At 69.5% G+C, this 56,055-nt stretch carries 49 protein-coding genes (2 of these 49 only partly in view); 18 read left to right on the forward strand and 31 right to left on the reverse strand.

What is annotated here, in order from left to right; genetic code table 11:
• Positions 1-1,005 carry the 5' portion of a clostripain-related cysteine peptidase gene (locus VPH43_RS16820; RefSeq protein ID WP_328578881.1) on the reverse strand. It extends 579 nt beyond the left edge of the window, so the window shows 1,005 of its 1,584 coding nt (coding positions 1-1,005); its start codon is at positions 1,003-1,005; its stop codon lies off the left edge, out of view.
• 184 nt (positions 1,006-1,189) lie between these two features.
• On the opposite strand from VPH43_RS16820, the gene VPH43_RS16825 reads away from it, so the two are divergent.
• Both VPH43_RS16825 and VPH43_RS16830 read left to right on the forward strand, forming a co-directional pair.
• Positions 1,190-3,433, forward strand: a complete 2,244-nt coding sequence (locus VPH43_RS16825) for a tetratricopeptide repeat protein (RefSeq protein WP_328578882.1) — start codon at positions 1,190-1,192, stop codon at positions 3,431-3,433.
• Positions 3,434-3,500: 67 nt separating this feature from the next.
• A complete protein-coding gene (locus tag VPH43_RS16830; protein ID WP_328578883.1) occupies positions 3,501-4,040 on the forward strand; it encodes a DUF3455 domain-containing protein in 540 nt (179 codons plus the stop codon).
• A gap of 5 nt (positions 4,041-4,045) precedes the next feature.
• On the opposite strand, the gene VPH43_RS16835 is transcribed toward VPH43_RS16830, so the two are convergent.
• The 13 genes from VPH43_RS16835 to VPH43_RS16895 form a co-directional block, all read right to left on the reverse strand.
• Positions 4,046-7,633 carry an ABC transporter permease/M1 family aminopeptidase gene (locus VPH43_RS16835; protein ID WP_328578884.1) on the reverse strand — a complete coding sequence of 1,196 codons (3,588 nt, stop codon included), beginning with the start codon at positions 7,631-7,633 and terminating at the stop codon, positions 4,046-4,048.
• Positions 7,634-7,644: 11 nt separating this feature from the next.
• Positions 7,645-8,550 carry an ABC transporter ATP-binding protein gene (locus tag VPH43_RS16840; RefSeq protein WP_328578885.1) on the reverse strand — a complete coding sequence of 302 codons (906 nt, stop codon included), beginning with the start codon at positions 8,548-8,550 and terminating at the stop codon, positions 7,645-7,647.
• A gap of 156 nt (positions 8,551-8,706) precedes the next feature.
• Positions 8,707-11,508, reverse strand: a complete 2,802-nt coding sequence (locus VPH43_RS16845; protein WP_328578886.1) for a tyrosinase family protein — start codon at positions 11,506-11,508, stop codon at positions 8,707-8,709.
• 123 nt (positions 11,509-11,631) lie between these two features.
• Complete coding sequence (locus VPH43_RS16850; protein WP_328578887.1) at positions 11,632-12,627, reverse strand: peptide ABC transporter ATP-binding protein; 996 nt, start codon at positions 12,625-12,627, stop codon at positions 11,632-11,634.
• A complete protein-coding gene (locus VPH43_RS16855; RefSeq protein WP_328578888.1) occupies positions 12,624-13,616 on the reverse strand; it encodes an ABC transporter ATP-binding protein in 993 nt (330 codons plus the stop codon). The genes VPH43_RS16850 and VPH43_RS16855 overlap by 4 nt, the downstream gene beginning before the upstream one ends.
• 2 nt (positions 13,617-13,618) lie before the next feature.
• Positions 13,619-14,527 (reverse strand): ABC transporter permease subunit, encoded by a 909-nt coding sequence (locus VPH43_RS16860; RefSeq protein ID WP_328578889.1) that lies wholly within the window; start codon positions 14,525-14,527, stop codon positions 13,619-13,621.
• A 12-nt stretch (positions 14,528-14,539) separates the two neighbouring features.
• Positions 14,540-15,568 carry an ABC transporter permease subunit gene (locus tag VPH43_RS16865; protein WP_328578890.1) on the reverse strand — a complete coding sequence of 343 codons (1,029 nt, stop codon included), beginning with the start codon at positions 15,566-15,568 and terminating at the stop codon, positions 14,540-14,542.
• A gap of 8 nt (positions 15,569-15,576) precedes the next feature.
• Positions 15,577-17,214 carry an ABC transporter substrate-binding protein gene (locus VPH43_RS16870; protein WP_328578891.1) on the reverse strand — a complete coding sequence of 546 codons (1,638 nt, stop codon included), beginning with the start codon at positions 17,212-17,214 and terminating at the stop codon, positions 15,577-15,579.
• Positions 17,211-18,794: an ABC transporter substrate-binding protein gene (locus VPH43_RS16875; protein ID WP_328578892.1), complete on the reverse strand. Its 1,584-nt coding sequence runs from the start codon at positions 18,792-18,794 to the stop codon at positions 17,211-17,213. The genes VPH43_RS16870 and VPH43_RS16875 overlap by 4 nt, the downstream gene beginning before the upstream one ends.
• Positions 18,795-18,837: 43 nt before the next feature.
• Positions 18,838-20,409 carry an ABC transporter substrate-binding protein gene (locus VPH43_RS16880; RefSeq protein WP_328578893.1) on the reverse strand — a complete coding sequence of 524 codons (1,572 nt, stop codon included), beginning with the start codon at positions 20,407-20,409 and terminating at the stop codon, positions 18,838-18,840.
• Between the two features lie 66 nt (positions 20,410-20,475).
• Entirely contained in the window at positions 20,476-22,494 is a 2,019-nt protein-coding gene (locus tag VPH43_RS16885; protein WP_328578894.1) for a M13 family metallopeptidase, read from the reverse strand.
• 135 nt (positions 22,495-22,629) lie between these two features.
• The gene (locus VPH43_RS16890; RefSeq protein WP_328578895.1) at positions 22,630-24,693 is read right to left on the reverse strand and encodes a M13 family metallopeptidase; all 2,064 of its coding nucleotides are present in this window, start codon (positions 24,691-24,693) and stop codon (positions 22,630-22,632) included.
• 83 nt (positions 24,694-24,776) lie between these two features.
• Positions 24,777-26,384, reverse strand: coding sequence for an ABC transporter substrate-binding protein (locus VPH43_RS16895; RefSeq protein WP_328578896.1), 1,608 nt, complete (start codon positions 26,382-26,384; stop codon positions 24,777-24,779).
• 398 nt (positions 26,385-26,782) lie between these two features.
• Here VPH43_RS16895 and VPH43_RS16900 point away from each other — a divergent pair, with 398 nt between their 5' ends.
• Complete coding sequence (locus VPH43_RS16900) at positions 26,783-27,859, forward strand: HPP family protein (protein WP_328579005.1); 1,077 nt, start codon at positions 26,783-26,785, stop codon at positions 27,857-27,859.
• A gap of 43 nt (positions 27,860-27,902) precedes the next feature.
• Here VPH43_RS16900 and VPH43_RS16905 read toward each other — a convergent pair whose 3' ends face one another.
• Positions 27,903-28,427: a hypothetical protein gene (locus VPH43_RS16905; RefSeq protein WP_328578897.1), complete on the reverse strand. Its 525-nt coding sequence runs from the start codon at positions 28,425-28,427 to the stop codon at positions 27,903-27,905.
• 180 nt (positions 28,428-28,607) lie between these two features.
• Here VPH43_RS16905 and VPH43_RS16910 point away from each other — a divergent pair, with 180 nt between their 5' ends.
• Positions 28,608-28,811: a hypothetical protein gene (locus tag VPH43_RS16910; protein ID WP_328578898.1), complete on the forward strand. Its 204-nt coding sequence runs from the start codon at positions 28,608-28,610 to the stop codon at positions 28,809-28,811.
• A 10-nt stretch (positions 28,812-28,821) separates the two neighbouring features.
• On the opposite strand, the gene serA is transcribed toward VPH43_RS16910, so the two are convergent.
• Positions 28,822-30,057 (reverse strand): phosphoglycerate dehydrogenase, encoded by a 1,236-nt coding sequence (serA, locus tag VPH43_RS16915; RefSeq protein ID WP_328578899.1) that lies wholly within the window; start codon positions 30,055-30,057, stop codon positions 28,822-28,824.
• 92 nt (positions 30,058-30,149) lie between these two features.
• Between serA and VPH43_RS16920 the strand changes: the two genes are divergently transcribed.
• From VPH43_RS16920 to VPH43_RS16930, 3 genes are all read left to right on the forward strand, one after another.
• Positions 30,150-31,046, forward strand: coding sequence for a diacylglycerol/lipid kinase family protein (locus VPH43_RS16920; RefSeq protein ID WP_328578900.1), 897 nt, complete (start codon positions 30,150-30,152; stop codon positions 31,044-31,046).
• A gap of 5 nt (positions 31,047-31,051) precedes the next feature.
• Positions 31,052-31,864 (forward strand): metallophosphoesterase family protein, encoded by an 813-nt coding sequence (locus VPH43_RS16925; RefSeq protein ID WP_328578901.1) that lies wholly within the window; start codon positions 31,052-31,054, stop codon positions 31,862-31,864.
• Positions 31,865-31,990: 126 nt separating this feature from the next.
• Positions 31,991-32,164: a hypothetical protein gene (locus VPH43_RS16930; RefSeq protein WP_328578902.1), complete on the forward strand. Its 174-nt coding sequence runs from the start codon at positions 31,991-31,993 to the stop codon at positions 32,162-32,164.
• 84 nt (positions 32,165-32,248) lie between these two features.
• Here VPH43_RS16930 and VPH43_RS16935 read toward each other — a convergent pair whose 3' ends face one another.
• The 3 genes from VPH43_RS16935 to VPH43_RS16945 form a co-directional block, all read right to left on the reverse strand.
• Positions 32,249-32,881 carry a hypothetical protein gene (locus tag VPH43_RS16935; protein ID WP_328578903.1) on the reverse strand — a complete coding sequence of 211 codons (633 nt, stop codon included), beginning with the start codon at positions 32,879-32,881 and terminating at the stop codon, positions 32,249-32,251.
• Between the two features lie 148 nt (positions 32,882-33,029).
• Positions 33,030-33,362, reverse strand: a complete 333-nt coding sequence (locus VPH43_RS16940) for a hypothetical protein (RefSeq protein WP_328578904.1) — start codon at positions 33,360-33,362, stop codon at positions 33,030-33,032.
• A gap of 105 nt (positions 33,363-33,467) precedes the next feature.
• A complete protein-coding gene (locus VPH43_RS16945; RefSeq protein ID WP_328578905.1) occupies positions 33,468-34,538 on the reverse strand; it encodes an alpha/beta fold hydrolase in 1,071 nt (356 codons plus the stop codon).
• 152 nt (positions 34,539-34,690) lie between these two features.
• Between VPH43_RS16945 and VPH43_RS16950 the strand changes: the two genes are divergently transcribed.
• Positions 34,691-35,218: a LapA family protein gene (locus tag VPH43_RS16950; RefSeq protein WP_328578906.1), complete on the forward strand. Its 528-nt coding sequence runs from the start codon at positions 34,691-34,693 to the stop codon at positions 35,216-35,218.
• Here the strand turns inward: VPH43_RS16950 and VPH43_RS16955 are convergent.
• Positions 35,215-35,814 (reverse strand): alpha-ketoglutarate-dependent dioxygenase AlkB, encoded by a 600-nt coding sequence (locus VPH43_RS16955; RefSeq protein WP_328578907.1) that lies wholly within the window; start codon positions 35,812-35,814, stop codon positions 35,215-35,217. The genes VPH43_RS16950 and VPH43_RS16955 overlap by 4 nt on opposite strands.
• A gap of 232 nt (positions 35,815-36,046) precedes the next feature.
• Positions 36,047-37,822: a beta-1,3-glucanase family protein gene (locus VPH43_RS16960; RefSeq protein ID WP_328578908.1), complete on the reverse strand. Its 1,776-nt coding sequence runs from the start codon at positions 37,820-37,822 to the stop codon at positions 36,047-36,049.
• Positions 37,823-38,228: 406 nt separating this feature from the next.
• Between VPH43_RS16960 and VPH43_RS16965 the strand changes: the two genes are divergently transcribed.
• Positions 38,229-38,504, forward strand: coding sequence for a hypothetical protein (locus tag VPH43_RS16965; RefSeq protein ID WP_328578909.1), 276 nt, complete (start codon positions 38,229-38,231; stop codon positions 38,502-38,504).
• 2 nt (positions 38,505-38,506) lie between these two features.
• Here the strand turns inward: VPH43_RS16965 and VPH43_RS16970 are convergent, their stop codons facing one another.
• Together VPH43_RS16970 and VPH43_RS16975 are read right to left on the reverse strand one after the other, a co-directional pair.
• The gene (locus VPH43_RS16970) at positions 38,507-39,613 is read right to left on the reverse strand and encodes an S-adenosylmethionine:tRNA ribosyltransferase-isomerase (protein WP_328578910.1); all 1,107 of its coding nucleotides are present in this window, start codon (positions 39,611-39,613) and stop codon (positions 38,507-38,509) included.
• The gene (locus VPH43_RS16975; protein ID WP_328578911.1) at positions 39,610-40,356 is read right to left on the reverse strand and encodes an SDR family NAD(P)-dependent oxidoreductase; all 747 of its coding nucleotides are present in this window, start codon (positions 40,354-40,356) and stop codon (positions 39,610-39,612) included. The genes VPH43_RS16970 and VPH43_RS16975 overlap by 4 nt, the downstream gene beginning before the upstream one ends.
• Before the next feature lie 107 nt (positions 40,357-40,463).
• Here VPH43_RS16975 and VPH43_RS16980 point away from each other — a divergent pair, with 107 nt between their 5' ends.
• From VPH43_RS16980 to VPH43_RS16990, 3 genes are all read left to right on the forward strand, one after another.
• Positions 40,464-41,066: a helix-turn-helix domain-containing protein gene (locus tag VPH43_RS16980; RefSeq protein ID WP_328578912.1), complete on the forward strand. Its 603-nt coding sequence runs from the start codon at positions 40,464-40,466 to the stop codon at positions 41,064-41,066.
• A 247-nt stretch (positions 41,067-41,313) separates the two neighbouring features.
• Complete coding sequence (locus VPH43_RS16985; RefSeq protein ID WP_328578913.1) at positions 41,314-41,583, forward strand: GlsB/YeaQ/YmgE family stress response membrane protein; 270 nt, start codon at positions 41,314-41,316, stop codon at positions 41,581-41,583.
• Positions 41,583-42,479, forward strand: a complete 897-nt coding sequence (locus VPH43_RS16990) for an esterase/lipase family protein (RefSeq protein WP_328578914.1) — start codon at positions 41,583-41,585, stop codon at positions 42,477-42,479. The genes VPH43_RS16985 and VPH43_RS16990 overlap by 1 nt, the downstream gene beginning before the upstream one ends.
• Before the next feature lie 31 nt (positions 42,480-42,510).
• On the opposite strand, the gene VPH43_RS16995 is transcribed toward VPH43_RS16990, so the two are convergent.
• Positions 42,511-43,188: a UdgX family uracil-DNA binding protein gene (locus tag VPH43_RS16995; RefSeq protein ID WP_328578915.1), complete on the reverse strand. Its 678-nt coding sequence runs from the start codon at positions 43,186-43,188 to the stop codon at positions 42,511-42,513.
• Between the two features lie 160 nt (positions 43,189-43,348).
• Between VPH43_RS16995 and VPH43_RS17000 the strand changes: the two genes are divergently transcribed.
• On the forward strand, positions 43,349-43,558 hold the full coding sequence (locus tag VPH43_RS17000; protein ID WP_328578916.1) for a hypothetical protein: 210 nt from the start codon (positions 43,349-43,351) through the stop codon (positions 43,556-43,558).
• Here the strand turns inward: VPH43_RS17000 and VPH43_RS17005 are convergent.
• The 6 genes from VPH43_RS17005 to VPH43_RS17030 all read right to left on the reverse strand — a co-directional run bounded on the left by VPH43_RS17005 (position 43,545) and on the right by VPH43_RS17030 (position 51,086).
• Entirely contained in the window at positions 43,545-44,225 is a 681-nt protein-coding gene (locus VPH43_RS17005) for a phosphatase PAP2 family protein (protein WP_328578917.1), read from the reverse strand. The genes VPH43_RS17000 and VPH43_RS17005 overlap by 14 nt on opposite strands.
• A gap of 54 nt (positions 44,226-44,279) precedes the next feature.
• On the reverse strand, positions 44,280-46,679 hold the full coding sequence (locus VPH43_RS17010; protein ID WP_328578918.1) for a hybrid sensor histidine kinase/response regulator: 2,400 nt from the start codon (positions 46,677-46,679) through the stop codon (positions 44,280-44,282).
• 8 nt (positions 46,680-46,687) lie between these two features.
• Entirely contained in the window at positions 46,688-47,779 is a 1,092-nt protein-coding gene (locus VPH43_RS17015; protein WP_328578919.1) for a TRAP transporter substrate-binding protein, read from the reverse strand.
• 139 nt (positions 47,780-47,918) lie between these two features.
• Complete coding sequence (locus VPH43_RS17020; protein WP_328578920.1) at positions 47,919-49,550, reverse strand: phospholipase D family protein; 1,632 nt, start codon at positions 49,548-49,550, stop codon at positions 47,919-47,921.
• Between the two features lie 46 nt (positions 49,551-49,596).
• The gene (locus tag VPH43_RS17025) at positions 49,597-50,454 is read right to left on the reverse strand and encodes a pirin family protein (RefSeq protein WP_328578921.1); all 858 of its coding nucleotides are present in this window, start codon (positions 50,452-50,454) and stop codon (positions 49,597-49,599) included.
• Complete coding sequence (locus tag VPH43_RS17030; protein WP_328578922.1) at positions 50,451-51,086, reverse strand: FMN-dependent NADH-azoreductase; 636 nt, start codon at positions 51,084-51,086, stop codon at positions 50,451-50,453. Before VPH43_RS17030 ends, VPH43_RS17025 begins: the two co-directional genes overlap by 4 nt.
• Positions 51,087-51,198: 112 nt before the next feature.
• On the opposite strand from VPH43_RS17030, the gene VPH43_RS17035 reads away from it, so the two are divergent.
• The 3 genes from VPH43_RS17035 to VPH43_RS17045 all read left to right on the forward strand — a co-directional run bounded on the left by VPH43_RS17035 (position 51,199) and on the right by VPH43_RS17045 (position 54,591).
• On the forward strand, positions 51,199-52,170 hold the full coding sequence (locus VPH43_RS17035; RefSeq protein ID WP_328578923.1) for a LysR family transcriptional regulator: 972 nt from the start codon (positions 51,199-51,201) through the stop codon (positions 52,168-52,170).
• Between the two features lie 74 nt (positions 52,171-52,244).
• Complete coding sequence (locus VPH43_RS17040; RefSeq protein WP_328578924.1) at positions 52,245-52,955, forward strand: hypothetical protein; 711 nt, start codon at positions 52,245-52,247, stop codon at positions 52,953-52,955.
• A 64-nt stretch (positions 52,956-53,019) separates the two neighbouring features.
• Positions 53,020-54,591, forward strand: coding sequence for a thioredoxin family protein (locus tag VPH43_RS17045; protein WP_328578925.1), 1,572 nt, complete (start codon positions 53,020-53,022; stop codon positions 54,589-54,591).
• Positions 54,592-54,599: 8 nt separating this feature from the next.
• On the opposite strand, the gene gstA is transcribed toward VPH43_RS17045, so the two are convergent.
• Entirely contained in the window at positions 54,600-55,223 is a 624-nt protein-coding gene (gene gstA, locus VPH43_RS17050) for a glutathione transferase GstA (protein WP_328578926.1), read from the reverse strand.
• Between the two features lie 106 nt (positions 55,224-55,329).
• Here gstA and VPH43_RS17055 point away from each other — a divergent pair, with 106 nt between their 5' ends.
• Both VPH43_RS17055 and VPH43_RS17060 read left to right on the forward strand, forming a co-directional pair.
• A complete protein-coding gene (locus VPH43_RS17055; RefSeq protein ID WP_328578927.1) occupies positions 55,330-55,704 on the forward strand; it encodes a glutaredoxin in 375 nt (124 codons plus the stop codon).
• Positions 55,705-55,810: 106 nt separating this feature from the next.
• A protein-coding gene (locus tag VPH43_RS17060) for an alpha/beta fold hydrolase (protein ID WP_328578928.1) crosses the window boundary here: on the forward strand, positions 55,811-56,055 show its 5' portion. 1,270 nt of this gene lie beyond the right edge of the window; only the first 245 of its 1,515 coding nucleotides appear in the window; the start codon lies at positions 55,811-55,813; the stop codon falls past the right edge of the window.

A 56,055-nucleotide genomic window follows, 5' to 3' on the forward strand; every position in this document is an offset into this window, starting at 1 on the left:
GGCGTGGCGGATCTTGCTGACCACCGCCGGGCGGGCGGTCCCGGTGGCGGTGCGAAGGGCCGACAGCAGCGCGTCGGCCAGGTCGTCGATGCGCTCGGCGATCTCCTGCATGCGGGTGAGCTGGACCACACCCCCGGCGGTGGGGTGATTGCCCTTGGCGGCCAGGGCGGCATGGTTCTCATCGGCGAACCACTTCGCCAGCTGCTCGGCGCTGGCGCTGCCGGCCTGCGCGAGCTTTTGAAACACCGCCGGATAGGACGCGCCAGAGGTGAAGAAGTTGTAGTTGAGGTACCCGGTGGCGTACTCGGCATAGGGCGCCACCGTGTGCAGCACCTCCACCGACATGTTGAAGCAGTTGTTGAAGTGGATGGCGGCCAGTTTCGGCACGCCGCTGTCGAGCGCGCTCTTGAGGGCGGCGCCAAGGCCATAGGTGGACAGGGGCATGTGATTGGCCGGCAACAGCGGGCCGCCGGTGGGCAGCAACGGCCCCCCGGTCGGCAACAAGGGGCCGCCGGTTGGCAGGGTGGGTGAAGTGCCCTCCGGAGTGACATGCCAGCTGACATTGTTCTGGGTCAACGCTGCGGCGGTCAGCTTGCGGCGGTCGATGTCCGGCAGAAAGCCCGCGCCGTGCCCTTCCAGCGCCAGGACCAGCGCCGATTCCGGATGTGCACTGTGCGCCGTCCGCAGAAAGCCTGCGAGCGTGTGGGGCGAGTCCATCTGCTCCTTCCAGCGCGAACTCACCCGCACATCGGCGGGCTGCCCGGCCGGGATCTCGACGAGGTAGGTGTCGTCTTCCACCAGGTCGATCAGCGCGGCCACGTGGACGCCCGCTTCCGCCACCTTCAGCAGGCTTTTGAACAGCGGGTGCTGCGCCAGCTCGGTGGACTGCCCGTCGGGAAAGGTGCTCAGCACCTCGTCGGTGCCGAAGGGGGCATAGACGGCAAGCGTCACCCCTTCGGTGCGAGCGCTTTTCGTGTCAGGGGGCAGCAGGTTCGGCAGGGCCACGGTCTTCTCCTTCGGCAATGGGATGTTTCAACTGCGGCGCGCGCGTTATGCGCGCGTTGATGCCGCCTCGATACACTAAATCGAGCGCGGTCGCATTGACAGGCGGGCATCGCCCGCCCAGGGCGGCCGAACGCAGACGATCGCCAGACGATGCGTGAGGACCATGCCCAGCGCACCCCCTAACTTGCAGTCCCCTGCGACGCTCCCCGGCCGCGCCCGGCTGCCCTTGCGGCTGGTGGAGGCGATGCTGGACGAGTCGTTGGCGGCCTTCAAGACGGGCACCCTCGAGCCGCTGCTGCGCCGGCGACCGCACCTCACCCGTTGGTTCGTGCGCTGCTACCTCGGCCCTGTGCTGGGTGCCGCCGGCGACAGCCTGCACGGCGAGCGCCGCCTGGCCGATGCCACCGGCCTGTGGCTGCGGTGGCTGGTGTCGCGCCTGCGGCCGGATCACCTGCCCGAGCTCAGTGCCATCGACCGCGAGGCCTGGATCCACCGCACCGGGTGGCGGCCGATGCTCGCGGTGATGTGTCACTACGGGTTTGCGCCGGTACCGGACTTCCGCGACCGTTACCACCGGCGCGCCGAAGAGTCGGCCGCCGACAACCTGTGCGGCCTGTGGTCCGTGGTGCCGAGCACCTTCTACCGCTACCTGGACAAGGGCAAGCGCCTGCTTGCCGAGTGGGTGTGCGAGCAACGCCCCAGCGGCCCCCAGCAGCTGGAACTGCGGGCGCTGGTGCAGCAGGATGTGCACGAACGGTTGCGGTTGTCGGGTGATGCCGAGCGGGCCGCCTGGCATCGAGCCCAGGCGCTGTCTGGCGGCGTCGAGCGCGACAGTGCTTCCACGCTGTGGCACTGGCTGCAGGCGGGTGATGCGGCCGCCTTCATCCATGTGCTGCGGCGTGACTCCATTGCCCTCGCAGGCGAGACCGAGACCGATGCGTTGATCGAAGCGCTGGAGCGTTTGAACCTGACACCGCGGCAGCGCTTCGATCTCTGTCTGGCGCAGGCCGCGCTGTGGCGCACTCGGCATGCCGAGGACATGGAAAGCCGTAGCTACGAGCAGGCTCTGCGCATCGCAAGCGCCGGCCCGGACAAGCTCCTGCTGGGCATCGTGTATGCCGCCATGGGCCGGTTCCATGAAACCCGCGACCCGGATCGGTCGTTCGCCTGCTATGAGGACAGCGTTCAGTTCCTGCGGGAGGCGGCCCTTGGCGATGGCGCGGCGTGCGAGCCTGAAGTTGTGGAGGCGCACATCTCCACACTGGTGAAGCTGGCGTGGCTGTACCTCCTGCGCAATGACCCGCGCGCGCGCACCGTGTTGGACCGCGCCGAATCCATGCGCCAGCAGCGTGGCGTGTCTGAAGAAGCGCTCGCATTGCTGGAACAGACCTGGGGCGAGTACTGGCGCAGAGCGGGCGACCTGCAGCGCGCGGCCCAGCACAAGCACAGGGCGCTCAACCTGTACGAGCGACTGGGCGACCAGACGGCCGTGCTGAAGACCTACAGCAACCTGGGCCTGATCTACGGTGACGCCAAGGACTTTACGCGCGCCATCGAATACTCGCGCAAGGTGCTCGATTTGGCGGCGCGGATGAACGTCGAGCCGGAGATCGTGGCGAACACCCACCTCAACCTGGGTGTCGCCTACTTCTGGCAGGCCGACTACACGCAGGCTATCGCCGAGTACCAGCAGGCGCTGCAACGCAGCATCCGAGCGAGCCTGAAGCTCGGTGTCTGGCGCGCGAACTACAACCTGGCCGAGGCCTACTACTTCCGCTTCAAGGAGACGCAGGCGTCCGATGACGAGCGGCTGGGCGACATGCACGCGCAGGCCGCTCTCGCGCTCGGCATGGGGTACAGCGATCCGGCCACCGACGAAGCCACCCGCAAGCTCAAGGTCGACATCCTGGGCCCCACCGCCGACCGCGCCCATGACCGCCTGCTGCCCCCGGAGGCCGCGGCCCACTTCAACGAGATGGCGGAAGTGCAGCGCCAGCGCGCGGCGCTCGCCGTGCCGGCGGCGCCGCAAGACCATGTGCGCGCCCATCTGGCGATCGCCAACGCCTACCTGGCGATTGCCGCCAAGGAGCGTGAAGCCGCGCGCGCGCTGATCGACCGGCATGCGCTGGGCGACCGCTTCGCCGGCGACTTTGAGCAGCTGCGCAGCACCTTCGACCGCGAGCTCACGCGGGAGCAAAAGGTGGCGACCCTGTGGCGCCAAGCCACCGGCGACCTGCTGAGCGAGGAACGCCGCACGGCAGTGCTGTCGCGCCTGCTGCACGGTGAGCCGATCACCAAGAGCAGCTATGCCGAGCTGTGCGCCGTCGGCCCGGCCACGGCGTCGAAGCACTTGGGCGTGCTGGCCGAGCGCGGCCTGCTGCTGCAGACCGGCAAGGGGCCGAGCACGCGTTACGTGCTGCCGCAGTAAGACGCGCCCTGCATCCCGCGGCGCCGCCGCTCCGTAGGTGAGGCATCCACTGCAGAAAGGCCCTGCCATGACCGCCCGTATCCTTGTTTTTACCCTGCCCGCCCTGCTGCTCGCCGCCTGTGCCGGCGGGCCCCCCGCCCGGCCTGCCGCCGACGACACACCCGCCGCGCTGAAGCCGGCCAGCGGCGAGCATGCGCTCATGACACTCGCTGCCAAGGGCGTGCAGATCTACGAATGCCGCGCCAGGAAGGACGCCCCGGGCGCCACCGAATGGGTGTTCGTAGCGCCCGAGGCCGAGCTGTTCGACGGTGCGGGCAAGAAGGTTGGCACCCACTACGCCGGCCCGAGCTGGGAGTCGGTCGACGGCAGCAAGCTGGTGGGCAAGGTGGCGGCCAGGGTGGATGCACCGGAGCCGGGTGCCATCCCCTGGCTGCTGCTCACCACGCAGTCGACCGGGCCGCATGGCACGTTCAGCAAGGTGAGCGCCATCCAGCGCCTGAACACCGAAGGGGGTGTCGCGCCGCCGGCCGCCGGCTGCACCAGCGCCTCGGTCGGCAAGACCGAGCGCGTGGGCTACCTGGCGGACTACCGGCTGCTGGTGCGCTGAGCGCCCTACTTCATCTCCACCCGCTTCAGGTTGTCGTCCGAGTTCCGGTCGATCCGCTTGTTGTACGGGTCCACACCCGCGAACGCCGGTGCCTTGTCCACCACCAGCGTCAGCACCTGCTTGCCGCTGCGCACCGGCTGGCGCTCCACCTTCAACACCGACTCGGCCTTGAAGCCGGCCTTGCCCGGCTCCACCGTGAACACGCCCACCTCGAAGGGCTCGTCCAGCGGCGCTTCCGTCTCCTTGCCCAGGCCGTCGGCGTAGAGCTTGCGCGCGTCCACGTTCAGCTTCACCTCGTACCTGCCGTCGGCGCGCTTGTGCGCCACCGCGTCGGTGACCTTCACATCCAGCAGGGTGATCTTCTCCAGCAGGTCGGTGATCAGCGCGTCATGCTGCGGCCCGGCCTCGGCGCGCAGAAGCTGGATGAAGTCGCGGGTGTTCGGGTAGGGCGCCGGCTTGAAGGCATATTGCTGCAGCAGCTTGGCCATCGCGCGGTTGACCGTGTCCTCGCCCAGCGCTTCGCGCAGCCAGTACATCACCAGCGTGCCCTTGCGGTAGTGGATGTAGTCCTGGTTCTCCACCCGGTTCAGCGGCAGCTCTTCCACCACCTCGCCGCCGCGTGCGCGCAGGTAGCGGTCGAGCTCGTATTTGGTGAAGCGGCGCACCTGCTCCTTGCCATACATCTTCTCCATCACGAGCAGCGCCGAATACTGCGCAAAGCTTTCCACCAGCATGGTGGCGCCCTGCTGGTCGCCCGGTACCAGCTGGTGGCCCCACCACTGATGCGCGATCTCGTGCGCGGTGACGTAGGTGACCAGGTCGATCTTGTCCGGGTCGGTGTGGTGCGACAGGAAGCCGATGTCCTCCGAATACGGAATGGTGTTGGCGAAGCTCTGCGCAAAGCTCGCGTAGCCGGGGAACTCGAGGATGCGCGCCTGCTTGAACTGATAGGGCGAGAAGCGCTCGCTGAACATCTGCAGCGACAGCTTCATCGCGCTCATCATGCGCGGCACGTTGAAGGCGTGCGCCGGGTGGTAATACACCGCCAGGTCCACGCCATTCCAGCTGTCCTTCTGCACCGCGTAACGCGCCGACTGGATGGAGAAGAAGTGGTTCAGCGGTGCATCGGGGCGGAAGCGCACGGTGCGGCGGCCGTTGGTGGTGGTGTCGCTCACCGTGTAGCCGGGCGCCATCGGGGTCTGGTCGGCGTCGGTGGTCACCGTGATGTCGGCGCTCACCCAGTCACTGTCGGCGCGGAAAGGTGTGCGCTCGCGGCCTTTGTCGTCTTCCAGCTTGGGCGGACGCAGCTCCGCGGGCAGGCCATGCTTGCGGCGCTTGCTGCGGTCGGTGAGCAGCACGTTGCGGTTCATGCCAATGCCGGGCGTGATCTCCGCGTTGTCCACGAAGGTGCCGTTCTCCACCACGCGGGTGAGTGGCGCGCTGTTGGGAAAGCCGCGTTCCTGCAGGGTGGTGGCAAACCTCAACGTGCGCCTTTCGCCAGGCTGCAGCGCGGGCTGCAGCTTGTAGATGCGGTAGTGGTACTGCGGGTACTCCTTGTCCAGCGTGGCGCCGGGGAACTCCAGCGAGTCCAGCTTCAGCGGCATGCTGAACCAGTTGATGTGCAGCGTGTCGATCGGCGCGCCGCTGCGGTTTTCCACCTGGTAGCTGCCGTTGGTCACCACCCGGGTGTCGCGCGGGTAGACCTGCACGTCCAGCGTCACGGCGGTGATCTTCGGCTGCGGCACCTTCTCGTACGCGAGCAGCGCCTTCTCGATGTCGGCCAGCAGCGCCTCGCGCTCAGGTTCCGTGAGATAGCGGTTCAGCACATTGGTGTTGTAGAACACCCAGGCGCCGCTGCCGGCCCACACCAGCGCACCCGCGCCCAACAGCGCCAGCGCGCCGCCCTTCAGGCGCCGGGGCAGCTGGCGCAGCCGCGGCTTCAGCGCCGTGGTGGCACCCCGCCGCCACAGCGCATGCGACAGCACCGCCAGCACCAGCGCAAACGCGCCCCAGACCACCTGCAGCCAGGCCTGGCCCACCCAGAAGCGCGCCATGCCGTTGAAGTCGGACAAGGGCACCGGCGGGGTGCCGGCGTAGTTGTAGAGGTTGTGCTCGAAGCCGGCGTTGCCCAGCGCGATGGTGGACACGATGTACAGCAGCATCACCGCCCAGCCGATGAACTTCTGCGGCACCAGCACCTGCACGAACACGCTCAGCACCGCCAGCAGCACCGCGCCGATGGTCGACGGCAGCACGAACCACAGCAGGTAGCCCGACAGCTCGTAGTGGGTGTAGCCCTTGAAGGTCTGCACCAGCATGCCGGTGAGCACGCCCACCAGCGCGGCAGCCGTGAGCACCACCGTGATCGCCAGCAGTTTGGGCAGCAGGTGCGCCCAGTCGGGCGCCGCGGTGGCGTCCACGATCTCGTGCGTGCGGCGCTCGCGGTCGCGCCACACCAGCTCGCCGGCGTAGAAGATCGCCATGATGATCGGCATGAGCGTAAAGGCGCCCAGCAGGCCCTGCACCATCAGCCGTGTGACCGGATAGGAGCCGTTGCCGTACACCTCGCCGCTGAACCACAGCGCGCCGCCGGCATTGAGCACGCCGATGGCCATCAGCACGAAGAAGGCCGGGCTGCGGAACACGAAGGCCATGTCAAAGCGCACCAGCTGCCACAGCTGGGCCCGGCGGGTGGATGCGTCGGTGCGCGGGGCGGCCAGCGGCACCTGGCGGGCGGCGGGTGCAGGCAACGCGCCTTCCGTGGCCGCCTTGTCTGAGGCGGCCTTGCCTTTGGCGCCGCGCTGTTCGAAGCGGAACAGCCGGTAGGCCAGCGCAAACAGCGCCAGCGCCACGCCACTCCACAGCAGCCGGTTGGCCAGCAGCGCGCCGGTGAGCGGCGGCAGCTGGGTGTTGCGCTCTGCCGCGGTCCAGTACTTGGTGGCGATGCTCAGCGACGACAGGCCGAACGGATCCGCCAGTGCGGCGATGCTGTCGTACTGCGGATCGCGCAGCAGCCCGCGCATCACGAAGTACAGCACCAGCGTGGCCACCGCGCCCACGTAGGTCCACATCATGGAGCGCGTCGCGGTGGCCAGCGCAAAGAAGCCCGCGGAGATGATCAGCAGCGTGGGCAGGCCGAAGGCGAACAGCGCATAGGCGTAGTGGCCCAGGTGGAAGGCACCCACCTTCTCGGCGTCCAGCCAGGGCATGGTGGCGCCCACCATGATGGCCAGCGGCACCGAGGCCAGCACCAGCAGCGCGGCGCCCACCGCGCCCACGAAGCGGCCCACCAGGTAGCTGGACTTGCCCATCGAGGTGGAGCGCAGGATGGGCGCGAACCCCGTCTCGTCGTCGCGGATCACCACGTTGGACACCATGGCCACCACGATGAAGGTGGCGAACAGCGTCATGATCGCCAGCGTCTGCAGGATGGCGAAGGGCGAGTTGACGTTGACGTTGCCCTTGCCGCCGATCTGGATCTGATCGACGGTGACCGAGCCGAAGGTGAGCAGGAAGAAGATCAGGCAGCCGACCCAGAAGACCGGGCTCTTGACCTGGTAACGCCACTCGAAGGTGGCAATGTGCTTGAGCATCACCCTCTCCTTCAGGCGGCCAGCTTGATGTGCTGCGTCTTGCCGTTGCTGCGCTGCCCGTGCAGGGTGGCGAAGTACACGTCCTCCAGCCCCGCCTCCACCGGCTCGAAGCCAGCTTCAGGCGCCTGCTCGGCCAGCACATGGATCACCGGGCGGCCGCCGCGCAGCCGGGTGGCGATGACGGCCATGCGCTCGCGGTAGGCGGCCAGCTGCTCCTTGTCGATGGCGCGCTGCCACACCTTGCCCTGCAGCTGGTCGATCAGCGCCTGCGGCGCGCCGCTGCTCACGATGCGCCCGCCCACCAGGATGGCCATGCGCGAACACAGGTCAGTCACGTCGTCGACGATGTGGGTGGACAGGATCACCACCACGTTCTCGCCGATCTCGGCCAGCAGGTTGTTGAAGCGGTTGCGTTCCTCCGGGTCCAGCCCCGCGGTGGGCTCATCCACGATGATGAGTTTGGGGTTGCCGATCAGCGCCTGCGCGATGCCGAAGCGCTGGCGCATGCCGCCGGAGAAGCCGGCGATCGCCTTCTTGCGCACGTCCCACAGGTTCACCTGCTGCAGGAGGGATTCCACCGTGTCCTTGCGCTCGCCGCGCGCGGCCACGCCCTTGAGCACCGCCAGGTGGTCCAGCATGTCATAGGCCGACACGCGGGGGTAGACACCAAAGTCCTGCGGCAGGTAGCCCAGCTGCGCCCGCAGCCTTTGCGGCTCGGCCAGCACGTCCAGCCCGTCGAAGCGGATCTCCCCCGCGGTGGGGATCTGCAAGGTGGCCAGGCAGCGCATCAGCGAGGACTTGCCGGCGCCGTTGGGCCCCAGCAGGCCGAACATGCCGCGCGGGATCTCCAGCGTCACGTCGTCCAGCGCGCGCGTGCCATTGGGGTAGGTGTGGGAGAGACGGGAAATCGACAGCATCGTAGGCCTCCTGGTGTTGTGTGCCTTGTGGGTCGGCGCACTGTAGGAGGCGGGTTGCGCGCCAGCAAGGGCGGCGCGGATGAACTGCAGATTCCCTGGGATGGGCGGCGGGTGCGCCCTGTTGTCCTCGGCAGCTGTCTCGTCCGGACGATCGCGTCAGCCTTTTTTGGCGCCCCGCTTCTTCTTCGGCGCCGGCGGCGCGCAGGCCGGCCCCACCGGCACCAGCGTGGTCAGCAGCCGGGAGAAGGGTTCTCCAACCACCCCTGGCTTCGGGCTCGGCGCCTCGCCGCCCTGCCCGTGTGCGGCACCGTGCTCGTGGCCGCCGCCTGCCACGGCGGTGTCGCCTGGGAAGTATTCACCTTCCATGTACACGCTCAGGTGATACGGCCCCGGCACCGGCGTGGCCGCGATGTGCACATGCGGCGGGCCCTCGCCGTGCACGGCCACTTTCATCTGATCGTCCGCATGTGCCGAGATCTTGGGGTCGCGGCGTTCGGCGTTGGCCAGTGCCAGTGCCGCATCGAACACCGGCACGTTGCGCTCGCGGTCGAGCGTATCGGGGTCGATCTGCTTCGGGTTGAGCACCGGGGCGAGCGCGGCGATGTCGGTGAGCGGCGACACCATGCGGGCGAATGCACGGCCCTGCACGGCGCGACCCTGCAGCACGTCGGCCTGCAGCTGCACCGACACACTCTCGCCCGCGGCCGGCAACGGCTTGTCCAGCACCAGCGCGTGGCGCAGGCGGGTGCGGGCGTAGATGTTCACCACCAGGTCGCAGGCCGGCTCGTCGTTGCGGTTGGTGCCCGGGGGCACGGCGTCCAGTGCATGCCTGGCGGTGGAGGGCAGGCTGCGCTGCGGCGTGCGCGCCTTGGGTGGCACCAGCAGCCGGGCGTACTTTGGCCCGCGCAGGGTGCCGGCGGCCACCGGGGTCATCAGGCTGTCGATGCTGAACATCGCCATCGCGTCGAGATGCCGGGCCCGGTAGCTGGCCATGAGCTGCCAGGTGCCCACCCAGCAGGCGGCGTCCGCGCCATCGCGGTCCAGCACCAGCGACAGGCGGCCGGCACCCCGGCGCGCGGTCACCCGCGGCAGGCGGCAGCAGTGGCCGCAGCCCGCGCCGTGCGCGCCCTCGTGGGCGGCGGATGATGCATCGCTGTAGAGCATGCTGCCGTCCGGCGCGTGCAACTGGAACGACCAGTTCGCGTCGTCGAAGTCCATGCCCTGGGCGGTGATCAGGAAGTGCTCGTCGGCCGAGGTGGCATTGAAGTCGATGTGGGTGTGCTCGCCGGCAAACAGCTCCAGCACCGGGTCGAACACCGCGCTGAAGCCGATGGCCGCGGCGAGCGCGTTGGAATAGAACTTGTCGATGGTGCCGGCGGTCTCGCCGTGGAACACCTGCGTGGTGCTCAGCGCGCGGCCCTTGTCCACCATGCTCTGCAGGGTCGGGTAGTCCACGTCCAGGCCGGTGCCGAAGCCCATCGCGAACACGGCGGTCGGCGCGAAGCTGCCGTTCGGGATGGAGTTCATCGGCGCGCCCGCAGTGAGCAGGCCGTCGGTGAGCATGGCCAGGTAGCGCCGGTCGTCGGCCGGCAGGCCGCCAAAAGGCGCGCTCACCAGCGTGTTCTTCACGTCCAGCAGCGCATCGGCCAGCGGTGTGCCGCCGCCGGGTGTCATGGCGGCCACGGCGGAATCGAAGGTGGCGCGGCTGAAGCCGGAGCCGGTTTTCACCAAGCCATAGCCGGGGCCGGCAAATACCGACTGGAACTCGTTGGCGCCCAGCTGGCGGAAGGTCTTGATGCCCACCACGGTGTAGATCGTGGCGCTGGCCTGCACCGTCTCGCAGTCCTGCAGGAAGGCGGACACGCCGCGCTTGGCCGCTTCCCATTTGGTGACGTCGGGTGCGGCCACCGTCATCGGGTCAGGCGTCAGGCCTAGCATCGAGCCGGTGCGGTCCAGCCCCAGGCCGATGATGGCGATGGTGTCGTAGGTGTAGCCGTAGGCCGCGCGGTGGTCCAGGGTGTCCACGTTGCGTTGCACGCCCAGCGCGCTGAAGTCGGGCATTGGGATGGCGCTGGCGATCGGCGATGTGGTGCCGTAACCCGGGGTGGCGCCCACCCAGGGGTACATGGGGTCGTTGCGGTGGTGCGCCGGTTTGCCGCCGGCGGCCGGGTAGTCGGTGGCGTGGCCGTCGCATTGCCACATGGCCCACAGCCGGTCCACGTTGGCGTGGTGCAGGAAGAAGATCGGGTCGAAAGCCGAGACCAGCGCGTCGCGCATGTGCGACACCATGCCGAACCAGGTGTGCATGCCGTTGTGCATGGCGGTGGCCCCGATCAACCCAGCGCCGCTTTCGAGCGCCAGCTGGAAATCGGCATAGGTGCTCTTGGCAAGCGTCTGGCTCATGTTGCCTGAGGGCGGCAGTGACGCCACCGCCCCGATGGCGCGCTTGAGCGGGCCGGCGCTCATGCCGAATGCGGAGGGCAGGCGCCAGCCGGTCAGGCCCGCGGGCCACCAGGCCGGCGCGGGCGTGGGGTTGGTGCCCGTGCCGGGTGCGTCCGCTGCGAAATAGCCGCTGCGCACTTCGTTGGACACCGTGCCGTTGGGGCCCATGAAGGTGTCGGTCATCAGGGTGGCTGGATCGCTCCAGTCCCAGTAGGGCAGCATCACGCCCGCCACCTTGGACTGCAGGTCCAGCTCCAGGCGATAAAGGAAGTAGCGGTGCCAGCTGAGGAAGCTGTAGGCGCCGCTGCCGCCATGGCCGAAGTTGACGTTCGGCGTGCCGGGCGCGAACGCGTTCTGGATCATGCGGTGCACGGCGACGTATTCGTCCCACTTGCTGTAGCGCTGGTCCGCCGGCGCGGCCGGGTTCACGATGTGCGCCTTCAGCAGCACGCAGGCGCGCACGAAGGCCTCCCGCTCGGCGGCGGTAAGGAACTTGGCGTTCTTTCGGATCCCCATGGCTGTCTCCCGTGGCCATCAGCGATGGCGCAGCTTGGGAGACGATGGGAGGCGGCGCAATCCCCTAGCCTTGCGCATCCGGCAGGCTAGGGGGAGGTGGGAACTTCCGGGCGGCCGCGCGGGTTACTGGGTGACGGCCTTCAGGCCGGCCGCGATGTCCTCGGCGTAGTGGCAGGCCACCTCGGTGCCGTCCACCGGGCGCAGCTCGGGCACGTCGCTCACGCAGCGCTCGGTGGCGTACGGGCAGCGCTTGTGGAAGGTGCAGCCGCTGGGCGGATTCAAGGGCGAGGGCAGCTCGCCCACGATCTTGATCTTGTTGGCCCGGCGTGCCGCGTCGATGCTGGGCGTGGCCGACAGCAGGGCCTTGGTGTACGGATGCATCGGCAGCGAGAACAGGCGCGCCTTGGGCGCGAACTCCACCACCCGGCCGAGGTACATCACCATCACCCGGTCGGCGATGTGCTCCACCACGCTCAGGTTGTGCGAGATGAACACATAGGCGATGCCGGTGCGCTCCTGCAGGTCCATGAACAGGTTGAGGATCTGCGCCTGGATGGACACGTCCAGCGCCGAGGTGGGCTCGTCGGCCACCAGCAGCTTGGGGGCGAGCATCATGGCGCGCGCGATCGCGATGCGCTGGCGCTGGCCGCCGGAGAACATGTGCGGGTACCTCTGCGCATGCTCCGGCCGCAGGCCCACCTGGGCCAGCATGGCGCTCACCTTGTCGCGCCGCTCGGCCGCGCTCATCGGCGTGTTCAGCAGCAGCGGCTCTTCCAGCATCTGCGCGATGCGCTTGCGCGGGTTGAGCGAGGCATAGGGGTTCTGGAACACCATCTGCACCCGCTTGCGCAGCGCCTTGGTCTGCGCCGCGCTGGCGCCGGTGGCGTCCATGCCGTCCAGCTGCAGGGTGCCGGCGGTGGGTTGTTCGATCAGGGTGAGCGCGCGCGCGAGGGTGCTCTTGCCGCAGCCGGATTCACCCACCACCGCCAGCGTCTGGCCCGGGTTCACGGTGAAGCTGACGCCGTTGAGTGCCTTCACGGTGGCGTGCGGCTTGAACATGCCGCGCGACACGTTGTAGTGGCGCGAGAGGTTGCGCGCTTCGAGCAGGGGTGCGGTCATGCGGGGGTCACCTCGTGGGCGGGCACCACGTTCAGCGGATACATGCAACGCGCCTGCCCGCCATCGGGCATGGGGTACAGGTCCGGATGGTCCACATGGCAGTTGGCGCGGGCGTTGGGGCAGCGCGGCGACAGCAGGCAGCCGGTGGGCCGGTCGTACATGCCGGGCACCACGCCGGCCAGCGTGGGCAGGCGCCTGGCGCCGCGGCTGGCTTCGGGGATGGAGGACAGCAGCGCCGCCGTGTAGGGATGGTGCGGCTGCTGGAACAGGGTGGGCACGGTCTGCGTCTCCACCACCTCACCGGCGTACATCACGGCGATGCGCTTCGCATGCTCGGCCAGCAGCGCCAGGTCGTGGGTGATGAGGATCAGCGCCATGTTCTGCTCGCGCTGCAGGCGCACCAGCAGGTCCAGCACCTGGGCCTGGATGGTCACGTCCAGCGCGGTGGTGGGCTCGTCGGCGATCAGCAGCTTGGGTGCGCAGGCCAGCGCCATCGCAATCATCACGCGCTGGCTCATGCCGCCGGACAGCTGGTGCGGATAGGCATTCAGGCGCGACAGCGGATCGGGGATCTCCACCAGCTTCAGCAGCTCCAGCGCACGATCGCGCATCTGCTGCTTGCTGCCCGGCTGGTGCACCTTCAGTGTCTCCATGATCTGGAAGCCGACGGTGTAGCTCGGGTTCAGGCTGGTCATCGGGTCCTGGAAGATCATCGCCATGTCGCGGCCGACGATCTTGCGGCGCTGGTTGGCGGAGAGCTTCAGCAGGTCCTGCCCGTCGAAGCTGAGCACATCGGCGCTCACGCGGCCGGGTGCTTCGATGAGGCCCATCAGCGCCAGCATGCTCACGCTCTTGCCGGAGCCGGATTCGCCCACCACGCCGAGCAGCTCACCGCGGTCCAGCGTGACGTCCACGCCCTTCACCGCAGCGAACGCCCGGCCCACCGGGCCGAACTCGACGGTGAGGTTTCTGATTTCGAGGAGGCTCATGGTCAGGACAACTTCTTCATGCGGGGATCGAGGGCATCGCGCAGGCCGTCGCCCATCAGGTTGATCGCCAGCACCGTGGTGAGGATCGCCACACCAGGGTAGGTGACCACCCAGTTGGCGCGTTCGATGTAGTCGCGCGCCGAAGCGAGCATGGTTCCCCACTCCGGCGTGGGCGGCTGCGCGCCCAGGCCCAGGAAGCCCAGCGCCGCCGCGGTGAGGATGGCGTCGGAGAAGCCCAGCGTGGCGGTCACGATCACCGGCGCCATGCAGTTGGGCAGCACGGTGTCGAACATCAGGCGGAAGGTGCTCGCGCCGGCCAGCCGGGAGGCCACCACGTAGTCCTTGGCCAGCTCCGACATGGCACTGGCGCGCACCAGCCGCACGTAGCCGGGAATGGCCACCAGCGCGATCGCGAACATGGTGTTCAGCAGGCCGGGGCCCAGCACCGCCACCACCGCGATGGCCAGCAGCAGGCTGGGCAGGGCCAGCATCACGTCCATCAGGCGCAGGATGGCAATGCCCACGCGCGGGAAGAAGGCGGCCGTGAGGCCCAGCGCGATGCCGGGCAGCATGGACAGCACCACCGCCACCAGGCCGATCATCAGCGACAGGCGTGCGCCATGCAGCAGGCGCGACAGGATGTCGCGGCCGATGTCGTCGGTGCCGAGCAGGAAGCGGGTGCTGCCTTCCGCTGCCCAGGCGGGCGGGGTGAGCAGGGCGTCGCGGTACTGCTCGATCGGGTTGTGCGGCGCCAGCACGTCAGCACCGAGGGCGCACAGGATGATCAGCGTGAAGTAGATCAGCCCGGCCAGCGCACCCTTGTTGGCGGCAAAGCTGTGCCAGAAGGCCTTGAAGGACGAAGGCGGCGCCGCGGTGTGGCTGACCTCGTCGGTTGCTAAGACTGCACTCATGTCGATCCCCTGTTATTTCGCATGGCGGATGCGCGGGTTGATCAGGCCGTACATCAGGTCGACCAGCAGGTTGACCACGATCACCAGGGTGGCGGTGATCAGGATGCCGCCCTGCACCACGGGGTAGTCGCGCCGGCTGATCGCATCGATCAGCCACTTGCCCACGCCGGGCCAGGAGAAGATGGTTTCGGTGAGCACCGCGCCGCCGAGCAAGGTGCCCACCAGCAGGCCGATCACCGTGATCACCGGCACCAGCGCATTGCGCAGCGAATGCACGAACACGATGCGCGCCGGCGACAGGCCCTTGGCCTTGGCGGTGCGCACATAGTCCTCGCGCAGCACCTCCAGCATGCTGGAGCGCGTCATGCGCGCGATCACCGCCAGCGGCACCGTGCCCAGCACGATCGAGGGCAACACCAGGTGCGACAGCGCCGACCTGAATGCACCCTCTTCGCCCGACAGCCAGGCATCGATCAGCATGAAGCCGGTGCGCGGCGCGATGTCAAACTCCAGCGCCATGCGGCCGGACACCGGCAACGCAAACTCGGGTGCGATGTTCCGCATGGCCACCGAGAAGAACATGATCAGCAGCAGGCCCCACCAGAAGATCGGCATCGAGAAGCCCGCGAGCGAGGCACCCATCACGCCATGGTCCAGCGCCGACCCGCGCTTGATGGCCGCCAGCACACCGGCCAGCAGCCCGGCCACCGCGGCAAAGCCCATCGCGCACACCGACAGCTCCAGCGTGGCGGGGAACAGCTTGGTGAACTCGCTCCACACCGGCTCATGGGTGACGAAGGACTCACCCAGGTTCAGGTGCAGCGCCTTCCACAGGTAGTTGCCGTACTGCTGGTACAGCGGCAGGTCCAGGCCGAGCTTGTGCAGCACTTCCGCATGGAAGGCCGGGTCCAGCCGGCGCTCACCGGCCATCACCTGCACCGGGTCGCCCGGGATCAGGTGGATGAGCGAAAACGCGAGCAGCGTGATGCCGAGGAAGGTGGGAATCACCAGCGCCAGGCGGCGCAACAGAAAACCGAACATGGTGTCCCCTACTTGAGCCGCACGGCCTTGAAGTCGTGGCCGCCGAAGGGTGTGGCCACAAAGCCGGCGATGCGCTTGTCCACCGCCACCAGGCCCTGCTTGTGGGCCAGCGGGATCAGGCCGGTTTCCTCGTGCAGCAGCACCTGTGCCTTGCGGTAGATCTCGGTGCGCTTCTTCAGGTCGGGCGTGGCGCGGGCGGCGGCCAGCAGCTCGTCGAACGCGGCGTTGCACCACTGGGCCTTGTTGCCGCCGCCTTCCACCGCGGCGCAGCTGAGGTTGGGCGTGAGGAAGTTGTCCGGGTCGCCGTTGTCGCTGTACCAGCTGAGCACGGCCAGGTCGTGTTCACCCTTGCCGGTGCGCTTGTAGAGCTCACCGAGCTCCATGTTGCGCACGGCCACCTTCACGCCGATCTTGGCCCAGTCCGATTGCACCAGCTCCACCAGGCGCTTGACGTCGCTCTTGCCCGCAGTGGCAAAGATCTGCAGCTCGCTGCCGTCGTAGCCACTGGCCTTGACCAGGGCCTTGGCCTTCTCCACGTCCTGCTTGTCCTTCAGGTTGGGGTCGTGGCTCCAGATGCCCGGCGGCAGGAAGCTGCCGGCGGCTTCGGCAAACCCGCCGTACACCGACTGCACGATGGCGCCGCGGTCGACGGCCAGCGACAGCGCCTGGCGGAAGCGTTTGTCGGACAGCCACTTGTGCTTGCTGTTGGGTGCGATGTAGGCGGTCATCAGCGGCCGGCTCTTGGCGATCTCGAAGCGCGGGTCGCCGTCCAGGGTGCTGGCCTTGTCGTTGGCCAGCACGCCCACCATGCACTCGCCGGCCTTCAGGCGCTGGATCATCACCGCGTTGTCCAACGTGACCGCGAAGATCAGGTTGTCGATCTTGGGCGCCCCGGCCCAGTACTGCGGATGGGCCGTGTAGCGGATCAGGGCATCCTTCTGGTAGCTCTTCAACACATACGGCCCGGTGCCCACCGGCTGGGTGTTCAGTTGCTCCAGCTTGCCCGCCTTGGCCAGCTGCTCGCCGTATTCGGCCGAGAACACCGAGGCGATGGCGTTCATGGTCAGGTTGGCGGCAAAGGCGGCTTCTGCGCGGGTGAGCTCGATGCGCACGGTCATCGGGTCCGCCTTGCTCACCGACTTGATGAGCTCGGGCATGCTCATGCCGGCCCAGTACGGAAAGCCGTTGCGTGCGGCCGCGTGGGCCGGATGCTGCTTGTCGTTGATGCGCTGGAAAGACCACAGCACATCGTCCGCATTCAGCGTGCGCGTGGGCTTGAACCAGGGCGTGCTGTGGAACTGCACACCCTTGCGCAGGTGCAGGGTGTAGGCCTTGCCGTCGGCGCTCACCTCCCAGCGCTCGGCCAGGCCGGGCACCACCTCGGTGGTGCCGGGTTTCATCTGCAGCAGGGTGTCGTAGATCGTGAGGCCGGCAGCGTCGTTGGTGTTCACCGTCTCGTACTGGGCGATGTCAAAGCCCTCGGGCGAACCTTCGCTGCAGAAGCTGACGCTCCCGGCTGCCTGGGCGGCGCCAGCGGCACACAGCAGCAGGGCGGCCACCCAGTGCCGCCGCGGGGCCGGCTTGGCCGGGCCGCTGGCGGCGCCCCCTTGAGGGGGAGCGCCGAAGGCGTTGCAGGGGTGGTTCATTTCACGCTCACCGAACGGAAGTCGTTGTGGGTGAACGGGTCGGGGATGTAGCCCGACACGCGCTTGTTCACCGCCGTCATGTACACCGGGTACACACCGGGGATCATGCCGACCTCGTCGTACACCAGCTTCTGCGCCTTGGTGTACAGCTCGATGCGCTTCTTGTGGTCGGCGGTCTTGCGGGCGGTGTCGATCAGGTTGTCGAACTCCTTGTTGCACCACTGGCTCTTGTTGCCGCCGCCTTCCACCGCCGAGCAGCTCAAGTTGGGGGTGAAGAAGTTGTCGGGGTCGCCGTTGTCGCCGGCCCAGTTGAGAAAGGTGATGTCGTGGTCGCCCTTGCCGCTGCGCTTGAGCAGCTCGCCCCACTCCATCATCTGCAGCTTCACCTTGATGCCGGCGCGCGCCCAGTCGGCCTGCATCAGCTCGGCCGCGCGCTTGCCGTCGATGCTGCCGCCAATGCGCACGAAGACGGTGAGCTCGCTGCCGTCGTAGCCGGTCGCCTTGACCAGCTGCTTGGCCTTCTCGACGTCCTGACGCTCCTTCAGCGTCTTGTCATGGCTCCACATGCCGGGCGGCAGGAAGGTGGCCGCCGGCGTGGCGTTGCCGCCGTAGATGGCCTGCGCGAAGGTCTTCTTGTCCCAGGCATACCACAGCGCCTCGCGGAAGCGCTTGTCCGACACCCACTTGTGCTTGCCGTTGGGTGCGATGTAGAAGGTGAGCAGCGCGTTGTTGCGCACGATCTTCACGTTGGCGTCGTTGTCGAAGGCGCCGGCCTGCTCCGGCTTCATGTTGGTGCCGACCAGGCATTCCTGCGCCTTCAGGCGCTGGATGCGCACATTGGGGTCGTTGGTGATCGCGAAGATCAGCTTGTCCACCTTCGGCGCGCCCTGCCAATGCTCCTTGTTGGCGGTGTAGCGGATGGTGGCGTCCTTCTGGTAGCTCTGGAAGATGAAGGGGCCGCTGCCCACCGGCTGCGTGTTCAGCTCGCCCAGCTTGCCGGCCTTGAGCAGCTGCTCGCCGTACTCGGCCGAGAAGATGGAGCCGATGGCTTCCATCGCCATGTCGGCGATGAAGGGCGCCTCCGGCCGGGTGAGGGTGAAGCGCACGGTGTACGCATCCACCTTTTCCACCGACTTGATGAGCGAGGACATGCCCATGCCCTCCCAGTACACGTAGCCGTTCTTGGCCACGCCGTGGGCTGGGTGCTTCTTGTCGTTCACCCGGTTGATGGACCACACCACGTCGTCGGCATTGAGCTCGCGCGTCGGCTTGAACCAGGGCGTGGTGTGGAACTTCACGCCCTTGCGCAGGTGGAAGGTGTACACCAGGCCGTCGGGGCTCACCTCCCACTTCTCGGCCAGGCCGGGCACCACTTCGGTGGTGCCGGGCTTGAAACCCAGCAGCTGGTCGTAGATGGTGCGGCCGGCCGCGTCGTTGGTCACGGCCGATTCGTACTGCGCGATGTCGAAGCCGTCGGGTGAGTTCTCGGTGCAGACGGTCAGGGTGCCGGCGGCATGCGCCGTGGTCATGCAGGCGGCGAGCAGGGCGGCGCTGGCCAGCAAGGTGCGACGGTGGGTCATGGAAGGTCTCTCGAGAAGGGAATGGAAAAGGGAATGGGGTTCGTCACTGCACCGACACGTTGCGGAAATCGAGATCGGTCAACGGGCTGGTGATGAAACCGCGCACCTTCTGGTGCACGGCGGTGAAGTAATGGGGATACACCAGCGGAATCAGCGGCACCTCGTCCCAAAGCACACGCTGTGCCTTGCCGTAGATCGCGCTGCGCTGGCTTCGTTCCTGCGTGGCGGCGCCGGTGGCTGTCAGGGCGTCGAAGGCCTTGTCGCACCACTGGCTCTTGTTGCCGCCGGAGGCCACGGAGGCGCAGGCGAGGTTGGGCGCGAAGAAGTCGTTGGGGTCGCCCGAGCCGGCCCAGCCGAGGAAGGTGATGTCGTGCTCGCCCTGGCCGGTGCGCTTGAGCAGCTCACCCCACTCCATCATCTGGATGCGGGTCTTCACGCCCACACGGGCCCAGTCGGCCTGCATCACCTCGGCCGCGCGCCGCCCGTCGATGCTGCCGCCGATGCGGGTGAAGATGACGAGCTCGGTGCCGTCGTAGCCGGCGGCCCTGACCAGCGCCTTGGCCTGCTCCACGTCACGCCGGTCGGCCAGCGTGGTGTCGTGGCCCCATTGGGCGGGGGGCAGGAAGCTGGTCGCCGCATCGGCGCGGCCGCCGTACACCGACTTGATGTAGTTGGCCTTGTCCAGCGCCAGCCACAGCGCCTGGCGGAAGCGCTTGTCGTTGAGGAACTTCTTCTTCGTGTTCAGCGGCGCGTAGCCGGTGAGCAAGGTGCTGCCGCCCACCATGCGCACGGGGGTGCCCTCGAAGGCGCTGAAGGCCTCGGCCTTCATGTTGGCGCCTACCAGGCATTCGCCGGCCTTCAGGCGCTGCACCCGCACCTGGGCGTCCGGCGTGATCGCGATGATGAGGTTGTCGATCGGCTGCCGGCCGTCCCAGTAGCTGGGGTGGGCGGAGAAGCGGATCACCGCGTCCTTCTGGTAGCTCTTGAAGACAAACGGCCCGGTGCCCACGGGCAGCACGTTGATCTGCTCCGGCTTGCCGGCCTTGAGCAGCTGCTCGCCATATTCGGCCGAGTACACCGAGCCGGTGAAGGGCGTGGCCAGGTAGGTCATCAGCGGCGCGGACGGATGGCGCAGCGTCAGCCGCACGGTCATCGCATCCACCTTGTCGATGGCCTTCACCACCTCGGCCAGGCCGGTGCCGTGCCACATGCCGAAGCCGGTCTTGGCGACGCGCAGCCAGGGGCTCTTGGGGTCGGCCTGGCGCTGCAGCGAGAACAGCACGTCGTCGGCGTTCATCTCGCGCGTGGGCGTGAACCAGGGCGTGCTGTGGAACTTGACGCCGCGCGGCAGGTGCAAGGTGACCTGCAGGCCGTCGGCGCTGACCTCCCAGCGTTCGGCCAGGCCGGGCACCAGCTCGGTGGTGCCGCGCTTGAAGTGCACCAGCTGGTCGTGCACCGTCTTGCCCACCGCGTCGTGCGTCACCGCCGACTCGGACTGCGCGATGTCGAAGCCGTCGGGCGCGGCTTCGGTGCACACGGTGAGCGTGCCGGCGCCATGGGCGCCGGCCGTCAGCAGGGACGCGGCGATGCTCGCGAGCAGGCGGCGGCTGCTCACTGGGAAACCTCCGTGCTGCGCACTGCGGTGCGAGCGTCTTCGGGCGGCCGGGCGGCGCTCATGCCATCACCAGATGTGGATGCGCTGTTCGGCCGGCTTCCACATCCCGTCCTTCGGCTGGGTGCCGAAGCTCTGGTGGAAGGCGTCGATGTTCACCACCGGGCCGTTGGTGCGGGTCTGCGGCGGCGCATGCGGGTCGCTGGTGATCAGCTGCACCAGGCGCTCCTCGCGGATCTTGTCGCGCCACGACTGCGCATAGCCCATGAAGAAGCGCTGGTCGCCGGTGAGGCCGTCGATCACCGGAGCCGGCTTGCCACCCAGGCTCAGGTGGTAGGCCTTGAGCGCGATCTCCAGCCCCGACAGGTCGGCGATGTTTTCGCCTAAGGTGAGCTTGCCGTTCACATGGTGGCCCGGCACCGGCTCGTAGGCATCGAACTGCTTGGCCAGGCGCGCGCCAAGTGCGTCGAAGGCCTTGCGGTCGGCTTCGGTCCACCAGTTGTCCAGCACGCCGTCGCCGTTGTACTGGCTGCCCGAATCGTCGAAGCCGTGGCTGATCTCGTGGCCGATGGTGGCCCCGATGGCGCCGAAGTTAAAGGCATCGTCGGCGGCCATGTCGAAGTACGGCGGCTCCAGGATGGCGGCCGGGAACACGATCTCGTTGAAGCTCGGGTTGTAGTAGGCGTTCACCGTCTGCGGTGTCATGCCCCACTCGCGCCGGTCCACCGGCTTGCCGGCACGCGCGGCGCGGCGCTCGAACTCGAAGCGGCCTGCGCGCACGCCGTTGCCGAAGGCGTCGCCCGGCTTGACCTCGAGCTTCGTGTAGTCGCGCCACACATCGGGATAGCCGATCTTCACGCTGTATTTCGCCAGCTTGTCCTTGGCGCGCAGCTTGGTCTGCGGGCTCATCCAGGCGAGGCCGTCGATGGACTGCGCATAGGCCTCGAACAGCTTGCCCACCAGCTGCTGCATGCGCGCCTTGTAGGCCGGTGGGAAATGGCGCTGCACGTAGATCTGGCCCACGCCTTCGCCGAGCGCTTGCCCCAACGCGGTGGTGGCCTGCTGCCAGCGCGGCAGCGGCTGCTGCAGGCCCTTGAGCGCCTGGTCGCGGAAGGCGAAGCGCGCATCGCGGAACGGCTTGGGCAGCACCTCGGCCGCGTCGTCGAGCAGGCGGGCGCGCAGGTAGAGCTTGAGCTCCGGCAGCGGCGTGTCGGCCACCAGCTTGGCGAAGGCGATGGCATAACTGGGCTGGGACACCGACAGGCGGTCCAGCGGCGGCAGGCCGGCGCCGGTGAAGTACGCGGCCCAGTCGAAGCCCGGCGCCTTGGCGGCAAGCTCGGCCGGCGTCATCGGGTTGTAGCGCTTGACCGGGTTGCGGTTGTCCACCCGCGGCCACTGCGCTTCGGCCAGGCGCTGCTCGATCGCGTAGACGCTCTTGGCGTGCTCGGCGGCGGCCTTGTCGCCGATCTGCGCGAACAGTGTTTCCAAGTACACCTTGTAAGCCGCGCGCGCCTTGGCAAAACGCTCGTCGTCCTTCAGGTAGTAGTCGCGGTCCGGCAGGCCCAGCCCATCCTGCCAGGTGAGCGCGCGGTAGATGCCGGGCTCCTTGGGATCGGGGTACACCGCCAGCTCGATGGCCGTGCTGCTCACACCCTGCAGCCGGCCCATCAGGCGCGCCAGCTCGGCGGGCGTGGCAGCGGCGTCGATCTCGGCCAGCCACGGCTTGACCGGCGCGAGGCCGGCCTTGTCGATCGCGGCCTCGTCGATGAAGGCCGCGTAGTAGTCGCCGATCTTCTGCTCGATGCTGCCGGGTGCGTGTTTCGCCTTGGCCAGGTCTTCCACGATCTGGCGCACGCGCGCGTCGGAGCGATCGCGCATCTCGCGCGTGATGCCCCAGTCGGCCTTGTCGGCCGGGATCTCGGTTTTCTTCAGCCAGGTGCCGTTGGCCGCCTGGAACAAGTCGTCCTGCGGACGCACGGACGGATCGAGCGCCGCCTTGTCGATGCCGGACACAGGCGGCGCCGCAAAGGCCACCGACACCAAGGCCAGCGCAGCGACGCCGGCGAGCAGGGAGCGTTGCAGTGTCATATCAGTCCCGAAAAGAAGCACAAATCAAGCGAACCACCACCCCTTCCAGCGGCCACCGGGGATCCGGCTCCGCCGGTCCGCCAGTGGCGCGACCTTGAGGGGCAGCGCTACAGGCGCTCCGGGGGTGGGCCTCTTTCACCAGATCCGGATGCGTTCGGCGCCGGGTTTCCACATGCCATCACCCGGCTTGGTGCGGAAGCTCTGGTGGAAGCCGTCGTGGTTGACGGCCGCCCCGTTGGCACGGAATTCGGACGGCGAATGGGTGTCGATGCTCAGCAGCTGCAGCGCCCGCTCCTCCCGCGCCTTTTCGCGCCAGGCCTGCGACCAGCCCAGGAAGAAGCGCTGGTCGCCGGTCAGGCCGTCCAGCACCGGCGCCTTCTTGCCCTTCAAGGACAGGTGGTAGGCCTTGTAGGCGATCTGCAGGCCGGACAGGTCGGCGATGTTCTCGCCGAGCGTGAGCTTGCCGTTGAGCTTGTGGCCGGGCAGGGCCTCGTAGCCGGCGTACTGCTTGACCAGCCTCTCACCCAGTGCGTCGAAGGCCTTGCGGTCGGCCTCGGTCCACCAGTTGTTGAGCTTGCCGTCGCCGTCGTACTGGCTGCCGGTGTCGTCGAAGCCGTGGCTGATCTCGTGGCCGATCACCGCGCCGATGGCGCCGTAGTTCACCGCGTCGTCCGCCGTCATGTCGAAGAACGGCGCCTCCAGGATGGCGGCCGGGAACACGATCTCATTGAAGTTGGGGTTGTAGTAGGCGTTCACCGTCTGCGGTGTCATGCCCCACTCACGCCGGTCCACCGGCTTGCCGGCGCGCACGGCCAGGCGTTCGTGCTCGAAGCGGCCGGCGCGCGCCGCGTTGCCGAAGGCGTCGCCGTCTTTCACCTGCAGCGCGGCGTAGTCGCGCCACACCTCGGGGTAGCCGATCTTGGTGATGTACTTGGCGAGCTTCTCCTTGGCGCGCGCCTTGGTGGGCGGGCTCATCCAGCTGAGCTTGTCGATCGACTGGCGATAGGCCGCCATCAGGTGGCCCACCAGCTGCTCCATGCGGGCCTTGTAGGCCGGCGGGAAGTGGCGCGCCACGTAGATCTGGCCCACGCCTTCGCCCAGCGCCGCATTGAGCGAGCGGGTGGCCTTCTGCCAGCGCGGCTCGTCCTGCGTGAGGCCGCGGATCGCCTTGCCGCGGAAGTCGAAGGCCACCTCGCGGAAGGCCTTGGGGAGGGTGTCGGCGTTGGAGTCGAGCAGGCGCACCTTGAGGTAGGTCTGCCAGGTGGCGATCGGCGTGTCGTCCACCGCCTTGGCCAGCGCGGTGGCGTAACTCGGCTGCGAGAGGATCAGCTTGTCCAGCTCGGGCAGGGCCGCGGCCTTGAAGAAGGCGTCCCAGTCCAGGCCGGGGGCGGCCTTCTGCAGCTCGGCCACCGTCATCGCGTTGTACAGCTTCTGCGGATCGCGGTTGTCCACGCGCGACCACTGCGCTTCGGCCAGGCGCTTCTCCAGCGCGTACACGTCCTTGGCCGACTGGGCAGCATTGGCGTCGCCGCCCAGGCGCAGCAGCGTTTCCAGATAGGTCATGTAGGCCGTGCGGGCCTTGGCAAAACGCTCGTCGTCCTTCAGGTAGTAGTCGCGGTCGGGCAGGCCCAGGCCGCCCTGCCAGGTCTGCATGCGGTTGGTGGACGGGTCCTTGTCGTCGGCACCCACGTACAACACCATCGGCGTGCTGGCCACACCCTGGAGTCGGCCGAACTGCACCGCCAGGTCGGCCTTGTTCTTCACCGCATCCACCTGCGCGAACCAGGGTTTCACCGGCTCCAGGCCGGCCTTGTCGATGGCCGCCTCGTCGATGAAGCTGCGGTAGTAGTCGCCGATCTGGCGCTCCACGCCGCTGCCGGCCTTGGCCGCGGCCAGCTCCTCCACGATCTTGCGCACCCGCTCGTCGGCCCGGTCGCGCAGCTGGATGAAGATGCCGTAGTCGGCCTTGTCGCCGGGGATGGGCGTGTCCTTCAGCCACTGGCCGTTGGCGGCCTTGAACAGGTCGTCCTGCGGGCGCACGGCGGTGTCGAAGCCGCTGCGGTCCAGGCCGGTCTTCAGGCTGCCGCCCACGCCGGGGTGGGCCACCTGCGTGGCCTGGCCCTGCGGCGGTGCGGCGAAGGCGATGCCCTGGAGGGCGAGCGCCGCAAGGGCGGCCGAAGCGATGTGCGTGAGTGTCATGGTGCAGGTCTTGTGGACGCTGAAAGCGACAAATGCCTGGCCGGGTAGGCCAGGCATTGCGTGGATCAAAAACTCGAGCGGGTTTACTTCAGGCTGACGCCGTAGAACTGCACCGAGCCGAACGGGCTCATCTTGTAGCCCTCGACGTTCTTGCGCATCGGCTGGTAGACCAGCGAGTGGGCGATCGGCACCCACACCGCCTCGCGCTTGGCCACGTCCTGCGCCTTCTCGTACAGCTTGGTGCGCTCGGCCAGCACGCTGGTCTGCTTGGCCTTGTTGACCAGGTCGTCGTATTCCTTGTCGCACCACTGGGCGTAGTTGGAGCCGCCCACCGCGGCGCAGCTCAGCAAGGTGGCGAGGAAGTTGTCGGGGTCGCCGTTGTCGCCGGTCCAGCCGAACATGCCGATGTCGCTTTCGCCGGCCTTGGCGCGCTTGAGGTACTCAGCCCATTCGTACTTGACGATCTGGGTCTTGATGCCGATCTTGGCCAGGTCGCTTTGCACCAGCTCCGCGGTCTGCGAGCCGTTGGGGTTGTAGGGCCGTTGCACCGGCAGGGCCCACAGCTTGGTCTCGAAGCCGTTGGGGAAACCGGCCTTGGCCAGCAGTGCCTTGGCCTTCTCGGGGTTGTACTCGTAGTCCTTCACGTTCTTGTTGTAGGACCACATCGTGGGCGGGATCGGGTTCACCGCCACCTGGCCGGCGCCCTGGTACACCGCGTCGACCAGCGACTTCTTGTTGATCGCCATGTTGATGGCGCGCCGCACGTCGGCGTTGTCGAAGGGCTTGTGCTTGACGTTGAGCGAGAGGTAGCCGATGTTCAGGCCGTTCTCGCTCATCAGCTTGATGTTGGGGTCGGTCTTCAGCGTGGCCACTTCGGCCGGCTTGGGGTAGATCGAGATCTGGCACTCGTTGGCCTTGAGCTTTTGCGCGCGCACCGCGGAATCGGTGGTGATGGCGAAGATCAGGTTGTCGATCTTGGCCTTGCCGCGCCAGTACTGCTCATTAGCGGCGTAGCGGATCTGCGCGTCCTTCTCGTAGCGCTTGAACACGAAGGGGCCGGTGCCCACCGGCTTGACGTTCAGGTCGTTGGCGGTGTTGGCCTTGAGCAGCTGGTCGGCGTATTCGGCCGAGTGCACCGAGGCGAAGTCCATCGCCAGGTTGGCCAGGAAGGCGGCATCCACCTTCTTCAGGGTGAAGCGCACCGTCTGCGGATCCACCTTCTCGATCTTGGCGATGTTCTCCGGCAGGCCCATGTCCTGCGCGTACTCGAACGAGGGTGAAGGACTGGTGGCCTTGTTGAAGGCATGGTCCTTGTTGAGCATGCGCTCGAAGGTGAACACCACGTCGTCGGCGTTGAACTCGCGCGTCGGCTTGAAGTAGTCGGTGGTGTGGAACTTCACGCCCTTGCGCAGGTGGAAGGTGTAGGTGAGGCCATCGGCGCTGATGTCCCACTTTTCGGCCAGGCCGGGCACGACCTTGGTGCCGCCGGTCTCGAACTCCACCACGCGGTTGAACACCGGCTGCGAGCTGGCATTGAAGGTGGTGCCGGCGGTGTAGCGCGCCGGATCGAACCCTTCGGGGCTGCCTTCGGAGCAGTAGATCAGCGTGGTGGCGGCCTGGGCGCCCACGGCCGTGAAGGCGGCGGCGGCCAAGGCCAGGGCATGGCGCGAGAAAGCGAAACCTGGAGTCATGCTTGTACTTCCCTTGTGAGGATGAGAGTCGCGGGAGTCTAGGGCAGCGCCGCCTCCCGGCAATTGGGGTTAGCAGGAGGTGTAACTGCTTGTCTAGACAGCCTAGGGAATCACCCTAGGGTCCATGCTGGCGCGGTGGCGCATCGGCGGACGGGGCCGGATTCTGGCCGATGGCGGCAACCCGGGCTGGCACTCTGGTGACAACGGTTGGGCCGGCAGGCGCGCCGACAATCGCGGCTTTGTGCTGCGCTGGCTGCATGGCTGCCCCACCCACTCCCTCCCGGCCCGACACCTCGTCCGTGGCTTCCGGCGAAGCTCCGGAGGCGACCGCCACCACCCCGGCCCGCAGTACGCGCCTGGCGGCCCTGGCCTGGCTGCGCGAACTCCTGCCCGGCCGCATGGCGGTCAATGCGCGCGAGCGCTGGCGTGTGGCCGTCGGCGCCGCGCTGGGGGTGGCAGTCACCGCGCTGCTGTGCCGCGCCGGTGCGCCGGTGTCACCCTGGCTGGTGGCCCCGATCGGGGCCAGCGCGGTGCTGGTTTTCGGTGTGCCGGCCAGCCCGTTCGCCCAGCCCTGGGCGGTGGTGGGCGGCAACACGCTGTCGGCGCTGGTGGGCATCGCCTGCGCGGGGTTGTTCGGCGGTGCGCCCTGGGTGGCGGGCCTGGCGGTGGGCCTGGCCATCCTCACGATGTTCGGGTTGCGCTGCCTGCATCCACCCGGGGGCGCCTGCGCCCTGCTGGCGGTGATGGGCGGGCTGCACGACCCGGCGTTTGCCGCTTTTCCGGTGCTCGCCAACTCGCTGCTGCTGGTGGCCGGTGGCATGGCGTACAACCTGGCAACGGGGCGGCGTTATCCGCATGGCCAGCAGCGTGCGCCGGCGGCGGCCGCTGCAGCGGGCCACCGCCCGGTGCCCGGCTTCAGCGACGCGGACCTGGATGCGGTGCTGGCACGCTACAACCAGGTGCTGGACGTGAGCCGCGATGACCTGCAGGCGCTGCTGGAGCAGGCCGAGCTGCAGGCGTATCGCCGCAAGCTGGGCGGCCTGCGCTGCGCCGACGTGATGTCGCGCGAGCCGCTGGCGGTGGAATACGGCACGCCGCTGCAGCAGGCGTGGAGCCTGCTGCGCCAGCACCGCATCAAGGCCCTGCCGGTGGTGGACCGGGCGCGCCGGGTCACCGGCATCGTGACCCTCGCTGACTTCATGCGCGGGGCCGAGCTAGACCTGCACCAGGGCTGGAGCGAGCGCCTGCGTGCCCTGATCCGGCCCAGCACCACCACGCACTCCGACAAGGCCGAGGTGGTGGGCCAGATCATGACGCGCCAGGTGCGTGTGGCCAGCGCCGACCGGCCGATCGGCGAGCTGGTGCCGCTGTTCGCGGCCACCGGCCACCACCACATCCCGATCATCGACGCGGAGCAACGACTGGTGGGCATCCTCACCCAGTCGGACCTGGTGGCCGCGCTGTCGCACGGCTGATGGCGCGTGTGCCGGCCCGTGTCACCGGGCCGGCGTGAGCGGGTTAGCGATAGATCTCTTCGCCGTTGGCGCCGCGCCAGGTCTGCTCGAAGTGGGCGGCGTCTTCGTCTGAACGGGGCTTCACGCCCATCAGGATGCCGCCTTCCTTGATGCCTTGTTCATAGCGCTTGACGCGCTCTTCCGGGATGCCCAGGCCGACCAGCGCGCCCACCAGCCCGCCGGTGGCCGCACCCGCGCCAGCACCGGCCAGCGCCGCGGCCACCGGGCCGGCGATCACCAGGCCCAGGCCCGGGATGGCGATGGAGGTGCCCACCGCGGCGATGGCGGCCGCGATGGCACCCACCGTGCCGCCGATGGCACCACCGATGCCCGCGCCTTCGGCTGCCTTGGTGCCCAGCTCGGTCTGCTGGCCGCCTGCCTCGCTGCTGAAGTGCTGCTTGCGGGTCTCGTCCGACATCACCAGGTTGACATCGTCGCGGTCGTAGCCGCGCGCGGTCACCGCCTGGTAGGCGCGCTCGGCGCTGTCGCGGTCACGGAACAAGCCGGTGACATAGGGGGAATTGGCCATGTGTGTCTCCTGCAAAGGATTGAGGGGTGCTCTGCGGGAGGCAAGCGGGGGGCCTGCCGGCCACGCAGCCGCCCCACGCGTGACGAATCTGGCTGAGCGGCCCCTGGTGTGCGGGCGCAGGCTCCAGCGCGGCGCCCACCGTGCCGAAGAATCCGCCAACTGCACGCAAGAGGAACGCCCATGTCTTCCCCCCAAGCCTGGCACCAGCGCCGCGACGTGCGCCTGTACCTGCTGGGCCACGCTGCCATCGTGGCCGGCGCCTACCTGATGGACGTCACCGGCTCCATGGTGCCGATGGCGCTGGGCGCCTCGGCGGCCCTGATGCTGACCGTGCCGATGGTCACGCGCATGGCGCGCAACTTCCTGCGCGGGCCGCGCGGCTGAAGCCCGGCCTTCAATACAGGATGCGGCAGCGGATGGTGCCCGGCACCCCGCACAGCTCCTCCAGCGCCACCTGGCTGGCGGTGGAGTCCACGTCGATCACCACGTAGCCCACTTCATCGTTGGTGCGCAGGTACTGCGCCGCAATGTTGATGCCGGCCGCGGAGAAACGCTCGTTCACCCGGGCCATGATGCCGGGCACGTTCTTGTGGATGTGCAGCAGGCGGCAGCGGCCGGTGTGCTCGGGCAGCGCCACCTCGGGGAAGTTGACCGCGCTCACGGTGGAGCCGTTGTCCGAATAGCGCACCAGCTTGGCCGCCACCTCGCGCCCGATGTTGGCTTGCGCCTCCGCGGTGGAGCCGCCGATGTGCGGCGTGAGCAGCACGTTGTCGAAGCGGGTGAGCGGCGATTCGAAACGCGCATCGTTGCCTTGCGGCTCCACCGGGAACACGTCGATCGCGGCACCGCCGAGGTGGCCGCTGTCCAGCGCGGCGGTGAGTGCGTCGATGTCCACCACCGTGCCGCGCGAGGCATTGATCAGGTGGCTGCCCGGCCGCATGCGGGCCAGCTGCGGCGCGCCGATCATCCATTGCGTCTGCGGTGTTTCGGGCACGTGCAGCGTCACCACGTCGGCCGCTTCCAGCAACGCGTCCAGCGACGGCAGCTGGCGTGCATTGCCCAGCGGCAGCTTGGCCTCGATGTCGCTGAACACCACCTGCATGCCCAGCTGTTCGGCCAGCACGCCGATCTGGGTGCCGATGTGGCCGTAGCCCACGATGCCCAGCGTCTTGCCGCGCACCTCATAGGAGCCGGCCGCGCTCTTGACCCAGCCGTTGCGGTGCAGCACCGCGTTCTTGTGCGGGATGCCGCGCATCAGCAGGATGATCTCCGCCAGCACCAGCTCGGCCACGCTGCGCGTGTTGGAGAACGGCGCGTTGAACACCGGGATGCCGCGCCGCATCGCCGCGCCCAGGTCGATCTGGTTGGTGCCGATGCAGAAGGCGCCGATGGCCGCCAGCTTGGGTGCGCGCTCCAGCACCTCCTCGGTGAGGTGTGTGCGTGAGCGGATGCCCAGGAAGTGCGCATCGGCGATCACCGAGATCAGCTCCTCGCCGGCCAGCGCCTTGGGCGAAGTCACGATCTGGTGGTAGCCGTCGGCCTGCAGCACCTCGGTGGCTGTGGGGTGGATGCCCTCCAGCAGCACGAACTTGAGTTTGTCCTTGGGCACGGAAAGGCGGGGCGATGTCATGCCGCCACTGTACGAGAGCCGCCCCGCTCCGTGCGCGCCGAAGGGGCAATCGCGCGGTCCTGCCGGCACAGCGCTTGCCGTGGCGGTGGCAGATGCGTACCGCGTTCATCATCAACGGGAGCGCCGGCTCCGGCTGCGACGACGCCTGGCTGGCGCAGCACCGCGACGCCATGGAAGCCCTGGGCGCCGAGGAGGGGCGCATCACGCTGGCACGCGACGGCAGCCAGATCGCCGCCGCCGCGCGCGCGGCGCTGGACGCTGGCTGCGAGCGTGTGGTGGCCGGTGGTGGTGACGGCACGGTGAGCGCGGTGGCCGCCCACCTGGTGGGCCGCGAGGCGGCGCTGGGTGTGCTGCCGCTGGGCACGTTGAACCACTTTGCCAAGGACCTGCGCCTGCCGCTGGACACCCTGGCCGCGTTCCAGACCCTGCGCGAAGGCCGGGTGCAGGCGGTGGATGTGGGCGAGGTCAATGGCGAGTACTTCATCAACAACTCCAGCCTCGGGCTGTACCCGCGCATCGTGCGCGGGCGCGAACGCCAGCAGCGCCAGCTGGGGCGCGGCAAGTGGCCCGCCTTTGTGTGGGCCTGCCTGCACACCCTGCGCCGCTACCCCTTCGTGGACCTGCACCTCAAGGTGGACGGGCGGGACTTCTACCATCGCACCCCCTTCGTCTTCGTGGGCAACAACGAGTACCAGATGAGCGGCCTCCGCATCGGAGCGCGCGAGCGCCTGGACGGCGGCCAGCTCAGCCTGTACCTGGCGCACCGCACCGGCCGCTGGGGCCTGCTGCGCCTGGCGCTGCATGCGCTGGTGGGCCGGCTGCACCAGGTGAAGGACTTCCGCTCGGTGCACACCGATGCGTTCCGCATCGACACCGGCGACGACCACCTGCGGGTGGCCACCGACGGCGAGGTGCAGCTGATGCGGCCGCCCCTGCGCTACCGCATCCACCCGCGCGCCTTGCGCGTCATCGTGCCGGCAGGAGGTTGAACGCCATGCGCAGGATCGTGCATCTGTCGGACCTGCATTTCGGCCGCGTGGACGAGGTGTTGCTGCAGCCGTTGCTGGACCGTGTGCAGGCGCTGGCGCCGCATGTGGTGGTGGTGTCGGGCGACCTGACGCAGCGCGCCCGCACCCGCGAGTTCGAGCAGGCCCGCGCCTTCCTGGCCCGCCTGCCCAAGCCGCAGGTGGTGGTGCCGGGCAACCACGACGTGCCGCTGTACAACGTGTTCGACCGCTTCCTGCGCCCGCTCACCAAATACCGGCGCTACATCGAGCGCGACCTCGATCCGCTGGTGCAGGACGAGCAGGTCGCGGTGCTGGGTGTGAACACCGCGCGCTCGCTGGTGGCCAAGAACGGCCGCATCAACCAGCGCCAGATGGCGGAGGTGCAGCGGGCGCTGTGCAAGCTGGGGCCGGAGGTGACCAAGATCGTGGTGACCCACCACCCGTTCGACCTGCCCGACTCGGCCGAGGGCGAGGACCTGGTGGGCCGGGCCGAGCAGGCGATGGCGGTGTTTGCGCAATGCGGGGTGGACGTGCTGCTCGCAGGCCACTTCCACACCAGCCACAGCCAGGACTCCGGGGCGCGGTACCCGCAGGCCGGCTACGAGGCGCTGGTGGTGGCGGCCGGCACGGCCACTTCGACCCGCGGCCGCGGCGAGGCCAACTCGTTCAACCTGCTGCGTGTGCAGAAGGGCCTGGTGGAGGTGGAGCGTTTCGAGTGGATGCCCGAGCGGGTGGGGTTCCATGCCGCGGGCGTGCAGCGCTTCGAGCGGGCGCAACGCGGCTGGCGGCCGCTGGCCTGACGGCCCCGGGCGCCGTCGGCAACGTCCGACAAGGGCTCGCGGCTGCGGACTATGGCCTGCGGGCACTGCGGCGCCTAAGCTCGGTGGCTGAACATCCCTCGTTCCACCACCACAGGAGTACGCACCATGATCCGCAAACTTCTTCTGCTCGCCATCACCACCGGCGTGGCCAACAAGCTGTACCGCCAATACCGCAACAAGCAGGGCGGCCTGGACATGGGCAAACAAGGGAGCATGGGCTCCGGCACCCGCGATGCCGAGATGAACGCGCGCAGCGACGTCGGCACCACGACGCTGTAAGGCCTGGTGCCGCAGCGGGCCGCCGGCCCGCTGCGGACTGGCACGAAGGGCGGCTCCAGGAGCCGCCCTTTTTTCACCGCCGTGTCAGGAGCGCTCGAAGAAGCGCTCGGTGCCGCCATGCTGGCGGTCGTGGCGCGAGGTGTCCTGCGACACCGCACGGTGGCCGCTGGCCTCACGCCCTTGCAGGTCCGGCTCCTGGTTGCCGGTGACGGTTTCGGAGACGGCCCGGCCCAGTGAATGCAGCCCGCCCTCCTCACGCGGCGCGACCGGGTCCTGGCGCCCGTTGCGCCAGCGATCGAACTCGCTGCCGAAGCGGTGGCGCCGGTAGGCCGCGTACTCCTCGTCGAGCTGCCGCTCATGGTCGGCGCGGAAGCGCTGGTAATGGTGGTGGTGCTCGTCGTGACCAGCATGGGCGCGGCTGTCCGCGGGCGCTTCGGTGCCGAAGTGCTGCTGGCGGTCCCCATAGCCGGGGCCGTAGTGCCCGGTGGCTTGCGGGCGCTCCGGCAGCGCGGGGCGGCCGGAGGCCTCGGTGGGTGAGAACGGGTTCGCACCCACCGGGCGCCCGCCGGTGGCCAGCCACGGGGCTTCCCAGGCGCCCTGGCCCAGGTGGCCCTGTGCGCCGCGGCCCTGCTGCTCGTCCATGCGGCCTTCCTGCCACCCGCTGGACTCCAGGGCGCTGCTGCGTGCGGGGGTGGAAAGAAGCGCGTCGTCGGTCATGGTGGTGGTCCTTTCGATACTGCCGTGAACATCGCCAGGGCGGCAAAACGCGTTCCCTGGGCGCGGGGTGGCGCGGCAGTGTCCGCGGCGAGTTCACGCGTGGCGCGCCCCGCGGTGTAGGCAGTGCTGCCGGCCAGCGCCGCGGCGCTCAGCGCGCGGCCGGCTGGCTGCGGCCGGCGCGCCAGCGCTGGATCAGCTGCTGCGCCAGCGCCGGCAGTTCGCCCTGGCCCACGCGCTTGGCAAACCCGAAACGTTCGCCAGCGTAGATGCGGTCGTAGGCCATACGCGACACATGGGCCGGCCAGCCTTGGGCCGCCATGAGCGCGGAGAAGCGCTCCAGCATGTCCAGGTCGGCCTGCACAGGGCGGGTGTGGCTGGGAAAGAGTTCGTCGATCACCAGCCGGGCCGAACCTTGCTGGCAGGTGACGCGGCGCGGGCCGAAGCTGGGCAGGGGAAGCGGGCGGCGTTGGCGGGAGCTCATGCCGCCACGATAGAAGCGCCGCGCTTCGACCAGCGTGGGAAAAGGACCGCTTCTGCGGCGCTTCCCTGCGCCGGGCGCGATCAGCGGGTCGCAGTGTGGGTTTGGTCACATCCGGGCGGCCTCGCCTTGGGCGCCGGCGGCTGCGGCGGCGTTGCGCTCGGTGGAGCGGCGCGACGCCGGCTTTGGGCCGTGCGCCATCTCGGCGGCTTCGTCGATCGCCTTCATCACCTCGTGCGTGGCCACGTGGTGCACCATGTGGCCGGCCTGCGGCACCACCTTCAGCCGGCTGCCCGGCAAGGCCTTGTGCAGCCATTCGGCCTGCCAGCGCGTGCTGAGCATGCGGTCCTGCTCGCCGGCCACCAGCACCACCGGCAGCTGGAGCTCGCCATAGCGGCGCTGCAGCTTGATCGCCGAGGGCACCATCAAGGCGCTTTCGGCGGCTGCGGCCTGCAGCTGCGAGGGCCGCAAGGACATCCACACCGGGTAGTCGCTCTTGAACGGCTCGGTCACCTCGCGCGGCGAGAACAGGCGCCAGGTGAAAGCGGGCCAGAGCAGGCGGCTCAGCAGCGGCGACACGGTGTGGCGCATCAGGCGGCCCAGCAGCGGCAGCGCCGGGGCCGCCATCCAGGGCACGTCCATCCGCACGCTGGGGTGCACATAACCGGCCAGCAGCACCAGCGCACTCACGTCCATCGGGCGCGACAGCGCCATGGCCACGGCCACCATCGCGCCCCACGAGTGGCCCAGCACGATGGGACGGCGCACCCCCAGCTGGTCCAGCGCGGCGTGGATCAGGGCGGCCTGGGCCGGTGGGTCCCAGGTGGTGCCGGCGGGGCGCTCGCTGTGGCCATAACCGGGCCGGTCGAACACCAGCACCCGGTAGCGCACCGCGGCGCGGTTCACCAGGCCGCTGAGCAGCAGCTCCTCGGCCATGGCGCCATTGCCGTGCAGCAGCACCAGCGGGGGCGCGTCGGCATCGCCCCGCTCCACCACGTGCACGCGCACGCCATTCACCATGAGCAGGCGCCCGCGTGGCGGGTGGGCGGCTTCGGCCTTGCGGGCCTGGTGGCGCACCACGAGGGCACAGGTGGCCAGGAACGCGGTGGCGCCCGCGACGCGCACACCCCAGGAGGCGCGTTGCCGCCGCGACGACGAACGGTAGGTAGGCAAGGACATGGCAGCTCGTGTTGTGACAACAGGCCTGCCTGTGCCTGCAACCGCCGTTCCCGTCAACGCCCGGGCCGATCCGGGTCGACCCGGGCCGACACCGGGGCCGGGCGCGCGGTTTGCCCATCGAAGGCAACCGTCTGACCTTGAAGGAGGCTTTCATGCGGATCCGTGTCCTGCCCGTTCTCCTGGTGCTGTTGTTGACCGGCGTGTTTGCGCTCATCAACTGGACCACCTTCAACACACCCACCACCCTGAACGTGGGGCTGGCGATGGTCACCGCCCCGCTGGGCATGGTGATGCTGGGCATCGTGGCCTTGCTGGCGGTGATGTACATCGCCTCGGTGGTGTACCTGCAAGGCGCCGCCTTGCTGGAAGCGCGCCGCATGGGGCGCGACCTCACCGCGCAGCGCGAGCTGGCCGACAAGGCCGAGGCCTCGCGCTTCACCGAGCTGCGCGAGTTCATGAACGCCGAGATGCAGCGCATGGCGCGCGCCAATGACGACATCCGCGCGGCGATGTTCGCGCGCATGGAGCAGATGGAGCAGCGCTCGCGTGCCGCGATGGAAGAGACCGCGAACTCACTGTCGTCTTACATCGGACAGCTGGAAGACCGGCTGGAACGTCAGCACGCCTTGCCGGCCGACCTGCCGCCGCCGCAGCGCAGCGACTTCCGCGCCCCGCGTTAAGGTGCGTGCGGGCGGCGCAGCGCCGCGCCTTCGCGCGGTGTGCGGAAGGTGATCGAGTAGCGCAGCGCCGGTGTCGGCGCCACGCTGTGCTGCCAGCCCCAGCGCGCCTCGTCGCGCAGCACATAGGCCGAGCGCGGCGCGAGCTCCAGGGTGAACACCGGCGCTCGCGGCTGGGGTGGATAGGGCCTAAAGCGCATCAGCGCCGGCCCGGCGAGCGACACACCGACCACCAGCTCATGGTCGGGCACGTCGCGGTGCCAGCCCAGCGGTGTGCCGGGCCGGTATTCGGCCACCAGCGCGCTGCTGAACTGCTCGGGCGGGATGCCGATCCAGCCGGCGACGCGGGCGCGCAGCGGCTGCAGTTCGCGAGGGATGGGCTCGGCCGGCAGCAGCTGGTTGTTGTCGAAGTCGTAGCGGCTGCCGTAGCTCACCACGCGGCGGCGTGCGGTGTAGGCCTTGTAGCGCGCCTCCTGCAGCGGCAGGCCCGTGATCCACTGCAACAGCGCGGCCTCCTCCTCCGCGTGGAGGAAGTTGCTCTGATAGATCAGGCCGGCGGGCAGCGCGGGTTGGCGGTCGCCGAACAGGTCGGCTTGCAAGGCGGCGGCTCCTGGCAACACGTGCGGTCATGCCCCGACGGGTGGAGGGGTGGCCGCAGCGGCCGGGGCGGTTACGAGGCGCTGGACGGCGGCAACCGGGCAGCTGCCGGGGTCGCTGCGTGCCATGGATCGATGGGGATTGTTGTGCAGAGGGGCAAGCCTCGTGCCGACATGAAAAAACCCCGCGGCCGGGTGGCGCGCGGGGCAACGGGCACAGGGAGCTGAAGCCGGCTTACCAGCCGATGGTGTAGGTGACGGTGGTGGGTGCGTCGCTGTGCAGCGACGGGCTGAAACCGCCGACGTCGTCGTAGGCAAATCCGTAGGCTAGGCGGTCCAGGCTGTGGTCGTGCCAGAACTTGGCGAACCAGTTGGCCTTCTGGCCCGCGGGGTAGAACGCGGCCGGGTTGTACCAGTTGGAGGGCGTGTCCAGCACGTGCCGGTTCAGGGCCGCGCACACCTGGGCCTGGATCTGCTTCTGGATCTTGATGGCCTCGCCGTCGCTCTGGCCGGTGGCGTCGTCCAGCACGCCCCGGCCGAGCAGGGTCTCGGCGGTGGTGGGGCGGCGCTGGATGTAGTAGGTGCCATTGAGCTTGCCGCCGGTGAAGCGGAACTGCTCACCCACCACGCGGCCGGTGAAGGTGCCCAGGGTGTCCAGCGTGAACACCAGGTTCTGGGTGCTGAACTTGGCCCACATGGCATTGATGTAGTCGTCCAGGTAGTGCGCGTTGGCGCCGCCGTCCTGGAAGCTGAAATGGGCCGGGGCGATGATGCGCGTGCGGGCCGGCACGCTGGGGAAGTTGGGTTGCGCCAGGCCCTTGAACTCGGCCGGCACCTCGGTGACGTAGCGGTCGAACAGCTGGTCGCGGGTTTCGGTGAGGGGCTCGCCCACCGTGCGGTCGAAGCCGTTGCCGCCTTGCAGCCGCAGCTTGAGCGGGAAGCCGAACTGGTCCACCCGGGTGGTGTTGATGTAGATGCCCTGGCCGTCGCGGCCCTTGGGCACGATGGCGAATTCGCCGAAGTCGAACACCACGTCTTGGTTCGGGTCGCTGGCGTTTTCGATGTTGGCACCGGCGTAACCCACCTTGCCGTTGATGTCGGTGTTGATCTGGATGTACATCGGGCTGCCCACCGACATGAGCAGGCGCGCGGAGTCGATCGCCGGGATGGTGACGCTGCGCTTTTGCGCCAGCGAGAAGAAGTAATTGGCGTAGCCCACGCCGTTTTTCACCAGCGCGCCGTTGTCGCTCATCTTCATCGGCACCAGGGCGCCGTTGGCGTCCACGTGCACGAACTGGCCGGTGGTCCAGTCGCGCCCGATGATGGCCCAGTACACCTGGTCGTCGCGCCAGCGCCCGCCGGTGGCGTTGGTGATCTGGAAGGTGGTGTTGCCGTTCCATGCGGCGGTGCCGATGGTGTAGCTGCCGGTGGCCACGGCGGAGTTCGTCATGCCGGACTTGGTGGCGATCGCCTTGATCGTCTTGCTTGCAGCCACCTGGATCGGGCCGGTGTAGGCCGGCGAACTGGTGGTGGGTGTGGAGCCGTCGGTGGTGAAACGGATGGTGGCGCCGCTGGTGGCGGTGGAGATGCTCACCGTCTGCGTGCTGGCATAGCTGCCGGGGGCGGGTGAGAACGTGGGCGTGGCCACGGTGCCGCCGCCGCTGCCGATGGTGGCGCTGAACCAGGGGGTGTCGTAGGCCGGCGTGCCCTTGTTGTAGGTGAAGCTGTAGTTCAGCGCATTGCCGGTGGCCACCGGCGATACCGCCTGTTCATATCGGGCGGTCGCGCCGTTGAACCCCATGCGCAGGTTCTGCTGGCCGCCGCCGTTGAGCGTGTAGTGCACGTCCACCCAGCTGGTGGTGGTGCCGGTGGGCTTGAACCAGATCGTCGCGACGTTGCCATTGACCGCCACGCCCTGGGTGTAGTCGGCGGCGGTCTGGGCTTGCGCGGGGGCAGTGAAGCAGACGAGGGCGGTCATCACGCTGACCAGCCACAACAGGAAACGTTGCATGCAGTGGGTCTCCACGGTGAAGGTGTGAGTCCTGCGTGGGCCTCCTCGACCCCGCCTGAAAGCGCTTTCTCGTGAGCGCTGGACGCGGATCATAAAAGGGTCGCCACTCGCCGTGAAAGCGCTTTCTCATTGATTCATTCAATGGAACCGCGCCGTACCGAATGGGTGTTGCGGCGCAGCAGGGCACGTGGTTGCCGAAAACGGGCCCGGGCGAGCGGCGCGCACTGCTGAGCCGGGTGTGGGCGCGGGCCCGCCTTACAAATCGTCGCCAAAACGCCCCCCTTCAATCGAGGGTTCGGCCGCCCGCGCACTTTCCGCCGGACGGTGTGCTGCCTACACTTCGCCCGCACACAGACGGCAGAACGACGCGCCCACCGCGGGCCGCGCGCACAAGGGAGGCCAAGACATGGTGTTCGATACGGTCAAGCTCGGCGAGGTGGCTGCCACCGGCGGCATCTGCCCCTGCAGTGGCTGGTGGGCCTGCGTGGAAGCCGGCCAGGTGGTGACCTGCCGCTTCGACCGTGGCCAGCGCATGCCGCCGGCGGTGCTGCGCACCCGCCGCAACCTCTGGCAATGGCTGACCGGCCAGCCGCCGCGGCTGGAGATCCGCACCGTGTGGACCCTGGCGGCCTACGACGAGCAGCTCACGCTGCCGATGCAGTTCGACGCGCTGGCCGCCTGAGCTCACGCCGGCACGGCCGCGCGCGCGGCCGGTGCCGCAGGGGCGCCCGCCGCGACGCGGCGCCGCTCCACCCACACCGAATCACCGAACTCGTGGGTGCGATAGCCCGCCTGTTCCAGCGCCACGTCGGCGCGCCGCAGGCTGGCGTCGTCGGCAAACGCGCGCAGCAGTTCGTAGTGGCTGGTGCCGGCTTCATGCGTGCCCGACAGCAGCACGTCGACCACCTGCAGCTGCGTGTGCGGCCCGATCTTCTGCGTGGCCAGGCCCGGGCCTGCCGGCAGGCCGGCGCCGCGGCTGCGCGAGGCGGCATGCTCCAGCGCCCGCACCACCGTCGTGCCCACCGCCACGACGCGCCCGCCATGGGCCCAGGCGTCGTGGATCGCCCGCACCGTGGCCGCGGGGATGAAGTACGGTTCATCGAAGGGCAGGCGGGCGTCCAGCGCCGGGTCGCCGGTGGACGACAGGCCCGCGGCATGGGTCAGCGTGGCAAAGCCCGCACCGCGCTCGCGCAGCCGGCGCACGCTGGCCCAGTCGAGCACGAAGCCGGCCGACGGCGGCTCGAAGGCCACCGGCGCGCCCGCGATCGGCGTCCACACATCCCACAGCTTCAGCGGCTGCGCCATGTGGGCGTACTGCACCGGCTTGCCATGGCGCGCCAGTGCGGCCCAGATGGCGTCGGGCGTGCCGTGCAGGCGCAGCGCCACCAGGCGCGGATGGTCCAGGCTGCGTTGCACCGTGGCATACAGGGCCGCCGCGCCGTGGCCCAGGGCCAGCAGGTCGCCGGCGCGCAACGGCGGCGGGGCAGGCCGGTCCTCGGTGCGGGTGCGGTGGTCACCCGGGCCGAACACCACCGCACTGAACTCGCGCACCTCCTCCACCGCCAGGCTGGCGCGGCCGGCCAGCCGCACCTCGATCGCTTGGCCGCTGGGCACATGCACACCGTGCAGGCTGGCCGGCAGGGTGGCGGCGTCGTTGGCGATCAGCAGGTCGTGCGGGCGCAGCCGCTCCACGAAGCGCTCGCGCGGCTCATGCGCGAGGCGGCCCTGCGCATCGATCACCAGCAGCTTGGCCTGCGGTGGGCGTTGAACCGGTTGGTCGGCGGCGATCATCGTGCAGCCCCTTCGGCAAGGCGTTGCGCCGGCGCCGTGCCGGGATGGGCCGGCAGTGCAGCGGCGATCGCGTCGGCCAGCTCGCGCGCCGCATCGGCGGGGCGCTTGAGCGTGGCCGGGTCGGCATCGGGCAGCGCGGCGGCGTGCATCGGCGTGTCCATGTCGCCGGGGTCCAGGCTGAGCACCCGCACGCCTTCGCCCTGCAGCTCCTCGGCCCAGATGCGGCTCAGGTGGTGCAGCGCGGCCTTGCTGGCGCCATAGGCGCCCCAGGTGGCGTAGGGGTTGATCGCGGCGTCGCTGGAGATGTTGAGCACCACCGCGCCGCGCCCTTCGCGGGCGGACGAGGCCAGCGCACCGAGCAGTGCCTTGGTGAGGCGGAACGGGCCCAGCAGGTTGGTGGCGAGCGCGGCTTCCAGATCCTCGCAGTCGGTGTCGGCCAGCAGGCGCAAGGGCAGCGGCCCCAGGCTGGAGGCGTTGTTGATCAGCACGTCCAGGCCGCCCAGGCCGCCGGTGATCTGCAGGGCGATGCGATGAATCTGCTCCTTGTCAGCCACATCGCCCACGATGCCGTGGCTGCCGGGCAGCTGCTCGGCCACGCGGCCCACGCGCACGGCGTTGCGCGCCACGAACGCCACCTGCGCACCACGCGCCTGCCATTGCTGCGCCAGGGCCAGGCCCAGGCCCGAGGTGCCCCCGGTGATCGCCACCCGCAACGGGGCTGGGTATGCTGCTCTGTCGGTCATCGTGTGTCCTTTTGCTGAATCGATGGCCGCAGGTTAGGCAGCGTGCGCCGCGCCGGCGAGCGCGCTGTCCGTTTGATTGGCGAAACGTCAGGCCAGCGGACTTTTCCATGAGCGACCCCACCGAAACCCCCGCGCACGACCCCAGCGAAACCGAACGCGTGGGCATGCACCTGGCACGCAACCTCACCAGCCTGCGCCATGCCCGCCGCCTCACGCAGGATGCGTTGGCCGCGGCTGCGGCGGTGCCGCGCTCGACGATCGCCAACCTCGAGTCCGGCGATGCCAACCCGTCGCTGGCCGTGCTGGTGAAGGTGGCCGGCGCGCTCAACGTGCCGATCGAGGAGCTCCTGGCCGCGCCGCGCGCCAAGGTGCGGCACTGGCCGGCCGAGGACCTGGGCGTGCAGCGGCGCGGCCGCGGTGTGAGCGAGCGGCCGCTGGTGCCCGAACCGGTGCCCGACCAGATGTGCAGCCTGATGGACTTCGAGCCGGCGGCGGTGATGGGTGGCACGCCGCACCTGCCCGGCACGCGCGAATTCTTCACCTGCCTGCAGGGCCGGGTGAACCTCTTCATCGCCGGCGACCGCTACGAGCTGGCCACCGGCGACGTGCTCGCCTTTCCCGGCAACCTGCCGCATTCGTACCAGAACCCGGATGCGCTGGCGCCGGCGCGCGGCGTGTCGCTGGTGGTGCTGGCCAAGGCCGGCGTGTGAGCCGGTCAACAGCAGCCTGCAATGCGCTGCGCGGCCGCCCTTGAGCCTGGCTGCAGCGCCCTCACCTGAAGATGTAACCCTTCTGTAGCGAGCCCCCTGCATGCGAGTCAGCCCCCGCTGACATCGCGCGGGGAGTTTGCGGAATTGGCGCCGCGCGTGCCGGTCTCCACCATATGGCCTGAGTCCCTGCGGTAGGTCCAACACAGGACATGCAGCAGGTCCCTTGGTGTCGAGATAGGAGACTGGTATGAACCTGATTATTTGGCTTGTCGTCGGCGGTCTGGTGGGCTGGATAGCCTCCATGATCATGCGCACGGACGCTCAACAGGGCGTGATCCTCAACGTCGTGGTCGGCATCATCGGTGCCCTGCTCGGCGGCTGGCTGCTGGCGCCGATGTTCGGCACCGGCACCATCAACAGCAATGACTTCAGCCTGCCTGGCCTGCTGGTCTCGCTGCTGGGCGCCGTGATCCTGCTGGCCATCGTGAACCTGGTTCGCCGCGGACGGGTTCGCTGATGACGGTCGCCGCAACGCACTCGACCCCGGCCGACAAGGACATGCCGATTCCGCGCGAGCCCATGGCCTGCGACTACCCGGCACCTTCGCTCACCCTGCTCGGCCTGGAGCCGGTGCGTGCGGCACTGGAGTACTTCGGTGCCCGCCTGATGGACCGCAGCTCGCTGCCCGCGGGCGATGGCCATCCGGTGGTGCTGTTTCCCGGCCTCGCGGCCGACAAGACCTGCCTCGGCCCCTTGCGCAAGCTGTGCGAGGAGCTGGGTTATGCAGCCTATGACTGGGGGCGCGGTTTCAACACCGGCCCCACCGGCGACATCGATGACTGGATCGCCGAGCTGGGCAGCCACGTGCAGAGCGTGGCCTGCCTGCATGAACAAAAGGTCAGCCTGATCGGCTGGAGCCTGGGTGGCATCTATGCGCGCGAGATCGCGCGCCTGATGCCCGACTCGGTGCGCCAGGTGATCACGCTGGGCACGCCCTTCGCGGGCGATGGCGACGCCACCAACGTGGGCTGGATCTACCGCGTGTTGAGCGGCCAGCCGGCCAAGGTGGACGAAGCCCTGTCGCGCCGGCTGCGCAGCACGCCGCCGGTGCCCACCACCTCCATCTTCAGCCGCAGCGACGGCGTGGTGGCCTGGCAGGCCTGCCAGGAGCTGCGCGAGCGGCCGCAGGCGGAGAACGTGGAGGTCGAAGGCAGCCACGTCGGCCTGGTGTGGCATCCCAAGGTGTGGTCGGTGGTGGCCGACCGCCTGGCCCAGCCGGACGGCGGCTGGCAGCCCTACCGCGACCCGCGCGATGCCGCCAATGATGCGCCGGTGGTGCTGGACGAAACCGCCGGGCTGGCCGCGTTGGCCACCGCCAAGGTGTCGGCGCGCGTGGGCCGGCTGGCGGCTTGAGCTCCGGCCTCCGGCGCCGAATCGCAGCGCCTCAATCCGCCCGCATGTAGCGCGCCGCCTGCTGCAGGTCATGCAGCCAGGCGGCGAACGCTTCGTCGCGGTCGCCCCCGCGCAGCCTCAACAAGGCCGACGGATGCAGGGTGATCAGCACCGGCAGGCCGTCCACCGTGCGCTGCAGCCACTGCCCGCGCTGGCTCATCACCGGTACCGCCTGGCCCACGGTGGCGCGTGCGGCGGTGGCGCCCAGCGCCACGATGGCCTGCGGGCCCACCAGCTCGATCTCGCTTTGCAGCCAGTGGTTGCAGGCCGCGACCTCGCGCTGGGCCGGGGTCTTGTGCATGCGGCGCTTGCCGCGCAGCTCGAACTTGAAGTGCTTCACCGCGTTGGTGACGTACAGGCGCTCGCGCGGCCAGTGCAGTTGCGCCAGCGCCCGGTCCAGCAGCGCACCGGCCGGCCCCACGAACGGACGGCCCTGCAGGTCTTCGTGATCGCCCGGCTGCTCGCCCACCAGCATCAGCGGCGCGCCGACCGGCCCTTCGCCCCACACCGTCTGCGTGCCGATGAAGCCGATCGGGCATTCGCGGCAACCGGCCGCCTGTTCGGCGACGGTGTGCAGCGTGACGACTGCCTTGGGCTGCGATGTGGCCGTGCTGCCTGCGCGGGCACGGGCGCGCACGGCCGGGCTGCTGGACGGTGAGGTGTTGCGCATGCCCGGGGCGCGGCAACCCGGGTGCCACCCCCGGAAGAGGGGCCCGGCACTCCCTCCTCAGGGGGCGCCGCAACCCGGGCGGTTTCGCCCCTCGGAGCGATTCACAGCGCCCGGCCGCAACGCGACCATGACGGCATTCGAAGAGAGAGGAGAGAGCCGCATGTTCCCCGCACCTGCCGTTGTTGTCGTTCCCCCGCCGCCGCTGCCCGGCTTCATGCCGGCCCGTGGCCCGGGCGCTGGCACCGCGGTGTGGTGCGGGGGCTGGCACGAGTCCAGCGCAGAGCTCGAGCGGGGGCTGCACGTGATCGAACACGAGCCCAGCGACGACCCGGAGACCGATCCGCTGATGGCCTTTGTCAGCTTCCTGTGACGGCGGCGCGCGGCGGGTGTTCCAGCCGGTAGCGCTCCAGCATCATCTGCCGGGTGTAGGGCTGCGAGTGGCCTGACAAGGCCAGCGACAGCCGGGTCACCCAATCGTGCGTGCGCGAGCGCGGCGCACTCGCCGGCGTGAGCAGCAGCCACAGCACGAGGCCCAGCATCAGCGCCTTGGGCGCATGGCTGTGCGGTGCGCGGGCCAGCAGCACCGCCAGGGTGCTGGCCACCGCGCCGAGCATCCAGCCGGCCAGCGCTTCCGATGGCGAATGTGCGCCGACCTGCACCCGCGAGTAAGCGATCAGCGCGGCCAGGGCCAGCGCGATCACTGCGGCCAGCGGCCGCGACGCCGGCGCGGCGGTGGCGGCCAGCGTGGCGCCAAGCACCGGCAGCACGGCCGCGGCAAACATCGCATGGCCGGAGATGCCGGTGAAGTTCCAGGGGGCATAACCGATGCCCCAGCCGAGGAAGGCGACCTTGGTGATGGTGGTGAGCCCCACCGCCACGCTCACGCACAGCAGCCAGGTGGCCGCCACCCGCAGCGCACCCAGGCGCAGCACGAACCAGGTCAGCACGGCCAGCAGCGCGGGCAGCAGGATCTGCGCTTCACCCAGGCGGGTGATGAGCAACCAGGCAGGGGATGGGTCGGCGGGAACGGGCGGCACGCAGCGAAGGGGTGGGCAAAAAACAGGCGCCACTGTAGCGGCGGCCGCCGCGCTTCAGCGCCGCAGCCAGTGCTGCAGCAACGCCGCCAGCGCCTGCGCGCTGAAGGGTTTGCCCAGGTGGTCGTCCATGCCCGCCTCCAGGCAGCGCTGCCGGTCCTCGACGGTGGCGTAGGCGGTGAGCGCGATCACCGGCGTGTGCCGGCGGCCGGGTTGTTCGCGTTCGAGCCGGCGCATGCGGCGCGTGGCCTCGAAGCCGTCCATCAGCGGCATCTGGCAATCCATCAGCACCACGTCGAACCGGTCGGCCTCGAAGTGGCACACGGCCGCCGCGCCGTCCTCCACCAGCTGCACCTCGCAGCCCAGCTGGGCCAGGAACTCACCCAGGATCATGCGGTTCACCGGGTTGTCCTCGGCCGCCAGCACACGGGCCTTCAGCGCCGGCAGGGGCGGTGGCCGCTGCGCCGGCTCGACGGCTGTGGCCAGGCCGGCGAGCTCGTGCAGCGCGGTGGCCAGCTCGCGCCGGCGCGCCGGGCGGTGCAGGCAGCGCAGCCCGCGACCGGGCGGGTCCACGGGTGGCTGGCTGCTCAGCAGCACGCAGTGCAGCGGGTCGGCGCGGCGGGCGTGGGCGCGCAGCCGCTGCAGCACACGTTCGGCCGGCTGGCCCAGCGCGTCGGCGTCCACGATCAGCGTGGGCGCCGGGCCGGTGCCACGTTCGGCCTGCAGCTGGTCGGCCTGCGCCAGCGCCTGCTCCAGGTCGGCAGCCACGCGGGTCTGCACACCGGCCCAGGCGGCGTGGGCCAGCAGGCTGGCCTGGCTCCAGCGTTCACCGGCCAGCACCACCGCCTGCAGGCCGGCCGGCGATGGCGCGTCCGCAGGCCCGGGTGCCAGCGGCAACTGCAGCGCCACCACGAACTGCGAGCCCGAACCCGCCTCGCTGCAGACCTCGATGTGCCCGCCCATCAGCTGCACCAGCCGCTGCGCGATCGCCAGCCCCAGGCCGGTGCCGCCGAAGCGGCGCGACACCGATTCATCGAGCTGCTCGAAAGGAACGAACAGGCGCTGCAGGTCCGCCGCCGCGATGCCGATGCCGGTGTCCACCACCCGCAGGCGCACGGCAGCGCCTTCGCCGGCGGGCTCCCACTCACAGGCCACGGCGACGGTGCCGCGTTCGGTGAACTTGACCGCGTTGCCCACCAGGTTGGTGAGCACCTGGCGCAGCCGCAGCGCATCACCCACCATGCGGGCCGGCAGGCTGGGCGGCAGCACCTGCACCAGCAGCACCTGCTTGGCCTGCGCCAGCGGCGCAAGCAGGGCCACCACGTCCTCCACCAGGTCGGCCAGGCTGAAGGGCTGCTGCTCCAGCTGCAGCTTGCCGGCGTCGATCTTGCTGGCGTCCAGCAGGTCGTTGATGATGGCCAGCAGCGCCTGGCCGGAGCCGCGCACGATGTCCAGCAGGCGCGCCTGCTCCGGCGTGAGCCCGTGTGCGGCCAGCAGCTCCACGGCGCTCAGCACGCCGTTCATCGGCGTGCGGATCTCGTGGCTCATGTGGGCCAGGAAACGCGAGCGCACCTCGGCCTGTGCGGCCGCGGTCTGGGCCCGCAGCTCGCTCGCCAGCTCGCGCCGCATGCCGCGCAGCAGCAGGGCGGCCACCACCAGCGTGGCCAGGCAGACCAGCACGCCGGCCGCCACCGGCAGCACGAGCTGGCGCTGCCACTGCGCGCGCAGGCCGGCCGTGTCCGCCTCCACCCGCAGCACCAGGGTTTCCGGCAGCACGGTTTGCTGCGCCGCCACCTGCACGGCGCGGCCGGGCGGCGGCGCATGCCCCCACACCCGGTGCAGCAGGTCCTGGCCGCGCGCATCGGTGAGCCGGGCGGCGAGCAGCGGGTCGTTGATGGAGCCGTTGATCGCGCGCTCCAGCACCGCCGGTTCGAGGGCGGCAACGGCCGCGCCGGCAAAGGTGCCGTCGGGGTACACCAGGCGCTGGCTGCGCAGCAGGGTGCGTTCGCCGCCGGGCAGCGTCACCGGCCAGGGGTGGAGCGGGCGTGCCCTGGCATCGGCCAGGCGCTCCGCCAGCTCGTGCAGCGCGGGCAGGGGCTGGCCGGCCGGCAGCGTGAGCGTGGGGTCGCCGGCCGCGTTGAGGATGGCGATGAAGCGGTACGGCGGCAGCGCGCCCGCCTCCCGCGTGCGGGCGAGCGGGTCGCGCTCCACCAGGCCGGGGCCGAATTGTTCGAAGGCGAACTGGGTGTGCAGCACGATGTCTTCCAGGCGCTGCAGCGCGTCCGCCACCTGCACCGCGGCCACCGCGGCACCGGCCTGGGCTTCGGTGTGCAGCTGCTGCTCGGCCAGCTGCAGCGAGCGCACGGCATACAGGGCCAGCATGCCGGTCACCAGCGCCAGCACCATGGCGGCGGCCACCCACACCAGCAGCACACGATGGGAAGTGCTGGGGCTCAAGGCAGGCCCTAGATGTAGCGCGCCTGCCAGTAGGCACGGTCGGCCATCTCGGCCCAGCGCAGTTGCTGGCGCAGGTACGTGGTGTAGCTGTCGTGGATCTGGCGCGCGAGCGCATCGCTCGCGGTGGCTTCGCGCAGCACGCCGGGGGTCAGGCGGCGGAACTCGCGCATCACCTCATTGGGCAGGCGCAGCACCTGCACGTTCTTCAGCTTCTGCAACGCGGCCAGGTGGGCGGCGTTTTCATGGCTGAAGTGCGCCTGCATCTCGATGCACTCCAGCCAGCCGGCCGTGCGCAGGATCTCCTGGTGCGCCGCGCCCAGCTTGTGCCACAGCGGTGGATGCACCAGCAGCTCCAGCGTGTGGCCGGGCTCGTGGATGCCGGGGTAGTAGTAGTGGTCGCACACCTCGTGCAGGCCCAGCGCCAGGTCGGGCCACGGCGTGATCCATTCGGCGCCGTCCAGGCGGCCGTCGCGCAGGGCCTGCTTGATTTCGCCCGCCGGCAGCAGCACCGGCACCGCGCCCATTTTGCGCAGCACTTCACCGCCCAGCCCGGGAAAGCGCAGTTTCAGCCCCTTGAGCGACTCCAGCCCGGTGAGCTGGCGGCGGAACCAGCCGGCCATCTGCACGCCGGTGTTGCCGCAGGGCAGGGCCACCACACCATGCTGGGCCGCCAGCTGCTGCCACAAGGCCAGGCCGCCGCCAAAGCGCAGCCAGGCGTAGTGTTCGTTGGCCGTCATGCCCATCGGCACGGTGGCAAAGAAGTTGAACCCCGCCGAGCGCTGGGTCCAGTAGTAGGCGGTGGCGTGCGCCATGTCCACCTCGCCCTTGGCCACCGCATCCAGCAGCGCCAGCGGCGCCACGCCGGACTTGTCCGCCGGCAGCACCTCGATCTGCACCTGCCCGCCGGACAGGGCTTTCACCCGCTGCGCGAAGCGCAGCACCATGTCGGCCGCGCCCGCTGCATTGCTCGGCCAGGCCGTGGCCAGCCTCAGGTGTATCGGCCCGCCCGCGTGGACGGCCGGTGGGCCGGCGGCGGCCTGCGCTGCCGGCGCGGCAACGGCCCACCCGGCGGCTGCCGATACCAGTCGCCTGCGCTTCATGCGCCCTCCAGTGCGCGGCCTCGCACCGCGTTCGTTGTGATGTGTCCTGGAGCAGCTATCTTGCGACGGCGCCGGGCCGTGCCGCAGTGGCGCAAACCCGGGTGCGGCGCGCCGGCCACACGTGCTTACCGTGCCGATGTCACAGCATCTCTTCCGGCGCGATCGGGGCCATGAGCCAGAAGCTCAGGCGGCGCAAGAAGGTGGACTCCGGCTCCGAGTCCTCCACCACTGCCGGGCCGTCGCGCGATTGCGTGACCCAGCGCAGGTTGGTGTCGTTGCGCAGCTCCAGCCGGTAGCTGTTGTTCTGCACCACGTCGTCGAACAGGCGGCGGAAGTCTTCGGCCAGGGCCGGGCTGTTGAGCAGCAGCCCGATCTCGCTGTTGAGGTCAATGGAGCGCGGGTCCAGGTTCATCGAGCCCACCAGCAGCCAGCGCCCGTCCACCACCAGCGCCTTGGCATGCAGGCGCGCACGCGATTGCCCGAAGGCGCCCAGGCGCGCGCTGGCCGCGCTGATCTGCGGCCGCAGCTCGTACAGCTCGATGCCCTCCTGCAGCATGGGGCGGCGGTAGCGCGAATAACCTGCGTGCACCACCGGCGCGTCGGTGGCGGCGAGCGAACTGGTGAGCACCCGCACCATCACGCCGCGCTGGCGCAGCTCGTGGAACACCGCCATGCCGCGCTGGCCCGGCACCAGGTAGGGCGAGATGATCAGCACCTCGCGCCGCGCCGAGCGCAGCAGGCTGGCCACGTCGTCGAACATGGTCTGGTCCGGGCCGACCTCGGCGCCGCCGTTCTCGATCTTCGCCGGGTCGTCGGCCAGCAGGCGGGCGGGCGCCCATTGCAGGCGCAGCCGACCACCGGGCGCGATGTCGCGCGCGGCCGATTCGGCGGCCATGCCGATGGTGGGCTCGGCCGGGGGCGGTGCGTCCAGCGCGGGCTGCGGCTGGGGTGCCGAGGCTCCCGCAGGCGCGGCGGTGGACGCGGCCGATGCCGGTGTGGCCGCGGGCGTGTCGGCGCTGACCAGCGCTTCCACCGGATAGGCCAGCTCGCTGTTCCAGTAACGGTCGAAGGAGCGCGACAGGGCGCGCACGGCGGGCCCCGCCACCAGCAGGTCCATGTCGACGAAGTTGGCCTTGTCGCTTTGCAGGAAGTAGGCATCACCGAGGTTGCGGCCGCCGGAGAACGCGAGTGCGTTGTCGGCCACGAACATCTTGTTGTGCATGCGCCGGTTGATGCGGCTCACGTCGTGCAGCGAACCCAGCACCTTGGTGATCGTGGAGAAGCGCCCGCTGGGCAGCGGGTTGTACAGCCGCACCTCGATGCGCGGATGGCGCGTCATGCGCAGCAGCGCATCGTCGTTGCCGGCGGTGTGCATGTCGTCCACCAGCAGGCGCACGCGCACCCCGCGGTCGGCGGCAGCGCGCACATGCTGCAGCAGCGCGCGTGTGCTGGCTTCGTTGTGAACCAGGTAGTACTGCAGGTCCAGGGTGCGTTCGGCCTGGTCGGCCAGTGTCATGAGCACGGCCAGCGCATCGGTGCCCGAGGTGACCACGCGAAAGCCGGAGAGGTTGGCCGCCGGCTGCACGGCCGCCACCCGCTTGCCCAGCGCGGTGGCCTGCGGCTCGGCGAGCGCCTGCGTCGGTGTGCGCGGCGGTGGTGGCGGCAGGCTGGCGCAGGCGCTCAGGCCTTGCAGCACGACCAGCAGCAGGCTCCACAGACGGACGATACGCAGCGCTCCGTGGGGCCATACGGACGATGGGAGAAGGGGCATTTGCCCCTTCAGGGCAAGCCCTGTGCCCGTTGGCCCGCGTGCGTTCTCAGGCGAAGCGACCGGCGCGGAAGTCCTCCACGGCCTGGAAGATCTCTTCGTTGCTGGTCATCACGAAGGGCCCGTACTGCGCGATCGGCTGGTTCAGCGGCCGGCCCGCGATCAGCAGCGCGCGCGTGGGCGTGTCGCCGGCCTGCAGCTGCACGGTGTCGCTGCCAGGTGTGTTGGCGAGGATGGCCATGCGCTGTGCCGGCACCTCGGTGTCGCCGATGTGCAAGCCACCGCGGTACACGTACACGAACGCGTTGTGCTCGGGCGGCAGCGGCTGCTCGAAGCGGGCGCCCGGCTGCAGGTGGATGTCCAGGTACAGCGGCTCGGTGACCTCGCGCTGCATGGCGCCGATGACCCCATGGCTCTCGCCGGCGATCACCCGCACCCGCGCGCCATCGGCATGTAGCTCGGGAATCGCGCTGCTGGCGATGTCGCGGTACCCCGGCTCGCGCATCTTCTGGTCGGCCGGCAGGTTGAGCCAGAGCTGGAAGCCTTCCATGCGGCCTTCTTCCTGCTCGGGCAGCTCGCTGTGGACGATGCCGCGGCCGGCGGTCATCCACTGCACACCGCCATTGCTCAACAGGCCTTCATGGCCGGCCGAGTCGCGATGGCGCATGCGGCCGGCGATCATGTAGGTCACCGTCTCGAAGCCACGGTGCGGATGGTCGGGGAAGCCGCCGATGTAGTCGTCCGGGTTGTCGGTGCCAAAGGCGTCCAGCATCAGGAAGGGGTCGAGCCGGCGCTGCAGCGGCTGGGTGAGCACGCGGGTGAGCTTCACGCCGGCGCCGTCGCTGGTGGCCTGGCCGGTGACCAGGCGCTCGACGTGGCGGGCCTTGGACACGGTGGGGGTGTTCATGCAATGGCTTCCGTTCGCGCGGTGTGCACCGCCGCGGCAATGCCGTTGCGCGCGTCGGCCAGCGCGGCGGCTTCGGCCTCCGGCCCCATGTTCAGGCCCTCGGCGTAGATGAATTCGACGTCGGTCATGCCCAGGAAGGCAAGCACCGTCTTCAGGTACGGCACCTGGCTGTCGGCCGGTGTGCCGCGGTACTTGCCGCCGCGGGTGAGCACCGCATAGACCTTCTTGCCTTGCAGCAGGCCGCGCGGGCCGGTGGCCGTGTACTCGAAGGTGACCCGGGCCCGCGAGATCGCGTCGATCCAGTTCTTCAGCTGGGTGCTCACGCCGAAGTTGTACATCGGCACACCGAGCACCACCACGTCGGCGGCCTGCAGCTCGGCGATCAGCGCGTCGTCCAGCGCCACGCGGGCCGCCTGCTCCGGCGTGCGCGCTTCGGCCGGGGTGAACAAGGCCTGCAGCGTGGGTTCGTCCAGGGCGGGATGCGGCTGGCGCGCCAGGTCGCGCACGGTGAGCTGGGCGCCCGGATGGGCTTGTTGCAAGGCGGCGGCCAGCTCGTTGGCCAGGCGGGTGGAGTGCGAGCCCTGGCCGTTGTCGAAAGCCCGCGCGCTGGAGTTGATTTGCAGGATGTTCATTCAGGGCTCCATCAAAGAGATTGCGATGGAGTCAATGTATTGGCCCGAATCCCGCAAGAGAAGTCGCTGTTCTGGATAAGATTGTTCCATCAACGGCACAACGAGGCGGCCCATGGCGATTGAACCGAACGACCTGCTGCTGTTCGCGCGGGTGGTGGAAAGTGGCAGCTTCAGCCGCGCCGCCGAGCGCGTGCACCTGCCCAAGTCCACCGTGTCGCGCCGCATCGCCGAGCTGGAGCGCCAGCTGGGCGAACGGCTGCTGCAGCGCACGACCCGCAAGCTGTCGGTCACCGACTTCGGCCTGAGCGTGCTCGACCATGCGCGCCAGGTGGCCGAGGAGGTGGACGGCGCCACTGCCCTCGCGCTGCATCGCCAGGCCAGGCCGAGCGGCAAGCTGCGCGTGTCCATGCCGGGCGACTTCGCGAGCGTCACCTTGTCCGGCATGCTGGCGCAGTTCGTGCGCGAGCACCCGGCCATCTCGCTGGAACTGGACCTCACGCCGCGCCGGGTGGACTTGATCGGCGAGAACTTCGACCTCGCCATCCGCATGGGCGAGCTGCCGCAGGATTCGCAGCTCACCGCGCGCCGCTTGGCGGTGTTCAGCACCAGCCTGTATGCCTCGCCCGAGTACCTCAGCGTGCATGGCGAGCCGCAGACGCCCGAGGCGCTGCTGGGCCTGCATGGGCTGATGGTGCTGTCGCGCTCGGGTGATGCGTTGCCGTGGGAGCTGCAGTCCGAAGACGGCGAGGTGGAGTGGAGCGCGGTGCCCGACCAGCGCACCGCCGCCAATTCGCCCGACCTGCTGATCCGCCTGGCCCGCAGCGGCGCCGGCGTGGCCGCGGTGGCGAACTACTTTGCGGAGCCGTATGTGCGTGCCGGCGAACTGCGGCGCCTGCTTGCCGGCTGGCATCACAAGCCGTCGGTCGCGTGGGCGGTGTTTGCCGGCCGACGCCTGATGCCGGCCAAGACACGGGTCTTCCTGGACGCATTGAGCTCGGTGCTGTCCACCGCGCCGGACGTGGAAGCGCGTTGTGTCGAAGAGGAACGGCGCCAGCGCGAACGCCAGGCCAGCGCAAGCGCCTGAGGGCGAGGCACGCCGCCGCCGGCGTGCAGGCTGCCTGGCCGCCCCTTGCCGGGCCGCGTTGCTAAGCTGTCGCCATGGCCGCCCTGCCACCGCCCACCCTGCGCACGCCGCACCATAGGCGCCTGCGCGAGATCTATCGCTCGGCCGGCTGGCCCTGCCACGACATGCTGGAGGTGGAGCTGCTCGCCGCCGGGCTGCTGGAGCGCGTGCGCGACGACCGCGGCCGCGAGACCTTGCGGGTCACCGACGCCGGCATCCAGGTGTTGGCGCAGACGCTGCAGAAGAACCGCGCCGCGCGTGACGCGCACGAAGCGCTGGTGGCACGCGTGGCGGCCGAGATGCAGCGCGCGGGCCGCATCGCCTGGCGGGGCCTGAGCCTGCGCGCCAAGGTGGAGGAGCGCTGGTGCATCGCCATGCCCGATGTGTTCTCGGTGCGCCACACCACGGTGGAGGACTACCTGGAGCCGGTGGTGCACGAGATCAAGGTGCGGCGCGCCGACCTGCTGTCGGACCTGCGCCACGAGGCCAAGCGCCTGGCCTACCTGGAGATGTCCAGCCAATGCTGGTATGTGCTGCGCGAAGGCATCGCCGAGCCCGCCGAGATCCCGCCGCCTTTTGGCGTGCTGGTGGCGCTGGAGGCGGGCGGTTTCGAGGTGGCGCGGCCTGCGGCCAAGCGGGCGCTGCGGCCGCCCTTCCATCTGTGGATGGCCCTGGCGCGTGCGGCGCCCGAGCCGATGGACGACCCGTCGCAAGCCTGGCTGGGCGGCGACGACACGCCCTGCTGAGAGCGCCAGGGTCTTGGGGGCACGGGCACAATCGTTCGCCACCTCACCGTTGCGAAAGACGCCCATGTCCCTCGCCGCCCTGCGCCCCGCCTTGTTGGCCGCGCTGATCGCCATCGGTGCCCCCGCGCCGTCCCACGCCGCCGACACGCCGGGCATCGCCTGGCAGGCGGCCGCCAGTGATGCCGACGTCGACAAGGCCTTCGCCCAGGCCAGGGCCGGGCACAAGCCGCTGCTGCTGTACTGGGGTGCCAAGTGGTGCCCGCCGTGCAACCAGCTCAGGGCCACCTTGTTCAACCGCCAGGATTTTGTCGAGCGCTCGCGGGCCTTCGTGGCGGTGAGCATCGACGGCGACCTGCCCGGCGCGCAGAAGCTCGGCAGCCGCTTCAAGGTGCGTGGTTATCCCACCATGATCCTGTTCAACGGCGACGGCCAGGAGATCACCCGCCTGCCGGGCGAGGTGGACGCAGCGCAGGTGATGCAGGTGCTGCAGCTCGGCCTGGCCAACGGCCGCCCGGTGAAGACGGTGCTTGCCGATGCGAAGGCCGGCAAGCCGCTGGACGGCAACGAATGGCGCCTGCTCGCTTTCTATTCCTGGGACACCGACGAACAGCAGCTGGTGCCGCAGGCGCAGCGCCCGGCGCTGCTGGCCAAGCTGGCCGCGGCCTGCCCCGCGAGCGAAGCAGCGGCGGCGACGCGGCTGCAGCTCAAGGCACTGGCCGAAGCCGAAGAAGGCAAGCTGCCCCAGGCCAACGACGCCCAGCGCGACAAGGTGCGCCAGCTGCTCGCCGACCCCGCGGCCAGCCGGGCGCAGATGGACGTGATCACCAACTGGGCGCCTGACATCGTGAAGGCGCTGGCCGGCGACGATGCGCGCCAGCGTGACGGCCTGGTGCGCAGCTTCGACACCGCGCTGCAGCGCCTGCAGGCCGACACCAGCCTCTCGCGCGCCGACCGCCTGACGGCACTGATGGCGCGGGTGGATCTCGCGCGCCTGCAGGCCGGCGTGGCGGACGACGCCAAGGTGGTGAAGCTGCCGCCCGCGTTGCTGAAGGAAGTGCGCGACGCGGCGGCACGCGAGGACCGGGAGATCACCGACGGTTATGAGCGCCAGGCCGTCATCACCACCGCGGCCCACACCCTGCACCGCACGGGGCTGGACGCGGAGTCCGACGCACTGCTCAAGGCCAACCTCGGCAAGAGCCATTCGCCCTACTACCTGATGTCGCAGCTGGCCGGCAATGCGAAGGCACGCGGCGACAAGGCTGAGGCGCTGCGCTGGTACGAACAGGCTTTCAACAAGAGCGAGGGCCCGGCCACGCGTTTGCAGTGGGGCGCCAGTTATGTCAGCGCGCTGGTGGAGCTGGCGCCGCAGGACGGCACGCGCATCGAACGTGCGGTGCAGCAGCTGCTGGACGAAGCGGCGGCGCAGCCCAACGCCTTCTACGAGCGGAGCGCCCGCTCGTTGCAGAAGGTGGGTGCCAAGCTGCAGGCATGGAACGCCAAGGGGCAGCACGCGGCGGCGATGCAGCGCCTGCAAGCCCGGCTGGGCGGTGTGTGCGCGAAGCTCGATGCGGCCGACCCGCAGCGCGCCACCTGCGAAGGGCTGCTGAAGGCGGCGCCCGGCAAGACGGCTTGAAGGCCGGCCTAGGCCTTGGCCTGCGCCGGGCTGAGCCCTTCGGCCTGCAGTGCGCGCTGCACCGCCGGGCGGGCAGCCACCCGCTCCATGAAACGCGCCATGTGCTCGAAGCCGGCCAGGTCCACCTGCATCGGCGCGGCCCAGCGTGTCACCACGTACAGGTAGGCATCCGCCGCGCCGAAATCCTGGCCCAGCAGGTAGGGCCGGCTCGCCAGCGCCTGGTCCACGAAGCGGAAGCGGTCGGCCAGCTTCAGCCGCATCAACGCCTTGGCCTCCTCCGGCATGGCCGGATTGAACAGCACGCCGAAGCCCTTGTGCAGCTCGGCGGTGATGTAGTTCAGCCACTCCATCAGCCGGTAGCGCTCCAGCGTGCCGGCCGGTGGCGCCAGGCGCTTGTGCGGCACCTGGTCGGCAATCCATTGCACGATGGCCGGCCCTTCGGTCAGGCGCTGCCCATCGTCGAACTCCAAGGTGGGCACATAGCCCTTCGGGTTGATCTGGTAGTAGTCGCTGCCGTCGGCGAGCTTGTGGGTCTTGGTGCTCGCCAGGTGGGCCTCGAACGGCATCTCGGCTTCGTGGAGCAGGATGTGCGGCGAGAGGGAACAGGCACCAGGGCTGTAGTAGAGCTTCATGGGGGACTCCTCGATGAACGCGGCAAGGGTGCTGCAGGCTGCGTGCCCGCGCCGCGGCCAGCGCCGCCGACGACGCGGGTTACCCTTCGCCCCGGAGGTGCGCCCCATGCCACGCAGCGTTCTCGATGAATCCCAGATCCACCCGGCGATCCGCGCCCGGGTGGCCGGCCACCATGCCGACGTGGTGGCCGACGTGCAGCGCGCGATCGCGCAGCATGCGGTGGTGGTGGTCGGCATGGCGCAGAACCCGCATCCGCGCCGCGCCAGGCGCCTGCTGCAGGCGGCCGGCATCCCGTTCCACTACATGGAGTACGGCAGCTACCTCGGCGAATGGCGGCGCCGCAACGCGCTGAAGATGTGGACCGGCTGGCCTACCCTGCCGATGATCTTCGTGCGCGGGCAACTGATCGGCGGCGCCGACGACCTGCAGCGCCTGCTGGACAGCGGCGAGCTGAAGCAGCTGCTCGCCAAGACCCCGTGAGCACCGGCCGTTGATGACAGCGGTTCCGCCGTTCATCCGCGCACCGCAGCGGCCAGGCCAGCCGCGCTTTCACAATGCGGCCGCTGCCACTGCCGCCCTCACATCCATGGTCCGATTGAACCCTTGCCGCCTCCTGCTGCTGCTCGCCTGCATGGCGCTGCCGGCGTCCGCGGCCGATGCCGGCCTCGCGCCCTGCCGCCTGCGCGGGCTGGCGCACGAGGCGCTGTGCGGCGTGCTCCAGCGCCCGCTGGACCCGGCCCAGCCGCAGGGCCGCCAGATCGAGCTGCACTACGCCGTGGTGCCGGCGCTGGCGCGCAACAAGAAGCCGGACCCGGTGTTCTTTTTTGCGGG

Origin of the sequence: Ideonella sp. BN130291 (assembly GCF_036231905.1) — a bacterium.
GTDB lineage: Bacteria > Pseudomonadota > Gammaproteobacteria > Burkholderiales > Burkholderiaceae_C > CAMLIZ01.

Bases quoted from the DNA above. Each gene is read 5' to 3' on its own strand.
- VPH43_RS16830 (WP_328578883.1), top strand. From the start codon at position 3,501: ATGACCGCCCGTATCCTTGTTTTTACCCTGCCCGCCCTGCTGCTCGCC.
- VPH43_RS16835 (WP_328578884.1), bottom strand. From the start codon at position 7,633: ATGCTCAAGCACATTGCCACCTTCGAGTGGCGTTACCAGGTCAAGAGC.
- VPH43_RS16840 (WP_328578885.1), bottom strand. From the start codon at position 8,550: ATGCTGTCGATTTCCCGTCTCTCCCACACCTACCCCAATGGCACGCGC.
- VPH43_RS16845 (WP_328578886.1), bottom strand. From the start codon at position 11,508: ATGGGGATCCGAAAGAACGCCAAGTTCCTTACCGCCGCCGAGCGGGAG.
- VPH43_RS16850 (WP_328578887.1), bottom strand. From the start codon at position 12,627: ATGACCGCACCCCTGCTCGAAGCGCGCAACCTCTCGCGCCACTACAAC.
- VPH43_RS16855 (WP_328578888.1), bottom strand. From the start codon at position 13,616: ATGAGCCTCCTCGAAATCAGAAACCTCACCGTCGAGTTCGGCCCGGTG.
- VPH43_RS16860 (WP_328578889.1), bottom strand. From the start codon at position 14,527: ATGAGTGCAGTCTTAGCAACCGACGAGGTCAGCCACACCGCGGCGCCG.
- VPH43_RS16865 (WP_328578890.1), bottom strand. From the start codon at position 15,568: ATGTTCGGTTTTCTGTTGCGCCGCCTGGCGCTGGTGATTCCCACCTTC.
- VPH43_RS16870 (WP_328578891.1), bottom strand. From the start codon at position 17,214: ATGAACCACCCCTGCAACGCCTTCGGCGCTCCCCCTCAAGGGGGCGCC.
- VPH43_RS16875 (WP_328578892.1), bottom strand. From the start codon at position 18,794: ATGACCCACCGTCGCACCTTGCTGGCCAGCGCCGCCCTGCTCGCCGCC.
- VPH43_RS16885 (WP_328578894.1), bottom strand. From the start codon at position 22,494: ATGACACTGCAACGCTCCCTGCTCGCCGGCGTCGCTGCGCTGGCCTTG.
- VPH43_RS16890 (WP_328578895.1), bottom strand. From the start codon at position 24,693: ATGACACTCACGCACATCGCTTCGGCCGCCCTTGCGGCGCTCGCCCTC.
- VPH43_RS16895 (WP_328578896.1), bottom strand. From the start codon at position 26,384: ATGACTCCAGGTTTCGCTTTCTCGCGCCATGCCCTGGCCTTGGCCGCC.
- VPH43_RS16900 (WP_328579005.1), top strand. From the start codon at position 26,783: ATGGCGGTCAATGCGCGCGAGCGCTGGCGTGTGGCCGTCGGCGCCGCG.
- VPH43_RS16905 (WP_328578897.1), bottom strand. From the start codon at position 28,427: ATGGCCAATTCCCCCTATGTCACCGGCTTGTTCCGTGACCGCGACAGC.
- VPH43_RS16910 (WP_328578898.1), top strand. From the start codon at position 28,608: ATGTCTTCCCCCCAAGCCTGGCACCAGCGCCGCGACGTGCGCCTGTAC.
- serA (WP_328578899.1), bottom strand. From the start codon at position 30,057: ATGACATCGCCCCGCCTTTCCGTGCCCAAGGACAAACTCAAGTTCGTG.
- VPH43_RS16920 (WP_328578900.1), top strand. From the start codon at position 30,150: ATGCGTACCGCGTTCATCATCAACGGGAGCGCCGGCTCCGGCTGCGAC.
- VPH43_RS16925 (WP_328578901.1), top strand. From the start codon at position 31,052: ATGCGCAGGATCGTGCATCTGTCGGACCTGCATTTCGGCCGCGTGGAC.
- VPH43_RS16930 (WP_328578902.1), top strand. From the start codon at position 31,991: ATGATCCGCAAACTTCTTCTGCTCGCCATCACCACCGGCGTGGCCAAC.
- VPH43_RS16935 (WP_328578903.1), bottom strand. From the start codon at position 32,881: ATGACCGACGACGCGCTTCTTTCCACCCCCGCACGCAGCAGCGCCCTG.
- VPH43_RS16940 (WP_328578904.1), bottom strand. From the start codon at position 33,362: ATGAGCTCCCGCCAACGCCGCCCGCTTCCCCTGCCCAGCTTCGGCCCG.
- VPH43_RS16945 (WP_328578905.1), bottom strand. From the start codon at position 34,538: ATGTCCTTGCCTACCTACCGTTCGTCGTCGCGGCGGCAACGCGCCTCC.
- VPH43_RS16950 (WP_328578906.1), top strand. From the start codon at position 34,691: ATGCGGATCCGTGTCCTGCCCGTTCTCCTGGTGCTGTTGTTGACCGGC.
- VPH43_RS16960 (WP_328578908.1), bottom strand. From the start codon at position 37,822: ATGCAACGTTTCCTGTTGTGGCTGGTCAGCGTGATGACCGCCCTCGTC.
- VPH43_RS16965 (WP_328578909.1), top strand. From the start codon at position 38,229: ATGGTGTTCGATACGGTCAAGCTCGGCGAGGTGGCTGCCACCGGCGGC.
- VPH43_RS16970 (WP_328578910.1), bottom strand. From the start codon at position 39,613: ATGATCGCCGCCGACCAACCGGTTCAACGCCCACCGCAGGCCAAGCTG.
- VPH43_RS16975 (WP_328578911.1), bottom strand. From the start codon at position 40,356: ATGACCGACAGAGCAGCATACCCAGCCCCGTTGCGGGTGGCGATCACC.
- VPH43_RS16980 (WP_328578912.1), top strand. From the start codon at position 40,464: ATGAGCGACCCCACCGAAACCCCCGCGCACGACCCCAGCGAAACCGAA.
- VPH43_RS16985 (WP_328578913.1), top strand. From the start codon at position 41,314: ATGAACCTGATTATTTGGCTTGTCGTCGGCGGTCTGGTGGGCTGGATA.
- VPH43_RS16990 (WP_328578914.1), top strand. From the start codon at position 41,583: ATGACGGTCGCCGCAACGCACTCGACCCCGGCCGACAAGGACATGCCG.
- VPH43_RS16995 (WP_328578915.1), bottom strand. From the start codon at position 43,188: ATGCGCAACACCTCACCGTCCAGCAGCCCGGCCGTGCGCGCCCGTGCC.
- VPH43_RS17000 (WP_328578916.1), top strand. From the start codon at position 43,349: ATGTTCCCCGCACCTGCCGTTGTTGTCGTTCCCCCGCCGCCGCTGCCC.
- VPH43_RS17015 (WP_328578919.1), bottom strand. From the start codon at position 47,779: ATGAAGCGCAGGCGACTGGTATCGGCAGCCGCCGGGTGGGCCGTTGCC.
- VPH43_RS17020 (WP_328578920.1), bottom strand. From the start codon at position 49,550: ATGCCCCTTCTCCCATCGTCCGTATGGCCCCACGGAGCGCTGCGTATC.
- VPH43_RS17025 (WP_328578921.1), bottom strand. From the start codon at position 50,454: ATGAACACCCCCACCGTGTCCAAGGCCCGCCACGTCGAGCGCCTGGTC.
- VPH43_RS17030 (WP_328578922.1), bottom strand. From the start codon at position 51,086: ATGAACATCCTGCAAATCAACTCCAGCGCGCGGGCTTTCGACAACGGC.
- VPH43_RS17035 (WP_328578923.1), top strand. From the start codon at position 51,199: ATGGCGATTGAACCGAACGACCTGCTGCTGTTCGCGCGGGTGGTGGAA.
- VPH43_RS17040 (WP_328578924.1), top strand. From the start codon at position 52,245: ATGGCCGCCCTGCCACCGCCCACCCTGCGCACGCCGCACCATAGGCGC.
- VPH43_RS17045 (WP_328578925.1), top strand. From the start codon at position 53,020: ATGTCCCTCGCCGCCCTGCGCCCCGCCTTGTTGGCCGCGCTGATCGCC.
- gstA (WP_328578926.1), bottom strand. From the start codon at position 55,223: ATGAAGCTCTACTACAGCCCTGGTGCCTGTTCCCTCTCGCCGCACATC.
- VPH43_RS17055 (WP_328578927.1), top strand. From the start codon at position 55,330: ATGCCACGCAGCGTTCTCGATGAATCCCAGATCCACCCGGCGATCCGC.